The organism is Raoultella sp. T31 (assembly GCF_002806725.1).
GTDB classification, from domain to species: domain Bacteria; phylum Pseudomonadota; class Gammaproteobacteria; order Enterobacterales; family Enterobacteriaceae; genus Klebsiella; species Klebsiella electrica.
The window spans coordinates 112,778-167,885 of record NZ_PIBO01000008.1; the positions used below are offsets into that span (position 1 = coordinate 112,778).

General features: G+C 53.9%; 59 protein-coding genes, 4 tRNA genes, 7 pseudogenes and 1 CRISPR repeat array (1 of these 71 only partly in view). Of the genes and pseudogenes, 28 read left to right on the forward strand and 42 right to left on the reverse strand.

What is annotated here, in order from left to right; genetic code table 11:
• Together csy3 and cas6f are read left to right on the forward strand one after the other, a co-directional pair.
• Positions 1-960: the 3' portion of a type I-F CRISPR-associated protein Csy3 gene (csy3, locus tag CWM52_RS08195; RefSeq protein ID WP_100683641.1), read on the forward strand. The gene continues 39 nt to the left of window position 1, outside the view; 960 of the gene's 999 nt are visible here — the last part of the coding sequence; its start codon lies beyond the left edge, outside the window; it ends in the stop codon at positions 958-960.
• Between the two features lie 9 nt (positions 961-969).
• Entirely contained in the window at positions 970-1,524 is a 555-nt protein-coding gene (cas6f, locus tag CWM52_RS08200) for a type I-F CRISPR-associated endoribonuclease Cas6/Csy4 (protein WP_100683642.1), read from the forward strand.
• Between the two features lie 21 nt (positions 1,525-1,545).
• Here cas6f and CWM52_RS08205 read toward each other — a convergent pair whose 3' ends face one another.
• The 8 genes from CWM52_RS08205 to CWM52_RS08240 all read right to left on the reverse strand — a co-directional run bounded on the left by CWM52_RS08205 (position 1,546) and on the right by CWM52_RS08240 (position 5,468).
• Entirely contained in the window at positions 1,546-2,019 is a 474-nt protein-coding gene (locus tag CWM52_RS08205) for an RES family NAD+ phosphorylase (protein WP_100683643.1), read from the reverse strand.
• Positions 2,016-2,459 (reverse strand): antitoxin Xre/MbcA/ParS toxin-binding domain-containing protein, encoded by a 444-nt coding sequence (locus tag CWM52_RS08210; RefSeq protein WP_100683644.1) that lies wholly within the window; start codon positions 2,457-2,459, stop codon positions 2,016-2,018. The genes CWM52_RS08205 and CWM52_RS08210 overlap by 4 nt, the downstream gene beginning before the upstream one ends.
• Before the next feature lie 239 nt (positions 2,460-2,698).
• Positions 2,699-3,146: direct repeats of the CRISPR family, unit length 28 nt; unit sequence GTGCACTGCCGTACAGGCAGCTTAGAAA.
• A 317-nt stretch (positions 3,147-3,463) separates the two neighbouring features.
• A tRNA-Val gene (locus CWM52_RS08215) sits at positions 3,464-3,540 on the reverse strand.
• 4 nt (positions 3,541-3,544) lie between these two features.
• Positions 3,545-3,621, reverse strand: a tRNA-Val gene (locus CWM52_RS08220).
• A 4-nt stretch (positions 3,622-3,625) separates the two neighbouring features.
• Positions 3,626-3,702 (reverse strand) — tRNA-Val (locus CWM52_RS08225).
• A 4-nt stretch (positions 3,703-3,706) separates the two neighbouring features.
• A tRNA-Val gene (locus CWM52_RS08230) sits at positions 3,707-3,783 on the reverse strand.
• Positions 3,784-4,227: 444 nt separating this feature from the next.
• The gene (asr, locus tag CWM52_RS08235; RefSeq protein WP_100683645.1) at positions 4,228-4,647 is read right to left on the reverse strand and encodes an acid resistance repetitive basic protein Asr; all 420 of its coding nucleotides are present in this window, start codon (positions 4,645-4,647) and stop codon (positions 4,228-4,230) included.
• Between the two features lie 191 nt (positions 4,648-4,838).
• Entirely contained in the window at positions 4,839-5,468 is a 630-nt protein-coding gene (locus tag CWM52_RS08240; RefSeq protein ID WP_100683646.1) for an NADPH-dependent F420 reductase, read from the reverse strand.
• Between the two features lie 107 nt (positions 5,469-5,575).
• Between CWM52_RS08240 and CWM52_RS08245 the strand changes: the two genes are divergently transcribed.
• Entirely contained in the window at positions 5,576-6,469 is an 894-nt protein-coding gene (locus CWM52_RS08245; protein WP_100683647.1) for a LysR family transcriptional regulator, read from the forward strand.
• 39 nt (positions 6,470-6,508) lie between these two features.
• On the opposite strand, the gene mdtK is transcribed toward CWM52_RS08245, so the two are convergent.
• Entirely contained in the window at positions 6,509-7,882 is a 1,374-nt protein-coding gene (gene mdtK, locus CWM52_RS08250; RefSeq protein WP_100683648.1) for an MdtK family multidrug efflux MATE transporter, read from the reverse strand.
• 229 nt (positions 7,883-8,111) lie between these two features.
• On the opposite strand from mdtK, the gene CWM52_RS08255 reads away from it, so the two are divergent.
• Positions 8,112-8,747, forward strand: a complete 636-nt coding sequence (locus CWM52_RS08255) for a riboflavin synthase subunit alpha (protein ID WP_100683649.1) — start codon at positions 8,112-8,114, stop codon at positions 8,745-8,747.
• Positions 8,748-8,811: 64 nt separating this feature from the next.
• Here CWM52_RS08255 and cfa read toward each other — a convergent pair whose 3' ends face one another.
• Positions 8,812-9,960: a cyclopropane fatty acyl phospholipid synthase gene (gene cfa, locus CWM52_RS08260; RefSeq protein ID WP_100683650.1), complete on the reverse strand. Its 1,149-nt coding sequence runs from the start codon at positions 9,958-9,960 to the stop codon at positions 8,812-8,814.
• A 295-nt stretch (positions 9,961-10,255) separates the two neighbouring features.
• Complete coding sequence (gene punC / locus CWM52_RS08265; protein ID WP_100683651.1) at positions 10,256-11,440, reverse strand: purine nucleoside transporter PunC; 1,185 nt, start codon at positions 11,438-11,440, stop codon at positions 10,256-10,258.
• A 109-nt stretch (positions 11,441-11,549) separates the two neighbouring features.
• Between punC and punR the strand changes: the two genes are divergently transcribed.
• Positions 11,550-12,461 carry a DNA-binding transcriptional activator PunR gene (punR, locus tag CWM52_RS08270; protein ID WP_100683652.1) on the forward strand — a complete coding sequence of 304 codons (912 nt, stop codon included), beginning with the start codon at positions 11,550-11,552 and terminating at the stop codon, positions 12,459-12,461.
• An 18-nt stretch (positions 12,462-12,479) separates the two neighbouring features.
• Here punR and purR read toward each other — a convergent pair whose 3' ends face one another.
• Positions 12,480-13,505: an HTH-type transcriptional repressor PurR gene (gene purR, locus CWM52_RS08275; protein WP_100683653.1), complete on the reverse strand. Its 1,026-nt coding sequence runs from the start codon at positions 13,503-13,505 to the stop codon at positions 12,480-12,482.
• Positions 13,506-13,800: 295 nt separating this feature from the next.
• Here purR and CWM52_RS08280 point away from each other — a divergent pair, with 295 nt between their 5' ends.
• Together CWM52_RS08280 and CWM52_RS08285 are read left to right on the forward strand one after the other, a co-directional pair.
• Positions 13,801-13,890, forward strand: coding sequence for a YnhF family membrane protein (locus tag CWM52_RS08280; RefSeq protein WP_004862736.1), 90 nt, complete (start codon positions 13,801-13,803; stop codon positions 13,888-13,890).
• Positions 13,891-14,053: 163 nt separating this feature from the next.
• Positions 14,054-15,217, forward strand: coding sequence for an MFS transporter (locus CWM52_RS08285; protein ID WP_100683654.1), 1,164 nt, complete (start codon positions 14,054-14,056; stop codon positions 15,215-15,217).
• Between the two features lie 42 nt (positions 15,218-15,259).
• On the opposite strand, the gene sodB is transcribed toward CWM52_RS08285, so the two are convergent.
• The 4 genes and pseudogenes from sodB to CWM52_RS08310 form a co-directional block, all read right to left on the reverse strand.
• A complete protein-coding gene (gene sodB, locus CWM52_RS08290) occupies positions 15,260-15,841 on the reverse strand; it encodes a superoxide dismutase [Fe] (protein ID WP_004862730.1) in 582 nt (193 codons plus the stop codon).
• A gap of 417 nt (positions 15,842-16,258) precedes the next feature.
• Positions 16,259-17,137 carry a C40 family peptidase gene (locus CWM52_RS08300; protein WP_100683655.1) on the reverse strand — a complete coding sequence of 293 codons (879 nt, stop codon included), beginning with the start codon at positions 17,135-17,137 and terminating at the stop codon, positions 16,259-16,261.
• A 185-nt stretch (positions 17,138-17,322) separates the two neighbouring features.
• Positions 17,323-17,700 carry an excisionase gene (locus tag CWM52_RS08305; RefSeq protein ID WP_100683656.1) on the reverse strand — a complete coding sequence of 126 codons (378 nt, stop codon included), beginning with the start codon at positions 17,698-17,700 and terminating at the stop codon, positions 17,323-17,325.
• Positions 17,701-17,762: 62 nt separating this feature from the next.
• Positions 17,763-17,903: pseudogene (locus CWM52_RS08310) on the reverse strand (DUF4060 family protein); the annotation flags it as partial.
• A 206-nt stretch (positions 17,904-18,109) separates the two neighbouring features.
• On the opposite strand from CWM52_RS08310, the pseudogene CWM52_RS08315 reads away from it, so the two are divergent.
• The 7 genes and pseudogenes from CWM52_RS08315 to CWM52_RS26710 form a co-directional block, all read left to right on the forward strand.
• A pseudogene (locus CWM52_RS08315) lies at positions 18,110-18,433 on the forward strand (dATP/dGTP pyrophosphohydrolase domain-containing protein); the annotation flags it as partial.
• 633 nt (positions 18,434-19,066) lie between these two features.
• Positions 19,067-20,323 (forward strand): mechanosensitive ion channel family protein, encoded by a 1,257-nt coding sequence (locus CWM52_RS08320; RefSeq protein ID WP_100683657.1) that lies wholly within the window; start codon positions 19,067-19,069, stop codon positions 20,321-20,323.
• Between the two features lie 335 nt (positions 20,324-20,658).
• On the forward strand, positions 20,659-20,952 hold the full coding sequence (locus tag CWM52_RS26470; RefSeq protein WP_227521271.1) for a pyocin: 294 nt from the start codon (positions 20,659-20,661) through the stop codon (positions 20,950-20,952).
• 15 nt (positions 20,953-20,967) lie between these two features.
• Positions 20,968-21,258, forward strand: coding sequence for a hypothetical protein (locus CWM52_RS08330; protein WP_100683658.1), 291 nt, complete (start codon positions 20,968-20,970; stop codon positions 21,256-21,258).
• Between the two features lie 61 nt (positions 21,259-21,319).
• Positions 21,320-21,583: an immunity protein gene (locus CWM52_RS08335; protein WP_100683659.1), complete on the forward strand. Its 264-nt coding sequence runs from the start codon at positions 21,320-21,322 to the stop codon at positions 21,581-21,583.
• Positions 21,584-21,798: 215 nt separating this feature from the next.
• Positions 21,799-22,212 carry a recombination protein NinB gene (locus CWM52_RS08340; RefSeq protein ID WP_100683660.1) on the forward strand — a complete coding sequence of 138 codons (414 nt, stop codon included), beginning with the start codon at positions 21,799-21,801 and terminating at the stop codon, positions 22,210-22,212.
• Positions 22,211-22,291, forward strand: a pseudogene (locus CWM52_RS26710) (DUF1364 domain-containing protein); the annotation flags it as partial. The gene CWM52_RS08340 and the pseudogene CWM52_RS26710, both read left to right, overlap by 2 nt.
• Here the strand turns inward: CWM52_RS26710 and CWM52_RS08350 are convergent.
• Positions 22,276-22,536 (reverse strand): annotated as a pseudogene (locus CWM52_RS08350) (hypothetical protein); the annotation flags it as partial. The pseudogenes CWM52_RS26710 and CWM52_RS08350 overlap by 16 nt on opposite strands.
• Positions 22,537-22,624: 88 nt before the next feature.
• Between CWM52_RS08350 and CWM52_RS08355 the strand changes: the two are divergent.
• Positions 22,625-23,168, forward strand: a pseudogene (locus CWM52_RS08355) (recombinase family protein).
• Positions 23,169-23,554: 386 nt separating this feature from the next.
• Positions 23,555-23,902 carry a monothiol glutaredoxin 4 gene (grxD, locus tag CWM52_RS08360; protein WP_100683661.1) on the forward strand — a complete coding sequence of 116 codons (348 nt, stop codon included), beginning with the start codon at positions 23,555-23,557 and terminating at the stop codon, positions 23,900-23,902.
• A 51-nt stretch (positions 23,903-23,953) separates the two neighbouring features.
• On the opposite strand, the gene rnt is transcribed toward grxD, so the two are convergent.
• From rnt to CWM52_RS08380, 4 genes are all read right to left on the reverse strand, one after another.
• Positions 23,954-24,604, reverse strand: coding sequence for a ribonuclease T (gene rnt, locus CWM52_RS08365; protein ID WP_100683662.1), 651 nt, complete (start codon positions 24,602-24,604; stop codon positions 23,954-23,956).
• A 106-nt stretch (positions 24,605-24,710) separates the two neighbouring features.
• On the reverse strand, positions 24,711-25,118 hold the full coding sequence (gene gloA, locus CWM52_RS08370) for a lactoylglutathione lyase (RefSeq protein WP_100683663.1): 408 nt from the start codon (positions 25,116-25,118) through the stop codon (positions 24,711-24,713).
• Between the two features lie 163 nt (positions 25,119-25,281).
• Positions 25,282-26,379 carry an alkene reductase gene (locus CWM52_RS08375; protein WP_100683664.1) on the reverse strand — a complete coding sequence of 366 codons (1,098 nt, stop codon included), beginning with the start codon at positions 26,377-26,379 and terminating at the stop codon, positions 25,282-25,284.
• A 53-nt stretch (positions 26,380-26,432) separates the two neighbouring features.
• Complete coding sequence (locus CWM52_RS08380; RefSeq protein WP_100683698.1) at positions 26,433-27,032, reverse strand: TetR/AcrR family transcriptional regulator; 600 nt, start codon at positions 27,030-27,032, stop codon at positions 26,433-26,435.
• Positions 27,033-27,170: 138 nt separating this feature from the next.
• Between CWM52_RS08380 and CWM52_RS08385 the strand changes: the two genes are divergently transcribed.
• From CWM52_RS08385 to sodC, 3 genes are all read left to right on the forward strand, one after another.
• Positions 27,171-27,410 (forward strand): DUF1289 domain-containing protein, encoded by a 240-nt coding sequence (locus CWM52_RS08385; protein ID WP_032687394.1) that lies wholly within the window; start codon positions 27,171-27,173, stop codon positions 27,408-27,410.
• A 48-nt stretch (positions 27,411-27,458) separates the two neighbouring features.
• A complete protein-coding gene (locus CWM52_RS08390) occupies positions 27,459-28,355 on the forward strand; it encodes an aldo/keto reductase (protein ID WP_100683665.1) in 897 nt (298 codons plus the stop codon).
• A 71-nt stretch (positions 28,356-28,426) separates the two neighbouring features.
• Positions 28,427-28,948: a superoxide dismutase [Cu-Zn] SodC gene (gene sodC, locus CWM52_RS08395; protein ID WP_100683666.1), complete on the forward strand. Its 522-nt coding sequence runs from the start codon at positions 28,427-28,429 to the stop codon at positions 28,946-28,948.
• Here sodC and CWM52_RS08400 read toward each other — a convergent pair.
• The 3 genes from CWM52_RS08400 to CWM52_RS08410 are packed head-to-tail and all read right to left on the reverse strand — an operon-like array spanning position 28,941 to position 32,108.
• Positions 28,941-30,965 carry an FUSC family protein gene (locus tag CWM52_RS08400; RefSeq protein WP_100683667.1) on the reverse strand — a complete coding sequence of 675 codons (2,025 nt, stop codon included), beginning with the start codon at positions 30,963-30,965 and terminating at the stop codon, positions 28,941-28,943. The genes sodC and CWM52_RS08400 overlap by 8 nt on opposite strands.
• Positions 30,965-31,861 carry an HlyD family secretion protein gene (locus CWM52_RS08405; protein WP_100683668.1) on the reverse strand — a complete coding sequence of 299 codons (897 nt, stop codon included), beginning with the start codon at positions 31,859-31,861 and terminating at the stop codon, positions 30,965-30,967. The genes CWM52_RS08400 and CWM52_RS08405 overlap by 1 nt, the downstream gene beginning before the upstream one ends.
• 10 nt (positions 31,862-31,871) lie before the next feature.
• A complete protein-coding gene (locus CWM52_RS08410) occupies positions 31,872-32,108 on the reverse strand; it encodes a DUF1656 domain-containing protein (protein ID WP_004862692.1) in 237 nt (78 codons plus the stop codon).
• A 172-nt stretch (positions 32,109-32,280) separates the two neighbouring features.
• Here CWM52_RS08410 and slyA point away from each other — a divergent pair, with 172 nt between their 5' ends.
• A complete protein-coding gene (gene slyA / locus CWM52_RS08415; protein ID WP_100683669.1) occupies positions 32,281-32,721 on the forward strand; it encodes a transcriptional regulator SlyA in 441 nt (146 codons plus the stop codon).
• Positions 32,722-32,759: 38 nt separating this feature from the next.
• Here the strand turns inward: slyA and CWM52_RS27085 are convergent, their stop codons facing one another.
• From CWM52_RS27085 to slyB, 4 genes and pseudogenes are all read right to left on the reverse strand, one after another.
• Positions 32,760-33,026 (reverse strand): hypothetical protein, encoded by a 267-nt coding sequence (locus CWM52_RS27085; protein ID WP_407081504.1) that lies wholly within the window; start codon positions 33,024-33,026, stop codon positions 32,760-32,762.
• A 12-nt stretch (positions 33,027-33,038) separates the two neighbouring features.
• A pseudogene (locus tag CWM52_RS27090) lies at positions 33,039-33,098 on the reverse strand (hypothetical protein); the annotation flags it as partial.
• Positions 33,088-33,390, reverse strand: a pseudogene (locus tag CWM52_RS27095) (MASE4 domain-containing protein). The pseudogenes CWM52_RS27090 and CWM52_RS27095, both read right to left, overlap by 11 nt.
• Before the next feature lie 412 nt (positions 33,391-33,802).
• Positions 33,803-34,270 carry an outer membrane lipoprotein SlyB gene (gene slyB, locus CWM52_RS08425; RefSeq protein ID WP_100683670.1) on the reverse strand — a complete coding sequence of 156 codons (468 nt, stop codon included), beginning with the start codon at positions 34,268-34,270 and terminating at the stop codon, positions 33,803-33,805.
• 267 nt (positions 34,271-34,537) lie between these two features.
• On the opposite strand from slyB, the gene anmK reads away from it, so the two are divergent.
• The 5 genes from anmK (at position 34,538) to pdxY (ending at position 39,235) form a co-directional block, all read left to right on the forward strand.
• Entirely contained in the window at positions 34,538-35,662 is a 1,125-nt protein-coding gene (gene anmK / locus CWM52_RS08430; RefSeq protein WP_100683671.1) for an anhydro-N-acetylmuramic acid kinase, read from the forward strand.
• A 92-nt stretch (positions 35,663-35,754) separates the two neighbouring features.
• The gene (mliC, locus tag CWM52_RS08435) at positions 35,755-36,078 is read left to right on the forward strand and encodes a C-type lysozyme inhibitor (RefSeq protein WP_100683672.1); all 324 of its coding nucleotides are present in this window, start codon (positions 35,755-35,757) and stop codon (positions 36,076-36,078) included.
• A gap of 57 nt (positions 36,079-36,135) precedes the next feature.
• The gene (gene pdxH / locus CWM52_RS08440) at positions 36,136-36,792 is read left to right on the forward strand and encodes a pyridoxamine 5'-phosphate oxidase (protein ID WP_100683699.1); all 657 of its coding nucleotides are present in this window, start codon (positions 36,136-36,138) and stop codon (positions 36,790-36,792) included.
• A gap of 241 nt (positions 36,793-37,033) precedes the next feature.
• Entirely contained in the window at positions 37,034-38,308 is a 1,275-nt protein-coding gene (gene tyrS, locus CWM52_RS08445) for a tyrosine--tRNA ligase (RefSeq protein WP_100683673.1), read from the forward strand.
• 66 nt (positions 38,309-38,374) lie between these two features.
• Positions 38,375-39,235 carry a pyridoxal kinase PdxY gene (gene pdxY, locus CWM52_RS08450; protein ID WP_100683700.1) on the forward strand — a complete coding sequence of 287 codons (861 nt, stop codon included), beginning with the start codon at positions 38,375-38,377 and terminating at the stop codon, positions 39,233-39,235.
• A gap of 51 nt (positions 39,236-39,286) precedes the next feature.
• On the opposite strand, the gene gstA is transcribed toward pdxY, so the two are convergent.
• The 13 genes from gstA to blr all read right to left on the reverse strand — a co-directional run bounded on the left by gstA (position 39,287) and on the right by blr (position 51,210).
• On the reverse strand, positions 39,287-39,889 hold the full coding sequence (gstA, locus tag CWM52_RS08455; protein WP_100683674.1) for a glutathione transferase GstA: 603 nt from the start codon (positions 39,887-39,889) through the stop codon (positions 39,287-39,289).
• Positions 39,890-39,994: 105 nt separating this feature from the next.
• On the reverse strand, positions 39,995-41,500 hold the full coding sequence (gene dtpA, locus CWM52_RS08460) for a dipeptide/tripeptide permease DtpA (RefSeq protein WP_100683675.1): 1,506 nt from the start codon (positions 41,498-41,500) through the stop codon (positions 39,995-39,997).
• Between the two features lie 600 nt (positions 41,501-42,100).
• Entirely contained in the window at positions 42,101-42,736 is a 636-nt protein-coding gene (gene nth / locus CWM52_RS08470; protein WP_100683677.1) for an endonuclease III, read from the reverse strand.
• Entirely contained in the window at positions 42,733-43,437 is a 705-nt protein-coding gene (locus tag CWM52_RS08475) for an electron transport complex subunit E (protein ID WP_100683678.1), read from the reverse strand. The genes nth and CWM52_RS08475 overlap by 4 nt, the downstream gene beginning before the upstream one ends.
• Positions 43,438-43,440: 3 nt before the next feature.
• Entirely contained in the window at positions 43,441-44,061 is a 621-nt protein-coding gene (gene rsxG / locus CWM52_RS08480) for an electron transport complex subunit RsxG (protein ID WP_100683679.1), read from the reverse strand.
• A 9-nt stretch (positions 44,062-44,070) separates the two neighbouring features.
• Complete coding sequence (gene rsxD, locus CWM52_RS08485) at positions 44,071-45,123, reverse strand: electron transport complex subunit RsxD (RefSeq protein WP_100683680.1); 1,053 nt, start codon at positions 45,121-45,123, stop codon at positions 44,071-44,073.
• On the reverse strand, positions 45,124-47,388 hold the full coding sequence (rsxC, locus tag CWM52_RS08490; RefSeq protein ID WP_100683681.1) for an electron transport complex subunit RsxC: 2,265 nt from the start codon (positions 47,386-47,388) through the stop codon (positions 45,124-45,126). It lies immediately after the preceding gene.
• On the reverse strand, positions 47,381-47,959 hold the full coding sequence (gene rsxB / locus CWM52_RS08495; RefSeq protein WP_100683682.1) for an electron transport complex subunit RsxB: 579 nt from the start codon (positions 47,957-47,959) through the stop codon (positions 47,381-47,383). Before rsxB ends, rsxC begins: the two co-directional genes overlap by 8 nt.
• 1 nt (position 47,960) lies before the next feature.
• On the reverse strand, positions 47,961-48,542 hold the full coding sequence (gene rsxA, locus CWM52_RS08500; RefSeq protein ID WP_100683683.1) for an electron transport complex subunit RsxA: 582 nt from the start codon (positions 48,540-48,542) through the stop codon (positions 47,961-47,963).
• Between the two features lie 79 nt (positions 48,543-48,621).
• On the reverse strand, positions 48,622-49,062 hold the full coding sequence (locus CWM52_RS08505; RefSeq protein ID WP_100683684.1) for a DUF2569 domain-containing protein: 441 nt from the start codon (positions 49,060-49,062) through the stop codon (positions 48,622-48,624).
• 68 nt (positions 49,063-49,130) lie between these two features.
• A complete protein-coding gene (gene ydgT, locus CWM52_RS08510; protein WP_100683685.1) occupies positions 49,131-49,346 on the reverse strand; it encodes a transcription modulator YdgT in 216 nt (71 codons plus the stop codon).
• 217 nt (positions 49,347-49,563) lie between these two features.
• Complete coding sequence (locus CWM52_RS08515) at positions 49,564-50,934, reverse strand: GH1 family beta-glucosidase (protein ID WP_100683686.1); 1,371 nt, start codon at positions 50,932-50,934, stop codon at positions 49,564-49,566.
• Between the two features lie 126 nt (positions 50,935-51,060).
• Positions 51,061-51,210: a division septum protein Blr gene (gene blr, locus CWM52_RS08520; RefSeq protein WP_100683687.1), complete on the reverse strand. Its 150-nt coding sequence runs from the start codon at positions 51,208-51,210 to the stop codon at positions 51,061-51,063.
• A 188-nt stretch (positions 51,211-51,398) separates the two neighbouring features.
• Here blr and CWM52_RS08525 point away from each other — a divergent pair, with 188 nt between their 5' ends.
• The gene (locus CWM52_RS08525; protein ID WP_100683688.1) at positions 51,399-52,439 is read left to right on the forward strand and encodes an oxidoreductase; all 1,041 of its coding nucleotides are present in this window, start codon (positions 51,399-51,401) and stop codon (positions 52,437-52,439) included.
• A 36-nt stretch (positions 52,440-52,475) separates the two neighbouring features.
• Here CWM52_RS08525 and add read toward each other — a convergent pair whose 3' ends face one another.
• Complete coding sequence (add, locus tag CWM52_RS08530) at positions 52,476-53,477, reverse strand: adenosine deaminase (protein WP_100683689.1); 1,002 nt, start codon at positions 53,475-53,477, stop codon at positions 52,476-52,478.
• A gap of 350 nt (positions 53,478-53,827) precedes the next feature.
• Between add and CWM52_RS08535 the strand changes: the two genes are divergently transcribed.
• Together CWM52_RS08535 and CWM52_RS08540 are read left to right on the forward strand one after the other, a co-directional pair.
• Positions 53,828-54,250 (forward strand): Ivy family c-type lysozyme inhibitor, encoded by a 423-nt coding sequence (locus CWM52_RS08535; protein ID WP_100683690.1) that lies wholly within the window; start codon positions 53,828-53,830, stop codon positions 54,248-54,250.
• A gap of 69 nt (positions 54,251-54,319) precedes the next feature.
• On the forward strand, positions 54,320-55,009 hold the full coding sequence (locus CWM52_RS08540; protein ID WP_100683691.1) for a hypothetical protein: 690 nt from the start codon (positions 54,320-54,322) through the stop codon (positions 55,007-55,009).
• Positions 55,010-55,108: the final 99 nt, after the last annotated feature.

Consider the following 55,108-nt stretch of genomic DNA (forward strand, 5'->3'; position numbering starts at 1 on the left):
CTGGCATTTGAACGTAAACTGGCCACCTCGGATGCGGTGATGTACTCTGGGCGTTGGCAGGGAAATGAGTGGCAGCCCGTTCGTGTTCAGGAAAAAGCGGTGCGTGGCACAATCTCTAACCGCCTGAAAAATGCGCTCACCAGCGATCCGGCGAAGCTGGATGCTGAGATCCAGAAAGCGAACCTGCAGCGGGTGGATGTGGCGGCGCTCTCCGCGGAAGCAGATACCCTGCTGGTTAAGTTTTCTCTGCGCGTGCTGGGGAATTTATCCACCCCCTCTGTGTGTAACGACCGTGATTATCAGGATGCGCTTCGGCAGGTGATCGATGGTTATATCCGCGAAAATGGTTTTGCCGAACTGGCACGCCGCTATGCTACCAATCTGGCTAACGGGCGCTTTTTATGGCGTAACCGCGTAGGCGCTGAAAAAATTGTTGTTAAGGTCACTGGCAGCAAGGAATGGATGTTTGACGCGCACGAATATGGTTTGCGTGATTTTTCTGCCAGCGATAAGTCGCTCGACGAACTGGCCCGGGAAATTGAAAAAGGCCTCAGCGGAGAAGGATTTGTCCTCCTCAATGTAGAAGCACAGGTGTTCCTGGGCGCAGGGCAGGAGGTTTTCCCATCGCAGGAGCTGGTGCTGGACAGTAACAGCAGCAAAAGCCGCTTGTTATATCAGGTAGATGATATCGCGGGCATGCACTCGCAGAAGATTGGCAATGCGCTTCGCACTATCGATACCTGGCATCCTGAGGCTGACGAACTTGGCGCGATAGCCGTTGAGCCATATGGTTCTGTCACCAGTCGCGGCGTAGCCTGTCGTCAGCCGAGAGAGGAAATGGATTTTTACACTCTCCTTGATAACTGGGTCACCAAAGGGCAGACGCCGGACAAAAAGCAGCAGCACTACGTTATGGCTGTATTGATCCGCGGCGGCGTGTTCGGCGAGAAGAGCGAGTAAGGAGTTGTTATGGATCACTATCTGGAGATCCGCGTGCTACCTGACCCGGAGTTCAGCGAGGAGATGCTGATGGCGGCACTGGTTGCCAGGCTGCATCGCGCTCTGGGGCGGCGAGGAAAGGGCGATATTGGCGTGAGCTTTCCGTCACATCATATCAAGCCCGGCGCTGTCTTGCGTCTGCACGGCCAACACCGGGCCTTAAATGAACTTGAGTCAACGGGATGGCGAAAAGGGTTGAATGATTACTGCCTGTGTTCGCAGGTACAGCCCGTGCCGGAGGCGGCAAGCTGGCGCTGCGTCAGCCGCGTTCAGGTAAAAAGCAGCCCGGAGCGGCTTTTACGACGCTCGGTCAGAAAGGGGTGGTTAACCGAAGAAGAGGCGCAGAAACGCATGGCGACGGTGGAAGAAAAACGGACTGATTTGCCGTGGCTGAATTTGCGCAGCCTCTCTTCGGGCCAATCGTTCCGGCTGTTTATTCGTCATGGCGATTTACTCCCGGCACCCGTTGCGGGACTGTTTTCAACCTATGGGCTAAGCGCGACCGCCACCGTTCCCTGGTTTTGAGACACAAAACCGCATCTGCTCTCAGGATGCGGTTTTTTCTGCCAGACGGGTATCAAAAACAAAAGGGTACTGCTGAACGGAGGCGAGCGCCTGATGAAACGCAGGATGCAACGGGTTAAGAATTGCGTTGTTTTCATAAGGGATGATGCAGGAGGGCAGTACTAACGCCAGCGCGCTGGTGGCCTGTAACCAGCCAGTCCCTAAATCCATGGTGGATACCGGAGCCGGGTTTTCCTGCCAGTCTTCGGGTAACCAGTGTTGATCCAGATATTCAATCTGGTCATCTGGAATGTTGATACTGAAAAGCTGGTACTGATTAAGCACCGCGTCTTTTTTAACGTGCACCAGTATTTCGAGTGAGGCCAGCGAGATGGACGCGGACACATATACGGCAGGATGGCCCTTATGATTCCAGCGGCCGCCATACTGGTTTGCCCCGCTTCCACTCCATGCCTCGCTGGCGTACCGCCCCATCACCAGGCGATAAAAAATCATGCAAACACTCCGTGCTCCAGGCGGCCAATTAAATCGGTTACCTCAAGTGCGCCGGTCTCAGTTGCAATGAGATCGACCGGAGCAGCATTGCCCAGCCCACGTACCGGGGATTGTAGCCAGTTCCAGGCTTCATCTTTGCTGCCGAAATAATCAACGGCGGCGTCGAGCACCCGAACGAAGCGTGCTACCCGCTCACTTTCATCGGGAGTGAGGGTTCGCCCCGCACTTTTGCGACGAGCAACGTTGCGCTCATTAATGCCCGTTACGCGAAGAATGTCCGCTTTAGACATCTCGGTCCATTCATGAATATTATCGAGTACGCTGACCGGTAGCCCCTGATTGAGAGATTCGATCAGCCGCATTCCCCGATTTGCAGGCAAACCGGCATAGCGCCAGAGCGCGTTGTCAGCAGGCTTCTGCTCGGGAACCCATGTTCTCATTTTTCATCTCCTGCTTTCTGTCATTTGTCATGGTTAAGTATAGTCATTTGTCTGGTGTTTGACAGGGCGATTTTTTGACGAGTCGTACATCCCTGGCAGATTCCGGAGACCCTTTTTTAATGTTGATTTATAATTATTTGATTTTAAATATTATTTTTTTACAGGCTGAAAAAAGGGGGAGAAGCGTCATTATATGAGGTTATCTCGTGAAATCAGTAAATTATGGAGATACTATGTCAGTGCACTGCCGTACAGGCAGCTTAGAAAGTCGCGGCAGGCACGATTCTGGGCCTGACCAAGTGCACTGCCGTACAGGCAGCTTAGAAACAGGGCGGGGATCAGTGCAAGTGCTTTGGATAGTGCACTGCCGTACAGGCAGCTTAGAAAAATGGGGCCGACCTGTTCGAGGCGCTGGAAAGGTGCACTGCCGTACAGGCAGCTTAGAAAGCAGAAGCTACCGGTATCGTGCTGACCCTGTTGTGCACTGCCGTACAGGCAGCTTAGAAATTGATAATTGGCGCAGATAGAGCGTGCGTGGTGTGCACTGCCGTACAGGCAGCTTAGAAATGGTTCCCCGGCTGTTCCCGGCGTCGGCGGTTGTGCACTGCCGTACAGGCAGCTTAGAAATGCGCCATAGTTGTCGCACCGCAATACACTTCGTGCACTGCCGTACAGGCAGCTTAGAAATGACATGTCCTGAACAATTTCAAAGACCTGATGTAGGGGGCAAAAACCACGGGCGTCAAAAAAACCGGCAACCCTTATCAGGACACAATCTCACAGTTGCTTTTAAAACGTGCCAGGACTTACTGAGATAAAGTGATTTGAACAGTTCAGCATCTGAAAGAGTATCGAATAACGATTCGCTCATCGTCGATTCTGAATGAACTTAAATGCCGTGGAACAGGCTGGAATTCTATGGGGTTTACCAGAAAGAGAACGTATGAAAACTTCACACCGTTCGATAACCGACAGACTGTTGCTGATGTCTGCGGAATAAAGAATGGTGCGTCCGAGTGGACTCGAACCACCGACCCCCACCATGTCAAGGTGGTGCTCTAACCAACTGAGCTACGGACGCATTATGGTGCGTTTAATTGGACTCGAACCAACGACCCCCACCATGTCAAGGTGGTGCTCTAACCAACTGAGCTATAAACGCATTATGGTGCGTTCAATTGGACTCGAACCAACGACCCCCACCATGTCAAGGTGGTGCTCTAACCAACTGAGCTATAAACGCATTATGGTGCGTTCAATTGGACTCGAACCAACGACCCCCACCATGTCAAGGTGGTGCTCTAACCAACTGAGCTATGAACGCAATGTTGTGGTGACAACGGGGACGCATATTAGCGATCGGATGGGGTTGTGGCAAGAGGCAAACGTCACTTTTCTTTCAGATCTCACGCGATTGCGGAAGTTTTACGCATATTGCTTATATTTTACTGATGATAAAGGATATTTCTTATCCAACTGCCTTTGTCGCGCTGCGGCGTCGTTCCTGACGCAGGGCGAAGAGGGGCCTGGAGAAGCCGCCGGGAGAGAGAACAGGTGATTCGTCAGGCGGACGGCGCAAGAGGCGTCGCAGACGCTTGTGCCGCAACAGAGGGATTATTTGAAAATAAGGCGAAGGGTAAAAAGCGCGCAGAGGACTAACAGGATCAGAATAAGCTCAAAACGATAGCGCTGCAGCATAGTGGCCTCCTGAAATAAAACCGGCGCTGTAGCAGCGCCGGTTTATGATTAACCTGACTTACCGGAAATATTAAGCAGCCGGTTGTGCAGCAGGTTTAGCGGCGTGGTGTTTAGCAGCTTTGTGGTGTTTTTTCGCAGCCTGAGCTTTCTGCGCTACTGGTTTAGTTGCAGCTTTGTGGTGTTTTTTCGCAGCCTGAGCTTTCTGCGCTACTGGTTTAGTTGCAGCTTTGTGGTGTTTTTTCGCAGCCTGAGCTTTCTGCTCAGCGGCTGGTTTAGCAGCGGCTTTGTGGTGTTTTTTCGCAGCCTGAGCTTTCTGTTCAGCGGCCGGTTTAGCAGCGGCTTTGTGCTGTTTCTTATGATGCACGGTTTTGGCAGTGGTGCTGTGAGTTGCAGCAGCCGGAGCCTGAGTGGTGCTTACTGCGTCAGCAGCGAAAGCAGCAGAAGACAGACCCATAGCAGCGGCAACGACCAGAGCTAATACTTTTTTCATTCTGATATCCTCGAAATTGTTTCTTCAGTTAACCCCACTGCGGGGCTGTTGAAGTCACTATAAGTATTTCTTTCCCAGGCTTCAGTGAGTGTTTGGTATCGGCAAGTAACGGAATGTACAACGGCTGTGGCGGGCGAAAAACAGGAGGCTCCGCTGACGACGGAATACGTGTCAGCGGAGGGAAGAGACGGTTAGCGACGCGGTGTCCGGGACAACGCCGTGAGCAGCACCGGGCGGGTCATTGGTACGCAATAGGCGGGCTGGCCGCGTTCAAAACGCCATCCTTCGGACAGCGGTCCGGCATCAACGGTGTCAAAACCAAACGCCTCGTACAGCGCGGCGGCTATCGCTTTCCCTTCTTCACTATCGCCTGCCAACGGCAGCGCCCGACGATTTTCCGCGCCTGCGGGCAGTCCATCGCTTTCCAGTTGGGTCATAGGAATCGCGTTAAACGCTTTGGTGACGGTGGCGGCAGGCAGGATTTGAGCGAGTAATTCGCTGGTAGTGATTTCTCCTGACTCCAGCGCCTCAACCGGGCCGTCACGTTCGGGATAATAATTCACTGCATCAATGACATGTTTATCTTTAATTGCGGCGACCGGCAGCGAGTGGATGGCGCTGAGCGGCACGGCAATGACCACCACCTCACCAAATTCGGCAGCGTCATTTGCGCTGCCGACCTGGCTACCAATCATCGGACCCAGGCTGAACAGAGTCTGTGGTCCCCGCGAGTTACTCAACATGACATCGTGACCGGCGGCAAGCGCCAGCTTCGCCACAGACCGGCCAACGAATCCGGCACCGATAATACCAATCTTCATTTTCAACTCCTTACGAATGATCAGGGTGTGGCGATAAATTTAATTCCATCTGTACAGAAGATAAATCGTAAGATAGTGGAATGATAAACAACTCAAATGAGTGAATCATGGACCAGCTCACCAGTATCAGGGTTTTCGTAAAGGCGGCTGAGACGGGGTCGTTTGCCGCCACGGCCGCACAACTGCGGCTCTCGCCGCAGATGGTCGCCCGACACGTGGCCGCGCTTGAGGCGCATCTGGGCACTTCATTAATCGCCCGCACCACGCGCCGACAGACGCTCACCGATATCGGGCGTGGCTACTATGAACGTTGCCGCGTGGTACTGGCTGAAATAGCGGAAGCGGACGCGGTGGCGCAGGAGATGAAAGCGACCCCATCAGGCATTATCCGGGTGAATGCGCCGGTCACGTTTGGTTCGCATGCGCTCGCGGCCTTTATTACCGACTATCTTGCCCGCTACCCTGACGTCCAGGTCGAGCTGACGCTGAGCGACCGCATTGTCGACCCGATTGAAGAGGAGTTTGAGGTGATCGTGCGTATCGGCGAGCTGGCCGACAGTTCGATGGTCGCTTGGCCGCTGCTGCCATACCGGCTGATTGCCTGTGCGTCACCTGACTATATTTTGCGTCACGGCGAGCCGCAGACGCCGACCGATCTTCAACAGCATGCGTGTCTGGTCTATGGTCACTGGTCGGCAGGGAGCGCCTGCCGGTGGCAATTTGAGAAAGAGGGGACCATGTTTGAGGTTAAACCCTCCGGGCGCTTGCGAGCGAATGACTGGAAGGCGCTGATGAATGCCGCCATTGCGGGGCACGGTATTACCCTGGGGCCGGAAGAGGTGTTGAAAACCGAAGTGGCGCGGGGGAGTCTGGTGCAGGTTTTAGCCGGATACTCAGGACCAGCGCGGCCCATGCATGTTCTGGTGCCGACCGGACGGCGGCGAACGACGAAAATTAAATGTTTTGTCGACGCATTAAGAGCCGCACTGGGCCCGCGCTGAATCCGTTCGGGCACCCCGTTGGCAGGGTGCCGCTGGGCGTTAGCGCGCCGCGCGTTGCAAAATTACGCTGGACGGTTGACGCTGCAGGAAACGCATCCGCAGCATCATCATCACTGCCGCCGAGGTGAGCCCGATAATAAATCCGCACCAGAAACCCGCAGGCCCCATACGCGGAACCAGCGTATCCGTTAAGGCCAGCAGGTAGCCGCTCGGCAGCCCCAGCACCCAGTACGCGGTAAACGTGATAAAGAAGATCGACCGCGTGTCTTTATATCCGCGCAAAATCCCGCTACCAATGACCTGTACGGAGTCAGAAATCTGATAAATCGCGGCCAGCAGCATCAGCTGGGAAGCCAGCAGGACCACTTCCGGGCTGTCGTTATACAGTAGCGCAATCTGCTTACGCATCAGAATAGTGAAAATCGCCGTGATGACGGCCATGCAGACGCCAACGCCGACCCCGGTTCTGGCAGACACCTGCGCATCGAGGGTCGAACCCTGTCCAAGACGGAAGCCGACGCGGATGGTGACCGCTGCCGCCAGCGAGAGAGGTAAAACGAACATCAGCGAGCTGAAGTTCAGGGCTATCTGATGGCCCGCGACATCCACAATCCCTAACGGGGAGACCAGTAGCGCAACGACCGCAAACAGGGTGACTTCGAAAAACAGCGCCAGCGCAATCGGCAGCCCGAGCTGCGCCAGGCGTTTAAGCACGCCGAAGTCCGGGCAGCTGAAGCTTTCATCGCTACGGATATCGCGCATAGAACGGGCGCGGCGTACCCAGGAGATCATGCAAAAGAACATCACCCAGTAAACGGATGCCGTCGCCACGCCGCAGCCGATGCCGCCCAGTTCGGGCATGCCAAAGTGGCCGTAGATAAAGATATAGTTCACGGGAATATTGACCAGCAGGCCGATAAATCCTATCACCATCCCCGGTTTAGTTTTCGCAAGGCCTTCACACTGGTTACGTGCGACCTGGAAGAAGAGATAGCCGGGAGTGCCCCACAGCAGCGCGCGCAGGTAGCCCACCGCTTTTTCGGCGAGGGCCGGGTCAATATTGTGCATCGAGCTGATGATGTACCCGGCGTTCCACAGGACCACCATGACCAGCAGCGACACCAATCCCGCCAGCCAGAATCCCTGACGAACCTGGTGGGCAATGCGGTCGCGGCGACCGGAGCCGTTTAGCTGCGCGATAACCGGCGTCAGCGCCAGCAGCAGACCATGGCCAAAGAGAATGGCGGGGAGCCAGATTGAGGTGCCAATCGCGACGGCCGCCATGTCGGTGGCGCTATAGCCGCCCGCCATGACGGTATCGACAAAGCCCATGGAGGTCTGGGCGACCTGTGCGAGGATCACCGGGATAGCCAGTGCTAATAACTGACGCGCTTCAATAAAATACTTCTGCACGTGAACACCTTTATATTGTTGTTATTTTGAGACTAAAAAAGCCGCCGTAAATGGCAGCAAGAAGAAAGAGCTGAAGGGATTTCCAGTCTATTGTAGCGAGGATGCGCCATTAAGCCAGTGAAAAAATGGTAGGGCACGATGCGCGCTGGCAACCTGTTTTGCCAACTGGTATTGTTCCCGACAGGTATAACGGTAATGATACCGTCACGAAAGTCTACAGGAGTAAAGCATGTTTACTGGCATTGTGCAGGGGACCGCTAAAGTGGTGTCCATCGATGAAAAACCCAATTTTCGCACCCATGTGGTGGAGCTGCCTGAGCATATGCTCGCCGGCATCGAGACCGGGGCATCGGTGGCGCACAACGGTTGCTGCCTGACGGTCACCGAAATTGACGGTCCGCGCATCAGTTTCGACCTGATGAAAGAGACGCTGCGTATTACCAACCTCGGCGCTGTAGAGGTGGGGGACGTGGTCAACGTGGAACGAGCGGCGAAATTCAGCGATGAGATCGGCGGCCATCTGATGTCCGGTCACATTATGACCACGGCGGAAATCGTCAAGATCCTGACCTCGGAAAATAACCGCCAGATCTGGTTTAAAGTTCAGGACCCGACGCTGATGAAATATATCCTCTATAAAGGATTTATCGGCGTCGACGGGATCAGCCTGACGGTCGGTGAAGTGACGCCGACGCGTTTTTGCGTGCATTTGATCCCGGAAACCCTGCAGCGCACCACGCTTGGCGTCAAAAAACTCGGCGACCGGGTGAATATCGAGATCGACCCGCAAACCCAGGCGGTCGTCGATACCGTGGAACGCGTGCTGGCGGCGAAAGAAGCAGCCCAGCGCCTGAGCGATGAATGATCGGGCGCTGCTGCCGGATGAAGAATGAAAGAAAAGGCATCCCCCGTGTTAACGGGGGATAGTTTTAGCGGGCAACGCGAAGGCCGTTTTCAACACCGCGAGAAAAGACGACCTGCCAGAGCTGAATATCGCGTGCGCGAAATGCTCCCGCGCAGGCGTTGAGATAATAGCTAAACATCCGTTTAAAACGTTCCGAATAGTTATCGGCGATCTCGGGCCAACTGGCCAGGAAGCGCTCGTACCAGGCCATTAGCGTGGTATCGTAATCGGCACCGATATTGTGCCAGTCTTCCATCACAAAATGGGATTCGCTGGCTTGCGCGATATGACGAACCGAAGGCAGGCAACCGTTGGGGAAAATATATTTATTGATCCACGGATCGACGCTGAGGTCCGTTTTTTTGGAGCCAATGGTGTGCAGTAAGAAACGACCGTCAGGTTTCAAATTACGATCCACCACGTCAAAATAGGTGGCGTAATTTTTAGGTCCCACGTGTTCAAACATCCCGACGGAAACAATGCGATCAAAGTGGTCATGCAGGTCGCGATAGTCCTGCAGCAAAATGGTGACATCCAACCCTTCGCATCGCTGCTGGGCCATTTTTTGCTGCTCGGCGGAAATGGTCACCCCGACCACGCTGACGTGATAATTTTTGGCCATGTAGTAAGCCAGCCCACCCCAGCCGCAGCCAATATCCAGCACCCGCATCCCCGGTTCCAGCTGCAGCTTGCGGCAAATAAGATCTAATTTAGCTACCTGCGCCTCTTCCAGCGATTGCGCCTCTTTCCAGTACGCGCAGGAATATTGCATATAGGGGTCGAGCATACGGCTGAAAAGATCGTTGCCGAGGTCGTAATGTTCTTTTCCGACAATCCAGGCGCGCTTTTTACTTTGTAGATTAAACAGGCGAGCGCCCGCGACGCGTAACGTATCTTTGAGATGATGCGGGAGCTGATTTTCCAGCCCGGCGCGCAGTACTTTATGGAAGAATAGATCCAGCCGTTCGCAATCCCACCAGCCGTCCATATAACTTTCACCTAACCCCAGCGACCCTTCCTGCAAAACACGTTTAAAAAAGAGCGGATTGTTAATCTGCAGATCGCAGGGGGCGGGGCCATTGACTTCAATGCCCGCGCGACCGAGTAATTCGGTTGCAATTCGGTACCAGTCGTCGTTTGGTACGCTTACTTCTTCTATACACGATGAACTCATAGCTTCTCCATCACGCCCAAGTGATCAGAACCTTAAAACAGCGTAGACGCTTTTTTGGCTTTGTGAGAAATCTCACGGAATATCCGTGAAGCTGCTATCCGACGTAGAACAGAGGAAGGGCGAAAACCCTTGCCGAAAGGCCTTCCATGGTGAAACGGGATGCATCCTGCTCCCGTTAATCTTAAAAATTTTTTTATTTATGTGAAGCCGCACCAGTATAGGCCGCTGAGATCAGGCTTTCAATAAAAATATATTAGCAGGCTAATTACTGACCTGTAACATCACTGAAACGAATTTATGCATGCGATGACTCCGTGGTCAGGCACACGCTCTGACGCTGCATAAAATAGCCCAGCCCGGCCAGCACGATAGAAACCAGCATCACGCTGGTAGTGGTCAGCAGCGGCGTGGCAATCAGCGCCGAGACCAGCAGGCTGGTCAGGAAGCACAGGCCGAGCTGCAGCGTGTTCTGCAACGCGGCGGCACGACCTGTCGCCTGCGGGAACGGCTTCAGCGCCTGGGCGACAACTATCGGGTAAATCCCGCCATTGACAATCGCCATCACGCAGAAGGGAATCATCAGCGCAATAATTGAGGCGTCCGCAGCCAGGCCCACCATCCAGGTTGCGGCCACGCTGACGGCGAAAATCACCAGTAGCCAGGGCAGCAGCTGTTGGCCCTGCCATTTCTGCAGCGCCGCGCGGCATCCATAGCCACCGACTAAAAAAGCGATAGTCTGCGGGACATAGCTAAGACCGATAGCGGTCGGACCGTAGCCCATCTCATGGAGAATAAACGGCGACCCGGTCAACCAGGCAAAAAAACTGGCGGAGCAGGCGGCGTAAATCAGCACGTTGCCGCTGTATTCGCGTGAGCGCAGCAGCGTCATAAAGGTCAGTTTTTCGCGGGCGTCACCCTGCGGCCTGGCGACCGGCTTCAGGCGCAGGGCGGGGACCATCAGCAGCAGGGCGATGGCAAAAAGAGTGGCAAAAATGGCCTGCCATTCGAGATGGGCGAGCAGCCAGCTGCCGAGCAACGGCGCCAGAGCCGGCGATAACCCCACCAGCGGCATGATGGTGGCGAAAATACGGTTAGTGCGCTGGGCGGGATAATAGTCCGTGACCATCGCCTGCCAGGTCACCGCCGCCGCGCAGACGCCGAGAGCCTGGATAAAGCGCAGCGCCAGCATCAGGGTGGCATCGCGTACCCACAGCATTCCCAGACAGCCGATAGCGAAGATAGCCAGCCCGGTCAGCAGAATCGGTTTACGTCCGTAGCGGTCCGAGAGCGGGCCCCATAACAGCTGCCCGATGGCGAAGCCGGCGAGGAACAGACTTAGGCTGGCGCTGACCGACGCCGCAGAGGTATTGAGATCCTGCTGGATAGCCGAAAAGGCCGGCAGATACATGTCGGTGGCCAGGAAACCCAGCACGCTGAGTCCCGCCAGCCACACTAAAAATCCTTTCCCCGGTTGTTGCATAACATTCTCTTATAGATGCAGATAGGATGCCGCAGAGTGTAGGGAGTGCATTCTGGCTTGTGAAACGCTAATATTTGCTACATGCATTCAAAATTTTTGCAGGCAGAATATGTGGTCCGAATACTCACTCGAAGTTGTTGATGCTGTCGCCCGCAACGGCAGCTTCAGCGCAGCGGCGCAGGAGTTGCACCGCGTACCTTCGGCGGTCAGTTATACCGTCCGTCAGCTGGAAGAGTGGCTGGCGGTACCGCTTTTTGAACGCCGCCATCGCGATGTCGAATTGACCCCCGCCGGGCTCTGGTTTTTACAGGAGGGACGTTCTGTTATCAAAAAAATGCAGATCACTCGCCAGCAGTGCCAGCAGATAGCCAACGGCTGGCGCGGTCAGCTGTCGATAGCCGTGGATAACATCGTTAAACCGGCCCGTATGCGGCAGATGATTGTCGATTTCTATCGTCACTTTCCGGATGTCGAGCTGATTGTTTTTCAGGAGGTCTTCAACGGCGTCTGGGACGCGCTGGCCGACGGGCGCGTGGAGCTGGCTATCGGGGCCACCCGTTCGATTCCGGTGGGGGGGCGCTACGCTTTTCGCGATATGGGGATGCTGAGCTGGGATTGCGTGGTGGCGAGCCATCATCCGCTGGCGCAGATGACCGGCCCGCTCAGCGATGATGTGTTGCGCAACTGGCCGTCGCTGGTCCGGGAGGATACCTCCCGCTCGTTACCGAAACGCACGACCTGGCTACTGGATAACCAGAAAAGGGTGGTGGTGCCGGACTGGGAGTCATCGGCGACCTGCCTGTCGGCGGGATTGTGCGTTGGCATGGTGCCGAGCCATTTCGCCCGCCCCTGGATTGACCGCGGCGAATGGACCGCGCTGGCGCTGGAAAACCCGTTTCCGGATGCCGCATGCTGCCTGACATGGCAGCAGAGCGACGCCTCGCCGGCCCTCTCATGGCTGCTGGATTATCTGGGGGACAGTGAAACGTTAAACCGGGAGTGGCTGCGGGCGCCGGAGTAGCCGGCGCCGCACGGGCGATTAGCGACGGTAGTCGACGAACGGGCCGTCGACGACAGAGCGGCGCTCTACCAGTCGCGGGTGAACCTCAATCGACTGGGACTCTTCGCGCTTATTGACGATCCGATCCATTAGCATATTGAAGGCCGCTTCCCCCAGCGAGTCTTTCGGCTGATGGATGGTGGTCAGCGCCGGGCTGAAATAGCGGGCGTTACGCACGTTATCATAACCGATCAGCGAAATGTCCTGCGGCACGCGCAGACCCATCTCATCCGCAGCACAGATGGCGCCCATTGCCATGATGTCGCCGCCGCAGAAGACTGCCGTCGGGCGATGCTGCTGGCTGAGGATCTGCTGCATCGCGCGGTAGCCGGATTCAGGCTCGAAGTCGCCCTGAACAATCCAGTTTTCCGGAACGGCGATCTGCGCTTCTTCCATGGCTTTCATAAAGCCCGCCAGGCGCCCGGCTCCGGTGTTACGCTCCAGCGGACCCGGGATCACGCCGATTTCACGGTGGCCGCGTTCGATCAGGTAGCGACCAGCCATGTAACCGCCTTCGAAGGCGTTATCGATCACCGAATCAGTGAAGTCGGCTTTGGATTCACCCCAGTCCATTACCACCATCGGAATATGGCGGTACTCTTCCAGCATGCTGAGCACCGATTCCGGATATTCAGAACACATAACCAGCATGCCGTCGACGCGCTTTTGCGCCATCATCGACAGATAGGCCTGCTGTTTTTCCGGATCGTTCCACGCATTGCCGAGAATCAGGGTATAGCCTTTCTGGAAACAGCTCTTTTCTACGGCTTCAATAATCTCAGCGAAATAGGCCGCTTCGCTGCTGGTGGCCAGCAGGCCGATCGATTTGGTGTGATTAACCTTCAGGCTGCGAGCAACGGCACTTGGAGAATAGTGCAGTTCTTTGATCGCCGCCCACACGGCGTTGCGGGTCTCTTCCGCCACGAAACGGGTTTTGTTAATTACATGTGATACTGTTGTAGTGGAAACGTTTGCGCGCTTCGCTACATCTTTAATTGTTGCCATTACTTCTCACTCCAGACCTTGACCTGATCGTCTGATTATCGATACGTAAACGTTTGCCTGTACACACCCTGAAGACAATTTTCATCATTGCATCACGTCGGGAAAACGACACAGAACGACAGGAAGGGGTCAATGGCCGATACGCTTTCAAATTAGCGTGGGATTTTGTCCGATCTTGCGGCAAAGGGGAAGAGCAAAAATGTGCATCGCCCTAAAACATGGAAGATTTTTGCGCGATAGTGTGCAAAAATGAGCAAGCTCACTTTTCATGTGGGGATAACAGGGGGAAAAATTGATGGATACAGATTTAAAGTTTTCGCTGACGACAACGATTATTGTCCTGGGTCTTATCGTGGCCGCTGGCCTGACAGCGGTACTGCACTGATTTATCCGGGGGAGAGGTCTCTTTCCCCCGACATCCCGCCATTATTATCAATTTCGCAAAAATCTTTTGCCATTTCGTTTACTTTTGTTTTTTTGTGATTGATGTCATGCTTTTGACTTCTGATGAGATACCGTCGCCGATGACGGTCTGCTGGAGTCATTGCATGAAAATCAACTTCCCCTTATTAGCGCTGGCGATAGGCGCGTTTGGTATTGGCACCACGGAGTTTTCCCCGATGGGGCTGCTGCCGGTGATTGCCAAAGGCGTCGACGTGTCAATTCCGGCGGCGGGAATGCTGATCAGCGCTTATGCGATCGGCGTGATGGTCGGGGCGCCGCTGATGACTTTGCTGCTCTCTCATCGCGCGCGCAGAAATGCGCTGATTTTTCTGATGGCGATCTTCACGCTGGGTAACGTCCTCTCCTCAATGGCGCCGGATTACACCACGCTGCTGATTTCGCGCATTATCACCAGCCTTAACCACGGGGCTTTCTTCGGCCTCGGTTCGGTGGTGGCGGCGAGCGTGGTGCCCAAACACAAACAGGCCAGCGCGGTGGCGACCATGTTCATGGGGTTGACCATCGCGAATATTGGCGGCGTTCCGGCGGCGACATGGCTGGGCGAAACGATCGGCTGGCGGATGTCGTTCCTCGCGACGGCAGGTCTGGGGCTGGTGGCGATAGTTAGCCTGTGGTTTTCGTTGCCCAAAGGCAGCGCTGGCGAGCGTCCGAACGTTAAACAGGAGCTCTCCGTGTTGGTCCGTCCGCAGGTGCTCTCCGCGCTGCTGACCACCGTGCTGGGGGCCGGTGCCATGTTCACCCTCTATACCTATATTGCGCCGGTGCTGCACACCGTTACGCGCGCCTCGCCGCTGTTCGTCACCGCCATGCTGGTGTTGATTGGCGTCGGCTTTTCGCTGGGTAACTACCTGGGCGGTAAGTTCGCCGACCGCTCCGTCTCCGGGACGCTGAAGGGTTTTCTGCTGCTGCTGATGGTTATCATGCTGGCGATTCCGCTGCTGGCGCAGACGCAGCTGGGGGCCGCTATCAGTATGGTGGTCTGGGGGGCGGCGACCTTCGCCGTGGTTCCGCCGCTGCAAATGCGGGTGATGCGCGTGGCCCATGAAGCGCCGGGGCTCTCTTCGTCAGTCAATATCGGGGCGTTTAATCTCGGCAATGCGCTGGGCGCGGCAGCCGGCGGCGCGGTGATTTCCTGCGGACTGGGCTATGCTTTTGTGCCGGTGATGGGGGCGATAATTGCCGGAGTGGCGCTGCTGCTGGTGCTGTTTGGTGGGCGTTCGCAGCCGGAAGAGGCGTTGGTCGGATAGCCGATGTATTCGCAGAAGGGTTGCCCCTTCTGCGTTCGCGTTTTAGGCCGCCAGATTGGCCGCGACAAACTTCCAGTTTACCAGCGCCCAGAAGTGCGCCAGGTAGTCAGGACGGGCGTTACGGTAGTCGATGTAATAGGCATGTTCCCAGACATCCACGGTCAGCAGCGGTTTGGCATCGCCGGTCAGCGGCGTGCCAGCGTTGCTGGTGGAGACAATGCTCAGGCTGCCATCGCTGTTTTTAACCAGCCATGTCCAGCCGGCACCAAAGTTCTTCGCCGCCGCGTCGGTAAACTTCGCTTTGAACTCTGCAAAGCTGCCGAAGGATTGATTGATAGCGGCTGCCAGCTCACCTTCCGGTTCGCCGCCCGCATTCGGCGCGAGGCAGTTCCAGTAGAAAGTATGGTTCCAGACCTGGGCCGCATTGTTAAAGATGCCGCCTTCAGAAGAGCGGACGATCGCTTCTAAAGATTGACCTTCAAACGCGGTGCCTTTGATCAGGTTGTTGAGGTTGGTGACATAGGCCTGGTGATGTTTACCGTAGTGGTATTCCAGGGTTTCTGCGGAAATGTGCGGCGCCAGGGCGTCTTTTGCATACGGTAATGCAGGTAATTCAAACGACATTGTTACTCTCCTTATAACTTCTTGTTTTTTAGCTCACATTCAAAGGATGTTTCACCATCCAGAACAGCATGTACTGTCCCTCGCCGCGGCGAGTGCGACAGGTTTTTATTGTGATCAGAATGCTAACACTTGCAGAAGGGAGTTAAAAGCCTTGCAATGATAAAGGGTATATTTAACAACCGCAGCCGGTTAAGCCTTAGCCGGACGGCAGGAGATCCCCTTGCCGCAGAGCCGGTTGAATGCCGTTGCTGCTAAAAGATACAGTGATGACTGAAAAATCCATTTTGCAGAGATCTGTGGTGTCTAACTCGCTACGAGCGGCCTTCGGCCTCGGATCATGGCGGCATGTCCTGGCATGAGATGAGCCTGGCGTTATAGCGAGAACAGTTGACCTGCCGCAGGCGCGGCAGGTGAGGTTCAGCGAATGGTTTTGGGGGTCATTACGCGGCGCGCGCCGACATAGTGGCGAATCCAGTAATCCTCGCTTAATGAGGTTATCTGGATATCGCGGCCGGTACGCGGCGACTGAATAAACTTGCCGTTGCCGACGTAAACGCCGACGTGATCGGCAGTGCCGCGCCCACGGGTGCGGAAGAAGACCAGATCGCCGCTTTGCAACTCGCCGCGGTCGACCGGACGGGCATCGCGCAGGTGATACATCTCATTGGCGGTGCGCGGAATGCGGATTTTTACCAGATCCTTATAGGCGTAGTACACCAGCCCACTGCAGTCGAAACCGGTACGCGGCGAGGTTCCGCCCCAGCGATACGGTTTGCCAATCTGGTCCATTAACTTCGACATGGCGGTGGTTTGCGCTTTCTGTACGCGGACTTTATGTGCATCCGCCAGCGTCAGCGGTGGTTCTTCCGCGACTGTTTTACAGCGTTTTTTGTAGCCTTTACGCACGACGCATTTGCTCTGCACGCTGGCCATAACCGGAGCCGGCTCGGCACCAGGCGCGATCGATTTGGCACACTGTTTTTTATACCCTTTACGCAAGACGCATTTTTTCGTGCCGACGGCGTGACGGTTCAGCGCTGTCTGGCTGGATTCTATCGTGCGGGTAGGGTGTCTGGTGCGGGTGGCCGTTGAGGCTTTCTTGCTGGAGGTTTTGGTTGTGGACTTTGTTTTCTGACTGGTGGCTTTTTTCTTGCGTTCTGTTGTGCCTTTCGCCGCATGCGCTTTTGGCTTAGCGGAGGTGTGCGTATGCCCTGAAGCATGCGCCAGTGGTGTAAATGAGATAGATGTAAACAGTAATGCACAGAGCGAAATCGCGATTTTGTTTAGCCGCGCCACTGAGCAATCCCCTGATTAATGACAGATATGTACCCATACCTGACGGTGAATGACAAATCCCAACGATTCTAAAGCATAAAAACCCGAAAAGTTAATACTCTTTTGTATCTAAAGTGTATATGAAAATTTCCGTTTTTAATCAATGCATTATAATGGTCAATTCAAAATCATTCAAAACAAATTCATTACCCGACCTCGATCCTGTTCCACTCCCGACCCCTGTCATCACGATATTTTGCCGTCATGATACCAGACTTATGCCCTAGTAAATGCTGCGCAAAACTGTCTCCAGCTTGTTTTCCGTACAACCTTGCCGACAGGCTACGCAACTCATGAAAGCCTGGTGGTTCACCAGAGAAATTCCCACCAACTATTCTCCGTAACAAGCCGCCGGTTGGTTTTGATGGCTCAACCTTAATAGCCGTTTCCTGAAATAAATATTCCACACCGTCTTTCTTCGGCGCAGGATAAATCTTGCTTTCTCTCACCCATCGACGAACAGTTTCAAGGCTGCGTGGCCGTGGCTGCCTGGCGTTCCATTCTTTTAAGGTAATAAGGGCCATGTTCACCTCATTACCGGCCTGTAATGTAAATCAGGCCGGCTTAATAAATTGATAATTCGATATCAGGAAACCTGACCGGGTAAAGGGCGGAGCCACCGGGCGCAGTTCATGGCCGTGGCTACGTAGCTGCATTTCCGGTTTACGACTTCGACAGTGATTTTTGAACCCTGAACGACGACTGTATAAATCCGTTTCGTCTTCTGCCATCTTCATGCAAATGCAGAGAGTTAGCAGAAGATCGGAATACTCATCAGTTGCTGCGCGCAAGGCCGTAATGGACAGCGAGCCGGTTTATCAGTGTCAGTTCTATCACACCGATGCATCGGGTGAGCTCGAATTTCATTGGGAGGATGTGAACCAGGATTTTTACGAGCAATGGGATTCGAAGCGTCGCGGCGACCGCAGAATGCTCTATCGCAACACGCAGCCAGCGCCGGAACGTGAGCAGGTGCGCCGTGAGCATTCCGAGTGGTCACAGGTAACCTTCGGGAATGTAGGACCTGTTGGCCCACTGAAGCATCTCTCGAAAGAGGCTTTAGAAGCGGCAGCCGAACCCGGCGACCTAAGCGAGCGGGCCGACATGCAGTTTCTGCTGTGGAATGCTCAGCACCGTGCCGGTATCACTGACGAGCAGATTACCAGGGCGATGATCGAAAAACTGGTGGTGAACAAACAGCGCGAATGGCCGGAGCCGAAAAATGGGGAGCCGCGGTTGCATATCAGAGATAAGCCTGACGTTAGATGAAGAGAAATACTTAAACTTACTTCAAGCGTGATAGTCCGGCCAATAAACGCCGATTAATACTGCTATAGCAGACATTATCAACAAACAGGATATCAGTAGCCTTGACTTAACTGATGGGTCTTTGTCCCCTCTTCGGTAATGTCTTATAAGTAGCAATGCAAACGACAAACTAATGGCTGAATGAGTATAGGCTAATTTCTCGGGTAAAAGCATGAAAATTTCCTTCCTTTGAATCCTATGACTTAGTCTTCAAATAGTTTAGAACATTTATGCGTCTGAGTTCTATACTGAATGTAATGAGGGAAGTGATGTTCAATCAAGCCTTTGTAGTGGATTTTGAGGATTTCAAGGGAGGGGCGTGCATGCGCATTTGGAAGTTTGGGAAGGGAGTAAAAACATTATCTGACGTAAAGTTTAGTTTGGCACTTTTGATTTGTAAACCATCAGCGATGGCATAAGAGTGTTAATCCCATTCAGTTTACAAGTGTTTTATTTTCTTCAGAACTAGATCGTGGACTTGCATGACTTGATTATGCCATGATAAGAAATAGTTAGAAGGTTATTTCAACTTATTATAGGTTGTAACTTATACAGTTTAGCATGTGAAGTAGGTGGTGAATGATGGCGTATTTGGATTATTTTTTGAATTTTATTAAGAGCAACCCAGCATTGGCCATAGGTTTTAACATTGTGCTTCTGATTGTGTCTGGATTTTTTGCGCATATTATGTGCAAGTTCCTGTTAATTAAAGTTGTCAGGAAAGTGTTTTTTTCCAGTCATAAACAAGATGTTCCTCTTGAAAAAGATCGACGTATTGCTGAAAAGTTATCCAACTTCGTTCCTGTTATTATTGTATATTATGTTCTACAATTCATGCCAAATATGCCAGCGTCATTGGTCACTGGCATAAATACAGTATGCGGAATCTTATTTTTCGTTTTTATGTCTGTCTTTTTTAATGAAATGCTAGATATCGTTAATGGTTCTTATTTAAGAAAAACAAAACGTAAAAATCATTCGATAAAAGGTTATATACAAATAGGTAAGATTTTAGTTCATATCATTGCGGCAATAATGATACTTGCCGTTATGTCAAACAAATCGCCTGCAATTATTATCTCGAGTCTGGGTGCTGTTGCTGCTGTGCTAATGCTAGTATTTCAGCATACGCTGCTTTCGCTTGTAGCCAACGTCCAGTTGTCATCAAATGACGTACTTCAACTCGGTGATTGGATTGAAATGCCAGATAAGAATTTGAGCGGGGAGGTTACCGATATTGCGTTACACACAATTACTATACGCAATTGGGATAATACGATTTCACGTATACCTACGAAAAATTTCTTAACAGAAACATATACTAACTGGCAGGCTATGTTTTCTTCTGGTGCTCGAAGGATAATGCGTAGTACTACAATAGATCAGCACTCGGTTACTTTTTTAACTCAGGAAATACTTGCACCAATACTTGCGATACGAGGTGTGAGTGAATCTCTCTCTAAGTTAATCGATGGGCGTGATGCAATGGGGATTGCGGACAGTTGGTTTATAGATAATGGACTGACAAATCTAACGTTATTTCGCCATTACATGATGGCCTATTTGGCTGAACGATCTGATATTATCAAGGATATGTATGTTGTAGTGAGAACATTAAAACCTTCAGCCTCGGGGATTCCACTGGAAATTTATTGCTTTACCACTTCAACACTGTGGGTGGATTACGAGAATACTCAATCAGAAATTTTTGAGTACATCACGGCTATTGTTGAAAAGTTCCATCTTCGTATATATCAGTATCCGGCAGGACATGATTTTTGGCATTCATCACCCGAAAATTGTATTCGTAAAAGCGAACATTTTAATGTTGATAGTTAGTTTTGACAAAGAGCTACACATTGATTTTTAAACTGCATGTAAATTCTCGGTAGTTGATTAAGATGGGTTACAGCCGGATCATCCGATCCGCGCTACATCGAAATGGCCAGGCAGAACGCCAAAAAATAACCTTTTCTCGTTTTGCAATTACTGGCATTCGGCTGCGACAGGAACCGGTGTGGGGCCGGTGTATGTGATGCTAAACAGTTCTTATTGTCCGACTAACGCTAAGGGTAAATATAGCGGACGTGACTATAATACTGACAAAACTGGTGGCCCAGATCTAAAATCTGGACTGGAAAGATGCTAAGATTGACGGTGTGGGTTTGGATGAGGTGAAATCACATGCTGGTCGGTTTGGTGAATCACCAGAAAATAAAGTCATGATCGAACGTCTGGAAAAAATTCTGAAGGGTGAGTTACAGGCCACTGATACAGACAAGTGTTTTTATACTCATGAAGCCAGGGAACTAGAACATTATCGAAATCTTGGGGTTAAAGACGGTGAAGTTCCAGGAAATGACGCTGAAGTATGGAATAATATTCATACGGCAACGTTACAGGATTGTAAGTTTCCTTCTGATGAGAATCTATTATATACGCCAGATGTGCTTAATTCACAGAAATAAAAATTGAGGTGTGAAGTGATTGATTATAATTTGATGGTTAAAAATGAGTCAATGAAGGACATTATTTTATTTTTAGTTTCTCTCGAAAGTAACGGTATAGCATATCCGTCTATAGATAGGTTTTTTGGCAGGCATAAAGCTGCTGAAAAATACGAATCATATAACATAAAGTTAATTGAAGAGACAAAAAAACTTGAGGGTAGTGGCCTGATTTTTTCTTCCAAAACCTACGGATCTGGATATAAAAAAGGCCCTAACTGGGAAGAGCCTAAATTCGTGGCTGAGAAAAAATACGGTATTGAATAGACTTAGCACATGGCTACCTTACTTTTAATTTCGAGTGGGGAAGTGCAGATGAGGGAAAGTAATGCTAGATCTTGAAAGTATTTATAAAAATGAAAGTGTGGAAGATGTTCTTCTGCATTTCGCTCTACGAACACCATATCCGAGCATAGACAGGATGTACGTGAATTACAAATTTGAAGTCATTGAGCATGGCGAATTACTGCGAACTCATCAACGATTATTTGACGAAGGAAAATTAAAAAAAACAGGCAGGCCACTTCCAGAAAAAGGCCCTAACTGGAAAGAACCGAAATTCGTAACTGAGAAAAAATACGGTATTGAATAGACTTAACTCATTATAACTACAAGAATTTATGCTGGTTTTTTGCAATTGATTTCCCATAATCATGTCGTCGGAGCCTGAACAACTCCGGTGACTTCTGCGCTTTGAGGGGGACTCAAAGTGAAAATGACAATCAGGATACCTTTCAACCAGTTACAGATGCAGAAATACATCTGCGTTTTATTACATTCAGTGCTTTACCTCTTTGGAGGTGAAGCGTGAAATTCTGCCTCATCAACGACAAAGTTAAGCGTAACGTCGTCAACTTCATCCAGTCTCTACCTGTCGATCACCGATCGCCACTGATTATCGAGGCGCGCGAAGAAAGCCGCACCGATAAGCAGAATCGCCTCATGTGGCCACTTTTGAAAGACCTGAGCGATCAGGTTATCTGGTACGGCGAAAAACTGGAGCCAGTGGAGTGGAAAGACCTCATCACCGTACTGGTAAGCCAGATGCAAAATCCGGAGTGCGAGCAGAAATACGCCCGGGGTATCAACTGCGGCCGCGTCTACTTCGTCGTTCGTTCCTCTCAATTCAGCAAGCGCTACATGGTCGAGGTTATCGAAGCGATCTACTGGTTCGGCACCGGGCACAATGTGAAGTTCAGCGAAAAGCCCAGTAGTCGATGACGAACTGCGCCTGATGCATGCAGAAGGTGTGCTCAGAACACTGGCCATATGGAAAAAAGAAGGACGGGTAAAAGCATGAGCATGAACAGGGATATTCGTGATATCCGCCTGGGCAGCAGCCAGCGTCATATACTGACGACTCAGGGGGATCAGGTTCTGCCTGAGCTCATCAATTTTCGCCATGATCTGGCGCCAGGGATCCAGCGGTTGACCTGCACGATCGGGAACAATGGCAGCGGGCCCGTTGGCCAACTCATCCAGACGTTTGGCGTTATCGAGCAGCACAGCAGGCGACGTGCTCCCCAGTGACGGATTAAAGGCCATGTTTTGCTCCAAAAAAGCATTTGCCTAAACGAGGGTTTGTGCGAAATGTCGGAGATTTTTACAATCAGCAATTTCAAGGAGTTATAAAGTGCTGATTGGCTATGCTCGGGTGTCCACCGGGGATCAAAACCTCGATTTACAGAAAAACTCGCTGATCCGCGCAGAATGTGAACAGATATTCGAAGACACAGCGACGGGAAGAATGCCCGCCGTCCGGGATTAAAGCGTGCACTGCGGCGACTCCGCCCGGGTGATGTGCTGGTGGTCTGGAAACTGATCGGCTGGGGCGTAGCGTGCGCGACCTGATCACATTGGTATCGGAACTGCAACAGCGTGGGGTGAATTTCCGAAGCCTGACCGACTCGATAGACACATCAACGGCAGCCGGGCGCTTCTTCTTCCACGTTATGAGCGCGTTGGCGGAGATGGAGCGCGAACTGATTGTAGAGCGGACTCGTGCAGGGCTGGCGGCGAGAGCGCAGGGGCGCACAGGTGGGCGCCGGCGGGTAATGACTCCTGATGTTGTGGATCGCTGCCGTAGGATGATGGAGAACGGAGCTACCCGGCAGCAGGTTGCAGATGTGATCGGGGTCGGAGTGAAGACGATTTACAAATATTTCCCTGCGGGATAAGGATGCCTATAAACAGGTCAAAAAGACATCTTAAGTGATTGATAAATAGTGAATAGATGGATTTCCCCCTATAACTCCAGACTCATCGACTCTCTTATTTAGGCCTGCCAGCGTCGCAGATATTCCCGCGGCGAACGGTAGCCTAACGCACTGTGCGGATGTCATTCTCCCGACTAGTCATTAATTTAAGGTGGGTCGAAGTGTCTGGTGATCTATGGGGCCAGTCTAAGAGATACCGCTTTTACACGGGCAAAGTGATATTTTTAAGGCAACTTCTGGGCACAGAAGATAAAATATAATGAGTGAAAAAAATGTTATTATCCGTCCTGCGTTCAGGACGCTACAATGACAAATTACTGCCGTATAGAAGTTAAGGAAGCATGACAATGAGCACGACTGTAGAAAAAATCCAACGTCAAATCGCTGAAAACCCGATCCTGCTGTACATGAAAGGGTCTCCGAAACTGCCAAGCTGCGGTTTTTCCGCTCAGGCTGTACAGGCGCTGTCTGCATGCGGCGAGCGTTTTGCCTACGTTGACATCCTGCAGAACCCGGATATCCGCGCGGAACTGCCGAAATATGCGAACTGGCCGACCTTCCCGCAGCTGTGGGTTGATGGCGAGCTGGTTGGCGGTTGCGACATCGTGATTGAAATGTATCAGCGCGGCGAGCTGCAGCAGCTGATCAAAGAAACGGCGGCAAAGTACAAGGCCGACGAACCGAAAGCTGAATAAGCCTGCTGCCAGTAAAAAAGCGACTTCCTGTGAAGTCGCTTTTTTTGTCTCTTATTCTTCTTGTCCGGCAAGCGGTAATGGCCAGCCGCCAAGACGTTTCCAGCGGTTGACGATTTCGCAAAACAGCTGTGCCGTCTGCTCGGTATCGTACAACGCAGAGTGCGCCTTGGCACCATCAAACGCCATCCCGGCGGCCAGGCAGGCTTTGGACAGCACCGTCTGACCGAGCGCCAGTCCGCTCAGCGCCGCGGTATCAAACGTCACGAACGGGTGAAACGGATTACGTTTCAGTCCGGCGCGTTCGGCGGCGGCCATCGTAAAGGTGAGATCGAACGTCGCGTTGTGGGCCACCATGATGGCACGATTACAATCGTGGTCCTTAATTCCCTTGCGGACCATTTTAAAAATGGCGTGCAGGGCGTCGTATTCGCTCACCGCGCCGCGCTCAGGGTCATGCGGATTGATGCCGTTAAAGGCCAACGCTTCAGGCTGCAGATTGGCGCCTTCGAAAGGTTCAACATGAAAATGCAACGTCTCGTCCGGCATCAACCAGCCTTGCTCATCCATTTTCAACGTAATGGCGGCTATCTCAAGCAGGGCATCGGTTTTAGCATTAAACCCGGCGGTTTCTACATCAATCACCACGGGGTAGAAACCACGAAAACGGTCGCACAGACCATTAAGTTGAACGTTCTCGGACATCAGATTCTCTTAACTGGAAAAAAGTAGCGCGCATTATGGCAAATTTTGCCGTGCCTTGCAGCAGGAAGGGGAAAAACAGCGGGCACCGATAAGCGCCCGAAGCAGGTTAGTTGCCAAGACCTTTGCCAGCGTCTTTCTCTTCAATCAGTTCGATTTTGTAGCCGTCCGGATCTTCAACGAAAGCGATAACCGTGGTACCGCCTTTCACCGGGCCCGCTTCGCGGGTGACGTTGCCGCCGTTCTGGCGAATACGTTCGCAGGCTTCGGCGGCGTTATCCACGCTCAGCGCGATATGACCGTAAGCGCTGCCGAGGTCGTATTGGTCAACGCCCCAGTTATAGGTCAGCTCGATAACCGCCGTCTCGCTTTCCTCGCCGTAGCCCACGAAGGCCAGCGAGTATTTGTACTCGGGGTTTTCGCTGGTACGCAGCAGCTTCATGCCCAGCACGTTGGTGTAAAACTCAATAGAACGTTGCAGGTCGCCAACGCGCAGCATGGTGTGAAGTAAGCGCATAGTTTTTATACTCCTTGTTTACAGCCCCTTAGCAGAGACCGTATGTGCAATTGTCAGAATAGCGTAACAAAACGGACAAGGCGTTTCATACCCCTGAGCACTATATCGTAAAAAGGCCGCCATTTCAGGCGGCCCTTACGCGGCTCTTTCTTATCCGGCGGGATTACAACGTCGGGTAATCGGTATAGCCTTCCGCACCGCCGCCGTAAAAACTTTCAGGGCGCTGCGGGTTCAGCGCGGCTTTATGCTGCAGACGTGCGACCAGATCGGGGTTGGCGATATAGTCACGACCAAAGGCCACCGCATCGATTAAGCCTTTGCCGATCAGCTCGTTGGCTTTTTCTACCGTGTAGGCGCCGGCGCCGATAATCGTGCCCGGGAAGCGATCTCGCACTTTCTGACGGAACGCGTCGCTGTACGGCTGGCCGCCGGCCCAGTCCGGCTCGGACATGTGCAGATAGGCAATGCCGCGTTTGGCGAGTTCTTCAATCAGATACAGCGCATCGGCTTCTTCGTTCGGGCCATTATCGACATTCTGGAAACTACCGATTGGCGAGACGCGAATCCCGATACGGTCAGCGCTCCACTCTTTGCTGACGGCATCCACCACTTCCAGTACCAGACGCGCGCGGTTTTCAACGCTGCCGCCGTAGCGATCGCTACGCTGGTTAGAAGAAGGGGACAGGAACTGATGCAGCAGGTAGCCGTGCGCAGAGTGCAGCTCCACAAGATCAAAGCCGGCATCGCGGGCATTGCCTACCGCCTGGCGGAAATCATCGACGATCCCCGGAATTTCATCGAGCTCCAGCGCGCGTGGCATCGAGGTGTCGGCGCGCATAGCGTGACCATGCTCATCGCGCAGGGAGGTGCGGGTGCCCGCACTGATAGCAGAAGGCGCGACCGGCGCTTCGCCGCCGGGCTGCAGAGAGTTGTGGGAAATACGACCGGTATGCCACAGCTGCACGGCGATACGGCCATGTTCAGCGTGAACGCCGGCGGTGATTTTCTGCCATGCCGCGATCTGTTCCGGGCTGTGCAGACCTGGGGCGCCGGCATAGCCTTTTGCCTGGGCTGAAATCTGCGTGGCTTCGGAGATGATCAGTCCGGAGCTGGCACGTTGACGATAGTACTCTGCCATTAACGGCGTCGGGATATCGCCGGGTTCAATACTGCGCAGGCGCGTCAGCGGAGCCATGAATACGCGGTTAGGTACGGTTATCGCACCGACTTTCAGTGGGGAAAACAGTTTTGATTCGGACATAATGACTCCTGAGTAGACCGGTCGTCTCGTAATTCGTTAAATAAAAACGCCTGTTAAACGCCAGGCGCTGCAATAATCTGTCTGACATGGGCAAGGGCGCTTTCCAGCGGCATTGCGCTGCGGGTAATCTTGGCCTGCAGATTGGCTCCCAGCCACAGGGAGTAAAGCACCTGGGAGAGGGTAAAGGCATCGCCATTAAATGTCAGGCAGCCTTCCCGGCGGCCCTTTTCCAGCGCTTCGCCCAGCAAAGTAATAATCTGGCTGGCGCCTTTGTTCATCTCTTCGCGCATGGATTCAGACAAATCGCACACTTCAGCGGAGAGCTTCACCGTCAGGCAACCGCTGATTACGCCCTGCTGGCAAAACTGCGTCAGGGTATGCTGGTAGTAAGCCAGCAGGCGGTCGCGATAATTCCCTTCGCCGTGAGCAAAATGGTCAACCAGACGGCGCATATAGCCAGCATAGTGATATTCAAGCAGCGCGACGCCGTAAGCTTCTTTAGAGCGAAAATAGTGGTAGAAAGAACCTTTCGGCACTTCCGCTATTTTCAGCAGCTCGCTCAGGCCCATTCCGGTAAAACCGCGGTGCATGCACAGCTGTTCACCGGTTGCCAGAATATGTTCGCGGGTATCGTATTCGCTATGTTTGTTCATGCGCTCACTGTAATAGACCGATTGGTCTAATGCAAGCACAAAAAATGTCGCCTGCGGCAGGGGACTGAATAACAAAAGTTGCCAGATGGCGTTGAAACGTCTTCAATAAAAGACACAGAGAAGTCGCGGAGGCGTGGAGTGGCAGAGCAGCTGGAGTTTTTCCCGGTACAGAGTCCGTGCCGGGGAATTTGTCAGTCAGATGAACGTGGGTTTTGTCGCGGTTGCTTTCGTAGCCGTGAAGAGCGTTTTCACTGGCAAACAATGAGCGATGCTCAGAAGCAGGATGTGCTGCGCCTGTGCCGTCAGCGTTTGTTGCGCAAATTACGCGCGAATAAGCCGCAGGCCGAGGAAGAACCACAGCAGCCTTCACTGTTTTAATGGCAAAATTGCGTATACTCAACACACTTTTTTGTTGAGGACGTTGTTATGGTTCAGCGTATTGCTATGGCTCCACAGGGGCCGGAATTTTCGCGTTTTGTAATGGGTTACTGGCGTTTGATGGACTGGAATATGTCCGTGAACGAGCGGGTCAGTTTTATTGAGCAGCACCTGGATCTGGGGGTGACTACCGTCGATCACGCGGATATTTACGGCAATTATCAGTGCGAAGCGGCCTTTGGCGAAGCGCTGAAGCAGGCCCCGCATCTGCGTAGCCGCATGGAAATCGTCAGCAAATGTGGCATTGCCACTAAAGCCCGCGCCGAAAACACCATCGGCCACTATATCACCGATCGCGATCATATCGTCTTAAGCGCCGAGCAGTCCTTGCGCAATCTGGCGACCGACCATCTGGATTTGCTGCTGATCCACCGCCCGGATCCGTTAATGGATGCGGATGAGGTGGCGGAAGCTTTCCTCGTCCTGCATCACAGCGGTAAAGTTCGCCACTTTGGCGTCTCCAACTTTACGCCGGCGCAGTTTACGCTGCTGCAATCGCGCCTGCCGTTTACGCTGGCCACCAACCAGGTTGAAATCTCTCCGGTACACCAGCCGCTGCTGCTGGATGGCACCCTGGATCAGCTCCAGCAGTTGCGTATCCGGCCGATGGCCTGGTCCTGCCTCGGCGGCGGGCGTTTGTTCAATGATGAAAGCTTCCAGCCGCTGCGCGATGAGCTGGCGCAGGTGGCTCAGGAGCTGAATGCCGAGAGCATTGAGCAGGTGGTTTATGCGTGGATCCTGCGTCTGCCGTCACAGCCGTTGCCAATCATCGGTTCCGGTAAAATCGAGCGCGTGCGTTCTGCCGTAGTAGCCGAAAAGCTGAATATGTCCCGTCAGCAGTGGTTCCGCATCCGCAAAGCCGCGCTGGGTTACGACGTACCATAATCCTCCCACCGCCTCCACAATGGTCGTCTCTGGTTTACCCTTATCAGGGACAGAGCCATTCTGGAGGTGTTATGCAACGATGTATCCTTGCAATACTGACTTTAGCGATCTCAGCGGGCGCGCAGGCGGCCAGCGAAAACGTGGATCTCAATCTGGTTACCAGCCAAAGCGTGGGCCAGACCATTGGCAGCGTTAAAATCAGCGAGACCGCAAAGGAGCTGGAATTTACCCCTGATTTCAAAGCGCTACCGCCGGGTCAACATGGTTTTCACATTCATGCTAACGGTAGCTGCCAACCGGCGATAAAAGACGGTAAGGCCGTCGCCGCCGGTGCCGCCGGCGGACATTACGACCCGCAGCAGACCGGGAAACATGAGGGGCCTGAGGGGCGCGGGCATCTGGGCGACCTGCCGGTACTGGTCGTCAACAGCGACGGGAAAGCCACCCAGCCGGTGGTGGCGCCGCGGCTTAAAACGCTGGCTGAGGTGCGGGGAAAAGCCCTGATGGTCCATGTCGGTGGAGACAATATGTCCGACAGTCCGCAGCCCCTCGGCGGAGGCGGCGAACGTTTTGCCTGCGGGGTGATTAAGTAGTTCTTTCGGTTATCGTCCCGATCGCAGGTGCCTGCTCAAGCTGGGACAAGGCGCAATACAGCCGCCAGATCACGGCAGCCAGCTCTTTTGCCGCCGGCTGGTGGTGATGGTTCAGGGTGTCGCAAATTCGCTGTAGCTCCTGCAATGTTGCGGCCAGCGGACGTTGCTGGACGCCGCGTTCGCTCATGACATCCCGAAGCAGGCTGATGCATAAATCCCGGACCTGCGAGAGCGGGTCAGAACGGGCTTCCCACTCGCGAAGCTGCCAGACCACATGCGAACAGTTAAGCAGCACCACGCCCCAGCGCAGCAGCCAGCGGCGCGCCAGGGCATCCTGGCTGTTGCTTAACTGACTGATGTGATGGTAAACCAGCGATTCGAACTCGTGTTCGCTATGCTGCGGACGGCGGCTCAGCTGATCGACAAAGTGACGGCGTAACGATTTTATGTGGCGGCGGCTCTTGCGCGCATCGGAGCCGGGGCTGATCACCGCAAAAGCAAGCCAGGCAAAGCCGACGCCGATGATTTTTCCCAGATTATCGTTGAGAAAAGAGGCAAAGTCGTACACCGGCGGGTTGGTTACCGAAATAAACGACCCCATGAAGACAATCAATTGTCCCCACAGACCCGCCAGCTTTGGCATTTGCAGCTTGAGCAGTTGCATGGTGGTCAGTAGCGGGAAAAGGAACAGCAGGAACTGCCACAGGTCGGTTATCTGCACCATCAGGCCGAATTTCACCCCGAAGCTGAATATCGACAGCAATATCAGCGTCCGCATCAGCAGGCTCAGTGATTTGAACGGCGAGGGTGAGACCGAATAAAGTACGCAGCAAATTGCCGCCAGGGTGAGGGCGGCGGCGCAGGACTGCCATTGGGTGCTGATACCCCATGCCCCCACCGCCACCAGCGCGCAGAAGGTTCTGATACCGTTCCATAACGCTTCGGCCTGATCGGTATAACGAGCTAATGCCGGGGCGGAAGGAACATTAAATTCGGCGATTGCCGAGGCGTTCTCCACGCGGCGGAGCCAGCGACTGCTGTCCAGATACAGGCGGCAAAAGTAGCGCAGGCGCTTCCAGAAAGCGAGATGCCGATAGTCGGCATCGGCGGGAGGCGCCAGCGGGGCGATTATCCGGGCGACAGCGTAAAAATCGGCCCGGGGGTTGGCCAGCGCGATAAGCAGCGTTTCCAGGACTGCGCGGGTCTGTGCCGGCGCGGCTGGCCAGTTAAGCAACATCCGGCGCAGGCTGGAGATTACGCTGGTCAGCCGCAGCTGCCGGTGGAGTAAATAGTTCAGCAGCGGATTCTGACGACGAAAACGGTAATGACTCCAGAAGGCCTGAATACGCAGCAGGTTCATGGTCAGGATTTGCCCGATCACGCTTTCGTGGGCGGTGCGAATGGCATCGCTGGTTTCCGGTACCCACAGCAGACTGGCGTGCTCAAGCAGGCGAGCATGCATATTTTTCAATGCCGTCAGCAGCGTGGCGCCATCCGACGTACTGGGCATGATCATCATCATCAGCCCGCCGCACAGGATACCGACGATAACCTCGCAAACCCGCGATTGGGCGATAGTCCATAGCTCATTGGCGTCGGTAACGTTGATAACCGGAAAGGCGATAATGGCGCAGGTATAGCCGGCGAGCTGGAAGGCGTAGGCCACGTTGTTGGTATACATTGCGCAGGCCCAGGTGCAGAGCGCAATCCATGCCGAAATGCTGAATAAAAACAGCCAGGGATCGTTTAGCGTATGCCCGGCGAGCAGGAGCGCGGCGCAGGCGCCGAGCAGGCTTCCGGCGATGCGCCCGAAGCTCTTACTGATAACGCCGCCTACCGTCGGGAAACTGACGACGGCGGCAGAGGTCATCGCCCAGTAGGGCTCATCAAGATCCAGCCAGTAGGCAATACTCAGCGCGAGACACATCGCAATACCGTTACGCAGGGCATAGCGCCACTGCGCACGGCTGGCTTTAATCCAGGGAAGCGCCTGCCACGACGGGACCAGCCGTTTCATCAGGGGGCGCCAATCGAGACGGTGCAGGTGGTCCCGGAAACCAGGGTTATATCCGCAGGTAAGTCGTTTAACGCGATGCGCACCGGTACACGCTGGGCCAGACGCACCCACGGGATATTCGGCTTGATATTCGCGACCAGGCTGTTACCGCTTTCAATACTCTGGTCGACGATCGCGCGGCCGATACTGGATACGTGACCCTGTAACGTTTGTTTGCTGCTGTATAACACTATCTGCGCAGGATCGCCGGCGCGAATATGCCGCAGCTTAGTTTCTTCAAAATAACCAATGACATAAAATGAATTGCTATCGACAAGGGCGAAAACCGGATGGCCCGCGGAAGCGTAGTCGCCCACACGGGTCGTTAAGTTTGTCACCCAGCCGTCTACCGGCGATTTCACTGCCGTCTGGTCAAGCTGCCATTGCGCGTGTTCGAGACTGGCCTGCGCCACGCCGACCACCGCTTTGGCGGCCGCAAGAGTGGTGGTGGCGCTATTCAGTGCGGTATCCACGCTTTCCAGATCTTCGGCGGAGATGGCCTCTGGCGAAAGATGACGACGACGACGGGCGTCACTGGCCGCTTTTGTTTGCTCCGCTTGCGCTTTGGCCATTTCTGCTTTCGCTTTCGCCAGCTGCGCTTCGGCGTTGAGAGCGGCAATCCGATAGGGAGTGTCATCAATCCTGAACAGCACGTCGCCTGCTTTGACCAGCTGGTTATCGCGAACGTTTAGCTGGAGGATGCTGCCTGAGACCTGCGGCGTAATGCTGACTTGCTCGGCGCGTACTTTGCCATCCCGGGTCCAGGGGGATTGCGTGTAATAGTTCCAGACCAGCCAGGCGGCAATAATCGCAAGTGCGGCGACCAATAACGTCGAGAGATATTTAAGTTTTTTCATGTCGTGAACATTACCAGGCAGTCAGTAAAACCAGAGCCAGACACACGGAGAGTGCAAACAGGGACAGATCCATCAGCAAGGGATGCCAGATATCGCCGGCATACATCCAGTCGCGCAGCTGACGATGAATAACCAGCCAGATAAAAAATCCCAGCAGCACGGCTTTAAACAGGGGAGGAAAGTAAATTGATGCACCGAATACCAGATCCTGGAGCGCCAGTCCGGAAGTGTTAAGACTCAGTTTCACAAGCAAAAATCCTTTGCCATTGCAGGGAGAATGTTCATAGCATGCTACTATTACACATTGTAAATCATGGTGTTGAATTTGGTGTATCAGGTAATTCATTTGTTTTGATTATTCAAATGCTGCACACTATTGTAAAATCAGTATAATAACTTAGCAAGCTAATTATAAGGAGATGAAATTGGAATCGCCACTTGGTTCTGATCTGGCACGTTTAGTGCGCGTCTGGCGCGCGCTGATCGACCATCGCCTGAAACCTCTGGAGTTAACGCAGACGCATTGGGTCACGCTGCATAATATTCATCAGCTGCCTCCTGAGCAGTCGCAGATTCAACTGGCGAAAGCTATTGGTATCGAGCAACCCTCACTGGTGCGGACGCTGGATCAGCTGGAAGAGAAAGGCCTCATTTCTCGCCAGACTTGTGCAAACGACCGGCGCGCGAAACGAATCAGGTTAACGGAAAAAGCGGAGCCGCTGATCAACGAAATGGAAGAGGTGATCGGCAAGACGCGAGATGAAATTCTGTCTGGCGTATCGGCAGAAGAAGTCGCAACGCTGCTCAGTTTAGTGCGTAAACTGGAACAAAATATCCTCGATCTTCAGGAAAAAGATTAATTTATTCAGGGCCCTGAGTATTCAAGGCCCTTTTTTATTTACTCGTGCCAGATAACCACCCGATTACGCCCGCCTTTTTTGGCCTCATACATTGCCGCATCCGCTCGCCTTACGCACTCGACGATCGCCGACAGGGGCCGGGAAACCGAGGTTTTCTCGAGTTGGGCGGCGAGCGTGTCATAAAAGTAGCTGCGGTTGTATAGCCGGGTCAGCGGGTCACGGATCGAATTTTGGGAAGAGTTCAGGTATTTGTTTTTGGATTCCCGATACAGACTGAATACATCGCACAATAAAATGAAAAACATAAACAACGTGCTAATGACTTCAAAAAAACGTGCATGATACCAGGCGTACTCGGTGTCGTTTTCAGATAACAATAAAAAAGCCAGCGTAAAAATATACGTAGCACAAAAAAATCACCGTGCGGGTGAGTTTTGGACTATGGCGAAAGTAATATAAAATAATCGCCGCGTTAAACAGCATCATCATATTACGGAAGCTGTAAAAAATCAGCGCAGCGTTAGCGTTAGCAAACAGATTCGAATCACACAGGAACCACTCGGGATAGCAGCTCAACGTTCCGAACATCAGCTATGATGAACCGGCGAACGCACTGGCAATCGGAATCAGATACAGACGCTTTCTATTGCACCAGGACTTCATCATCATGAAACTGGAAACCGTAATGTGCAGAATTAATAAAAAATAGTCATCGCGGGTAAAAGAAAGGGATTAAGCGTAGGGATACGACTAATTAATGATGAGGAGGACATGTATATTACGCCAATAGCAATAATACAAATGACGGAGTACACAAAAACCCGCTTTGCTAAGCGGCTGCGGTTAACAGTCATCAGTTTCATCCTTGTAAAGACTTTATATAAAGCGGTTCTGTCCGACGTAAGGTCATTCATAAAATAACACAATAACGCGGATGCTAAATATTGCGCAAACGCAAGAGAGAACCAGAAGGGGGATGGATGCGACCGTGCGGTTTTTTAGCGAGTATCCGCCAACGTCTTCATATCAAGCCATTGGTAGAAGAGTACGGCCCGGGAAGGCCGTACTGATAAGAAAAAGCTTAACGCGGGGAGACGGTAACCTGACTGCCGCTGCCGGCAATCGCCACGCGCTGGCCGACAGAGAACGGGGTGTTACCCTGTTTCTGCACCACCATGATGGTATTGCCGTCGTCTTTACGGATTTCCAGCTCAACGCCCTGAGTTTTGTTCATCGCACCCTGTACGCCCTGGCCAGCGACGCCGCCGGCGACTGCGCCTGCTGCGGTTGCCAGAGAACGGCCAGTACCGCCGCCGATGGTGTTACCGAGGAAACCGCCGAGCACCGCACCACCGATAGCACCGATAGCATTGCTGTCATCACCGCTCTGGATCTGAACGGCACGGGTATGAACAATGGTCCCGTAGGTGACGCTTTGCACCTGTTTGGCTTCCGATGCGGAGTAAACGTCTCCGGAGAGGCCGCTGCTGCTCACGCAACCTGCAAGCGATAAACCAATCATCGAGACAGCCAAAACACGTAAAATCATTTATGAATCTCCTTCACCGAATAGTGTTCTGTTGAACGTCCATGCGTTCAATTATATGGCATTTCATCGTCGGCTGGCAGACCTCCGGCATGGACTATACAAAAAATAATAATCCGCACCTCTTCAACTTAACATAAACATACGTTCTTTGCGTCATGCGCAATCTTTCGCGCTTTAATGTTAATAAACGTTAGTGCAACGTAGCATTGCGCTCTTCTTTATGATGGAGTGTGAGGCATACGAAAGTCATGGAATGAAGGAAGGCGTATGAAATCAGGTCACTTTATCGGCGTAATGTCCGGAACCAGCCTTGATGGTATTGATGTGGTTCTGGCGGCAATCAACGAAAGCGTAGTGGCGCAGCAGGCCAGTCTGTCGTACCCCATTCCGGTGGCAATAAAAGAGGATATTCTGGCTATCTGCCAGGGACAAACGCTGACGTTATCCCGGCTCGGTCAACTGGATACGCGTCTCGGGCGCTTATTTGCCGATGCCGTACTGGCTCTTATGCGTCAGGAAAATGTGCAGCCGGCGGACATTGTCGCCATCGGTTGTCATGGACAAACGGTATGGCACGAACCGACTGGCGACGCGCCGAATACGCTGCAAATCGGTGATAACAACCAGATAGCCGCCCATACCGGCGTGACGGTGGTGGGCGATTTTCGGCGTCGTGATATGGCGCTTGGCGGTCAGGGAGCGCCGCTGGTGCCCGCTTTCCACCAGGCGCTGTTGGCACATCCCGTCGAACGGCGAATGGTGCTTAATATCGGTGGGATTGCCAACCTGTCGCTATTGGCGCCGGGCGTGCCGGTCCGCGGCTATGACACCGGACCTGGCAATATGCTGATGGATGCGTGGATCTGGCGCCAGTGTGGAAAACCCTACGATAAAGACGCGCAGTGGGCCAGCGAGGGCAAGGTGCTGCTGCCGTTGTTACAAAACATGCTCAGCGACCCGTGGTTTGCGCTACCGGCGCCGAAAAGTACCGGACGCGAATATTTCAACTACGGCTGGCTGGAGCGCCATCTGGCCCGCTTCCCTGGGCTGCGGGCGCAGGATGTGCAGGCGACTCTGGCTGAGCTGACGGCGGTGACCATCGCGGAGCAGGTGCTGCTGAGCGGCGGCTGCGAACGCCTGCTGGTGTGCGGCGGCGGGGCGCGTAATCCGCTGCTGATGGCGCGGCTGGCGGCGCTGTTGCCGGGAACGGAGGTTTCCACGACCGATGCGGCGGGAATCAGCGGCGATGATATGGAAGCGCTGGCGTTCGCCTGGCTGGCGTGGCGAACGATGTCCGGGCTTCCCGGCAATCTCCCCTCGGTCACCGGCGCGTCTGAGGCCACCGTGCTGGGGGCTATTTTCCCCGCAAACCGACCGCAGAATCAGAGTTAACTGAAACACCTGTTTTTTATTAGCCGGTAAACTGGATCAAGTAAACGGGGGGCAATTTGCCCTCCTGGACCGGGAAAGTCGAAGGCAAACGAATGAAAAAAATCCTTATCGCTGTAGTACCCTTTATGCTCGCAGGCTGTAGCTACTATAACCAGTTTGTGGAGCGGATGCAGACGGATACCCTGGAGTATCAGTGCGATCAGAAACCGCTGACCGTGCACATCAACAATAGCCGTCAGATGGCCAGTTTTATCTATGACAACCAGCAGCTGAATCTGGCGCAGGGGCTTTCGGCATCAGGTGCGCGCTATACCGACGGCGTCTATGTCTTCTGGTCGAAAGGCGACAGCGCCACCGTTTACAAGCGCGATCGCGTTGTGCTGGAAAACTGTCGGCTGCAGACGGCCAAACGTTGAGATTTCTGCCCCGGGGGCGCACAATGACGCCACCCGTTGACTATGTTCTCAATTGCCATGTCTGATAACGACGAATTGCAGCAAATCGCGCATCTGCGCCGAGAGTATACCCGTGGCGGCCTGCGCCGCCGCGACCTTCCCGCTGAACCGCTGACTTTGTTTGAGCGTTGGCTCAGACAAGCCTGCGACGCCCGGCTGGCTGACCCGACGGCAATGGTCGTCGCCACGGTTGATGAAAACGGTCAACCTTACCAGCGAATTGTCCTGCTCAAGCACTATGACCAAAAAGGGCTGGTGTTTTACACCAACCTCGGGAGTCGTAAAGCCCACCAGATCGAAAACAATCCTCGCGTGAGCCTGCTTTTCCCGTGGCACATGCTGGAGCGCCAGGTGATGGTCACTGGCAAGGCGGAGCGCCTGTCAACGCTGGAAGTGGTGAAGTATTTCCACAGTCGTCCGCGCGACAGCCAGATTGGCGCCTGGGTCTCGCAACAGTCAACCCGCATCTCAGCCCGCGGCATCCTGGAAAGTAAGTTCCTGGAGCTGAAACAGAAATTCCAGCAAGGCGAAGTGCCGCTGCCGAGCTTTTGGGGCGGATTCCGCGTCAGTATTGAGCAGATGGAATTCTGGCAGGGCGGTGAACACCGTCTGCACGATCGTTTTTTATACCAGCGCGACGATAGCGCGTGGAAAATCGATCGTCTGGCCCCGTAATCCCTGAAATTTGTTGTGTTAAGCGCTGGTACTGGATGGGCTGGCGCTTTATTCTATAGGCTTCATTTTTCAAGCTGCGTCTGTGTTGGCTGTGCTGGCTTATTCCGGTCGTTGACTGGTATGAGTCTCCGTACTGCCTGCCCTGAAGCAACTTAAATGATTTTGCATAGATGTTTTTTTTCGCGTCTGGCGAAAAGTCGTGTACCGGCAAAGGTGCAGTCGTTTATACATGGAGAATTTGATGGCAAGCAGTAACTTGATTAAACAATTGCAAGAGCGGGGGCTGGTAGCCCAGGTGACGGACGAGGAAGCGTTAGCAGAGCGACTGGCGCAAGGCCCGATCGCGCTCTATTGCGGCTTCGATCCAACCGCTGACAGCTTGCATTTGGGGCATCTTGTTCCATTGTTATGCCTGAAACGCTTTCAGCAGGCAGGCCATAAGCCTGTGGCGCTGGTGGGGGGAGCGACCGGTCTGATTGGTGACCCGAGCTTTAAAGCCGCCGAGCGTAAACTGAACACCGAAGATACCGTGCAGGAGTGGGTAGATAAAATTCGCAAGCAGGTCGCGCCGTTCCTCGACTTTGATTGCGGTGACAACTCAGCCATTGCCGCGAATAACTACGACTGGTTTGGCGGCATGAACGTGCTGACTTTCCTGCGTGATATCGGCAAGCACTTCTCCGTAAACCAGATGATCAACAAAGAAGCGGTTAAGCAGCGTCTGAACCGCGACGATCAGGGCATCTCGTTTACCGAGTTCTCTTATAACCTGTTGCAGGGTTACGACTTCGCGTGTCTGAACAAACTGCATGGCGTGGCGCTGCAGATTGGCGGTTCCGATCAGTGGGGCAACATCACCTCCGGCATCGACCTGACCCGTCGTCTGCACCAGAACCAGGTGTTTGGTCTGACCGTTCCGCTGATCACCAAAGCCGATGGCACCAAGTTCGGTAAAACCGAAGGCGGCGCGGTATGGCTGGATCCGAAGAAAACCAGTCCGTACAAATTCTACCAGTTCTGGATTAACACCGCGGATGCTGACGTTTATCGCTTCCTGAAGTTCTTCACCTTCATGGACATTGCCGAGATCAATGCGCTGGAAGAAGAAGATAAAAACAGCGGTAAGGCTCCGCGTGCGCAGTACGTGCTGGCCGAACAGGTGACGCGTCTGGTTCACGGTGAAGAAGGTCTGGTAGCCGCAAAACGCATCACCGAGAGCCTGTTCAGCGGGACGCTGAGTGCGCTGAGCGAAGCCGATTTCGAACAGCTGGCGCAGGATGGCGTGCCGATGGTCGAAATGGAAAAGGGTGCCGATCTGATGCAGGCGCTGGTGGATTCGGAACTGCAGCCGTCTCGCGGTCAGGCACGTAAAACCATCGCTTCCAATGCGGTAACGATCAACGGTGAAAAACAGTCCGATCCGGAATATTTCTTCCAGGACAGTGACATTTTGTTCGGCCGTTACACGCTGTTACGTCGCGGTAAAAAGAACTACTGTCTGATTTGCTGGAAATAATAAAAAATCAGCAGGGGCATGGGAAACCATGCCCCTTTCTTTTTTCAGGGTTATGGTAAGCAAAAAATGAAGAACATCCTCGCTATTCAGTCCCACGTTGTTTTTGGACATGCGGGCAATAGTGCTGCGGAATTTCCGATGCGTCGCCTTGGCGCGAATGTCTGGCCCCTTAATACCGTTCAGTTCTCCAACCATACGCAGTACGGGAAATGGACCGGTTGCGTGATGCCGCCTGCGCATCTGACCGAAATCGTTCAGGGGATTGCCGAGATTAATCAGCTTCAGCGTTGCGATGCGGTACTGAGCGGCTATCTGGGCTCCGCCGAACAGGGTGAGCATATCCTCGGTATCGTGCGTCAGGTCAAAGCGGCTAATCCGGCGGCGAAATATTTCTGCGATCCGGTGATGGGACACCCTGAGAAGGGCTGCATCGTCGCGCCTGGAGTGGCGGAGTTTCACGTTCGCCATGCGCTGCCGGCGAGCGATATTATTGCCCCCAACCTGATTGAGCTGGAAATCCTCTGTGGTCATCCGGTGGCTACGGTTGCGCAAGCCGTCTTAGCCGCGCGTGAGCTGATTGCCCAGGGCCCGCAGGTTGTACTGGTTAAGCATCTTGCCCGCGCCGGATTGAGTATGGAGCGGTTCGAAATGCTGCTGGTGACGGCTGATGAAGCCTGGCATATCAGCCGCCCGCTGGTCGATTTTGGCCTCCGTCAGCCGGTCGGCGTCGGCGATGTGACCAGCGGATTACTGCTGGTTAAACTGTTGCAGGACGCTTTACTTCGCGATGCGCTGGAACATGTGACCGCTGCGGTGTATGAAATTATGCTGGCCACGAAAAACAGACAGGAGTATGAGCTGCAGGTTGTTGCCGCTCAGGACCGAATTGCGCAGCCGGAGCACTACTTTAGCGCCACTCAGCTTTAACTGTCGCACTGCTGCCCGGCCTCGCAGCCGGGCACAGATGACGCCGCGCGATTAGAACCCTTCCGCCGCCAGCGCCGCGGCCACCGATGGACGAGCGGTCACGTGTTTCATCCAGGCTTCGATATGGCTGTAACCGGTCATATCCAGCTTCACGGCCCAGGCCCAGCGCAGTACGGTAAACAGGTAGCCATCCGCGATGGTGAAACGATGCCCGTTCAGCCACTGCTTCTCCTTCAGCGATTCATCAATATAATGCAGCTTCTTCTCCAGCTGCGCGCGCACGACAGCCTTGTAATCTTCCGGGGTATCCGGGCGGAAAAGCGGCGTAAAGCCCTTATGCAGCTCTGTCGCGACGTAGTTCAGCCACTCGAGAGTCTGGTAGCGCGCAATGGTGCCCACCGGCGCCAGCAGCTGGCGATCCGGCACCCGATCGGCAATATATTGCATAATGGCGACGCCTTCCGTGAGCAGGATTTCGTCGTCAAGTAGCAGCGCCGGAACCTGTCCCTTCGGGTTGATTTGCAGATAATCCTCACCGTTTTCCAGGCGCTTCTTCTGCAGATCGACGCCCTGTAAGGTGAAGTCCAGTCCGCTTTCGCGTAGGGCGATATGTGATGCAAGGGAACAGGCGCCGGGTTTGTAGAACAGTTTCATCAGTAACTCCTCGTGGCTGCAGTTTTCTGTATGTTAGCCCAGGGGTAAAAAAAAAGCCGCTAACAAAGCGTTAGCGGCCTAAATTTATTCGTTTTCCCGAAGCGCTTAAGCGGTTGCCGTATCGCGAGCTTTGCTCACCGCCTCGTCATCCTGGGTCATGCGGTTCAGTTTCGGCGCGATAGCGAACATCAGCACGGCGATAACTGCAGTAGCAATACCAATCTGCAGGAAGACATGGCCATAGACGGCAAGAGACTGCAACGGGTCGGTAACGTCCTCCGGTACCGCCATCAGGTTGGCGACTTTACCGGCGATGATTGCGGCGCCTGCGGTGGTCAGGAACCAACTGCCCATGATAAAGCCCATCAGGCGCTGCGGGACCAGCTGTGCCACCATCGCCAGACCCAGACCGGAAATCATCAGCTCACCGATACTCTGCAGCGCGTAGCTCAGAATCAGCCAGTTAACGGAGACGATACCGGCGTCGGTTGCAAATTTGGCGCCCAGCGGCAGGACGAGGAACGCCAGCGAGCAGAGCACCATGCCGATTGCGAACTTGTGCGGCATCGGCAGACGGTCGCCCATCTTGTTATAGATAGCGGCCAGAATCGGGCTGCCGACCATAATCCAGAACGGGTTCAGCGCCTGGAACTGCTCAGGCTGGAAGCTGATGCCCAGAATAGCGTGCTCAACGTTGCGGATAGCAAAGAAGTTCAGTGAAGTCGGCATCTGGCTGTAGAGGACGAAGAAGACGATCGCCTGAACCATCAGAATGAAGGCGACGATCATCTTACGACGCGCCGCACCTTTCATCACAATCGCTTCTTTGGCAAAAATAATCACGATTCCCAGGGCCACTAAGCCCAGCACCATACGGGCAATCCCCTGGTTGTGCAGCAGCCAGGTCGCAATCACCACCAGGACGATGACGCCGACGATGGTCGCCAGCAGTTTGCCGAAATGCACCGGGGCAAAGTCAGGCTTCGAACCGTAGTTTTTCACCCATTTTTTGCAGAACATGAAGTTCACCAGGGTAATCAGCATCCCGATGAAGCTCAGAGAGAAGGCGATGCTCCAGCCAAATTTCGCTGCCAGCCACGGGGTGGCCAGCATCGAGAAGAAGGAACCGATGTTGATGGACATGTAGTACATCGTAAATGCGCCATCAAGACGCGGGTCATCTTTCTCATAGCAGGTCGAGAGCAGGGAGGACGGGTTAGCCTTAAACAGGCCGTTACCGACGGCGATGGTCGCCATACCCATATAAACGATAGCCGCGTCATGTCCGGAATAAGCCACCAGGGCGTAGCCGATAGCGAGGACGATAGTCCCCAGCATAATCACGCGTTTCGTTCCGAGCACTTTATCGCCCAGCCAGCCGCCGATAGCCACGAGGCCATAAACCAGCGCGCTGAAGGAGGAGAAGAGAGTAATAGAATCCGCTTCTGACATACCCAGCTGTTTTACCAGGTAAACGGCCATGATCCCTTGCAGGCCGTAATAACCAAAACGCTCCCATAACTCGATCGAGAAGATCAGATAGAACGATTTCGGTTGTTTGAAAGCGTTCAGACTCACGCTTTCTGCTGGTTTATTGTTTGCAGTTGACACATATACCTCTTTTTTTACATCCCATATTAACGGGGGGTGTTCGGGGCGCAATCTGATAAGACCGCCGCCTTTATAGTTATTCTGGAGGGAAAACGGCAAGTAATGTTCACTATCCTGGTCATTGAGGCAAGCTCTTTGCAATACTCTGTTACATTTATCTTTGGCGTTATAATCCGCCAGTCATTCAAATGTTATGCAGAGTTAAATTTCAGCTTTTACACGTTGATGGTATTTTTATCTTTCAGGGAAAAGAAATGATTGGTTAATGGCGATATATTCTACTAATTTGCCGTTAATGTAGTGATATGGCCTGTAATCATAAAATATGATGGTTTATTGTCCTGGGTGGCGGGGCTCTGATATTGCAAATACTGACTTTTCGTATCATTGCGACAACATGGATTTAACATTAAGTTGCGTGGATGATCTGGATCACAAATATATAGAAATTTTTTCGCCACAAAAAATGATTTACCTGGGTGAGCGTTATATAGATGGTTAATTGTCCTGTGAAGTGTGGAAATAGTGGCGTTAAAGACAGGAGGCAGGCGGAAGGAGCAGAACCATTACCACAAGAAGGGTAATGATTTTAGCGAAGGGTTATTCGTCGACTTTCTCTTTAAACTCGCACAGATCTTCAATCAGGCACGAACCGCAGCGAGGTTTGCGCGCAATACAGGTATAGCGGCCGTGGAGAATAAGCCAGTGGTGACAGTCGACTTTAAATTCGGCGGGAACCACCTTTAGCAGTTTTTCCTCCACCTGTTCAACGTTCTTCCCGGGAGCAAATTGTGTCCGATTGCAAACGCGGAAAATATGCGTATCCACGGCAATCGTCGGCCAGCCGAAAGCGGTGTTCAGTACCACGTTGGCGGTCTTACGTCCCACGCCGGGAAGCGCTTCCAGCGCCGCTCTGTCCTCCGGAACCTCGCCATTGTGCTGCTCAAGCAGGATCCGGCAGGTTTTGATCACATTTTCAGCTTTGCTGTTAAACAAGCCGATGGTCTTGATATACGTTTTGACGCCATCAACACCCAGCGCCAGCAGGGCTGCTGGCGTATTCGCCACGGGATACAGCTTTGCCGTGGCTTTATTCACGCTGACGTCCGTCGCCTGCGCCGAGAGTAATACGGCTATCAGTAATTCGAACGGTGAGCTGAAATTCAGTTCCGTTGTCGGGTGTGGGTCGTTATCCCGCAGGCGGGTCAGGATCTCCAGACGTTTGCTCTTATTCATCCCAGACTTTCCCTGTGAGCATCAGCCGGCGCCGCTTGACTCGCGGCAACTGCTTTTGCTTTACGCTGTTTGGTTCGTTCATCAATCAGATATTTCACCGCCAGCATCATCCCTAAACCGATAAAGGCGCCCGGCGGCAGCATCGCCAGCAGGAACGGCGTATCGGTATGGAACACTTCGATCCGCAGTACTTTCGCCCAGTTGCCCAGCAGGCTATCGGCACCATCAAACAGCGTCCCGTTACCGAGGATTTCTCGCAGCGAACCGAGCACAAACATCGCGCAGGTCGCCCCCATGCCAATGGAGAAACCGTCCAGCGCCGACAGCGCTGGCCCCTTTTTGGCGGCGAAGGCTTCGGCTCGACCGACCACGATGCAGTTGGTCACAATCAGCGGAATAAAAATCCCCAGAGACTGATACAGACCAAATGCGTAGGCGTTAATCAGCATCTGCACGATACTGACAACCGATGCGATGATCATGACATAAATCGGGATACGAATTTCAGCCGGTGTCCAGCGGCGCAGGCTGGAGATGGTCAGGTTGGTCAGCGTCAGCACCAGGGTCGTCGCCAGTCCAAGCCCTAACGCATTGGTAGCGGTAGAGGTCACGGCGAGCAGGGGGCACATACCCAACAGTTGCACCAGTGCGGAGTTGTTTTTCCACAACCCCTGAACAATAACGTCTTTGACTTCGCTCATGGCTTACTCTCCGCAGGAGGTGAGTTCAGGAATCTGTGCCGGCAGCGTTTGCGCATACAGACCGGCACGCTTAACGGCGTTGACCACCGCGCGTGGGGTAATCGTGGCGCCGGTGAACTGATCGAAATCACCGCCGTCTTTCTTCACGGCAAAATGGCTGTCGCCGGGACCATGAATGATTTTACCCGCAAAGTAGGTTATCCAGTCCGACAGACGGAGTTCAATTTTGTCGCCAAGGCCGGGCGTCTCATGATGCTCCGTCACGCGGGTGCCAAGTACGGTGCCTTTAAAGTCGGCGGCGACCAGCAGTTGAATCGCGCCGGAGTAACCATCGGGCGCCGTCGCTTCCATCACCACCCCGACCGGAGCGTCGTTATTTTTGGCAATCCAGATCTTATGCTGCCCTTTACCGAGCGGCGGCGCCGCGACCAGATAGCAGCTTTGCAGCAGATCGTTATTATAACGGTCCGCAGGCATAACCTGATTGAACAGCGCTGTTTGCTGCGTCGCCGCCTGTTCAGCAATCGTCGATTTCGTCAGCTCATTAATGGCCGCAGTTAACCCGGTAGAGCCGGCGGCAAAGAGCGCCAGCGTGGTGCCGTGTTTGCGCATGCTTTTTAACATCATTGGTCCTCAGCGGTGGCCATAGACGCGTGGGCGCGTGTAGTAATCGATCAACGGAACGGTAATGTTCGCCAGCAGCACGGCAAAAGCCACACCGTCAGGATAGCCGCCGAAGCTGCGGATGAGCCACACCAGCAGACCGGCGAGGGCGCCGAATATCAGGCGGCCGCGGTTGGTGGTGGAGGCGGTAACCGGGTCCGTTAAAATAAAGAATGCGCCGAGCATGGTCGCGCCGGAAAGCAGATGAATCTGCGGGGCGGCGAAGCTCTGCGGGGAAAACAGCCAGCCCAGGGTGGCGCAGAGAGTCAGGCTAAGCAGGAAGCTCAGTGGAATATGCCAGCGAATAGTCTTCTGCCAGAGTAAAAACAGACCGCCGACCAGATAGGCGATGTTGACCCACTGCCAGCCAAGGCCGGCCAGCGTGCCGCCGTAGATCGGGTATTGCAGAATTTCCTTCACCCCATGACCGGCATGCAGCGACGTTTTAAACGTATCCAGCGGCGTGGCCTGGCTGATGCCGTCGATCCCCAGACGCAGGGCGTTCATATCGTTACCGCTGGCGGTGCGGCCGCTAAAAATCACCTGCAGAGCGTCGGTGAAGCCCGGAACGCTGGCCGCAATCTCATGCGGCGGCAGCCAGGAGGTCATTTGCACCGGGAATGAGATAAGCAGCACGACATAGCCAATCATCGCCGGGTTAAACGGGTTGTGGCCCAGTCCCCCGTACAGCTGCTTGGCAATAATAACGGCAAAGGCGGTACCGGCAACGACCATCCACCAGGGGGCCAGCGGCGGAATACTGATCGCCAGCAGCAGACCGGTTAGCAGCGCGGAGTTATCGGCAAGCGTGGCGGCAATGTTTTGCTTGCGCAGCCTGAGGATAGCGGCTTCCGTCGCCCAGGCCGTGAGGGCGGCGAGGACGAGCTGCACCACGGTTCCCCAGCCGAAGAACCAGGTCTGAACCGCGATGCCGGGTACGGCCGCGAGCAGAACCAGCAGCATAATCCGTGAGGTCTGACGCTGGTTGTGGGTATAAGGAGAGCTTGCGATTCTGAAAACCATTTATTCCTCGTTAACTGCCTGCCGGGATGCTTTCCTGGCCTGAACGCGGGCGATTGCTTCGGCGACTGCGGCTTTGCGCGGGTCGTCGTTGGTGGCTGACGGGGTCATCTCTTGCTGCTGTTCGGCCTTACGGGCCCTGGCGCGGGCGATAGCCGCTTCAACCGCCGCTTTACGCGGGTCGACGGCTTCGGCTGCGGGCTGAACGTCGGCCGGCACGGCAGCCTGCTGTTCGGCTTTACGGGCTTTCGCGCGGGCGATAGCCGCTTCAACTGCCGCTTTACGCGGGTCGACGGCTTCGGCTGCGGGCTGAACGTCGGCCGGCACGGCAGCCTGCTGTTCGGCTTTACGGGCTTTCGCGCGGGCGATAGCCGCTTCAACTGCCGCTTTACGCGGGTCGACGGCTTCGGCTGCGGGCTGAACGTCGGCCGGCACGGCAGCCTGCTGTTCGGCTTTACGGGCCTTCGCGCGGGCGATAGCCGCTTCAACTGCCGCTTTACGCGGGTCGATGGCTTCGGCTACGGGCTGAACGTCGGCCTGCTGTTCGGTTTTACGGGCTTTCGCACGGGCGATAGCCGCCTCAACCGCCGCTTTACGCGGGTCGGCAGCCTCGGTGGCGGGCTGTTCCGTTTGCTGATCCTGCTGCGCCAGCTTGCGGGCGCGGGCCTCGGCTTTACGGGCTTCGCGCGCGGCGATGGCTTCACTGTTATCCGGCTTCGTTCCGGCCTGGACAACGATCGGCTGGGCGGCATCGTGTTGTTTTTCGCGAACCCGGGCCAGCGCGGCGTTAATCGCGGCGTGATCTGTTGCGCCAGGTTGAACCGCGGACTGTTTGTGGCGTTCCAGACGCGCGGCTTTGTCCCGCTCCAGGCGAGCCTGGCGGGCCTCAAAGCGGGCTTTGGCCTCCGCCGCGCGCTTTTCTTCCTGACGAAGAGCCGTAATCTCAGCCTTTTCCTGACGGAAATATTGTACCAGCGGAATATTACTCGGGCAGACCCAGGCGCAGGCGCCACACTCGATGCAGTCGGCCAGGTTATGGGCGGTGGCTTTATCGTGCTGCTGACCTTTGCTGAACCAGTACAGCTGCTGCGGCAGCAGATCGGCCGGACAAGCGTCCGCACAGGCACTACAGCGAATACAGCCTTTTTCTTCCTCGGCTTCGCCCATTTCGCTTACCGACGGCGCCAGCAGGCAGTTGGTGATTTTAACCACCGGCACGTCAAGCCACGGCAGGGTGAATCCCATCAGCGGGCCGCCCATAATGACCATCTGTTCGGCGCTCGGGCAGAAGCCGGCATCTTCCAGCAGATGGCGAACCGGTGTTCCCAGCCGCGCCCACACGTTGCCCGGACGAGTCACCGCTTCCCCCGTGAGCGTCACCACCCGCTCGGTCAGCGGCTCACCGTCGATTATCGCGCGTTTAACCGCATAGGCGGTCCCGACGTTTTGCATCAGGACGCCAATGTCCGACGAGCGTCCGCCGTGGGGGACCTGCTTGCCGGTGAGGATCTGCGTCAGCTGCTTCGCGCCGCCGGACGGGTATTTGGTGGGAATCACCCGCAGTTCGATACCGTGCGCATCGGCAAGGACCGCCCGCATCATCGAGATAGCCTGCGGTTTATTATCCTCAATACCGATCAGCACCTGACGCGGCTGTAAAATGTGGGCAAGGATGCGGATGCCGGCGATAATTTGCGCGGCGCAATCCTGCATCAGGCGATCGTCGGCGGTAATATAGGGTTCGCATTCAGCGGCGTTAATAATCAGGGTTTCAATTTTGTCGCCGCCGCCGCGCAATTTGCTGCCGGTCGGGAATCCCGCGCCGCCCAGTCCGGCCACGCCGAACTGATGAATACGCTCGATGAGCGCTTCGCGGGATTGGTTTGCATAATCACTCCAGCCGTCGCGCTCAATCCACCGGTCTTCGCCGTCGGCATCGATAATGACGCTCATCTCGGCGAGGGCGGAGGGGTGCGCGGTAGAGTGCGGTGCGATAGCGCTGACGGTACCGGAGGTCGGGGCATGAACCGGTAACATTCGTCCCCAGCCGCGGGTCAGCGGTTGACCGCGCAGTACGCGATCGCCTGGCTGGACGCAGAGCTCACCCTCAGCGCCGATATGCTGTTTTAACGGGATAGCAAACTGCTGCGGCAGGGAAACCTGGCGCAGCGGCGTACCGTTAGACTGGTTTTTCATTTCCGGCGGGTGAATACCGCCGTTGAAGTCCCAGACTTTATCTTTTCTGAAAGCGGAAAATAGCTTAAACATGTTGTTCCACAGGAATATTGCGTACCGGAATCGTGTGAAGGTCCCACTTCCAGTTTTCAGTGGTCGTCGCGACAGGAACCATTTCTATACATTGCGTCGGGCAGGGGGCGACGCAAAGATTACAGCCGGTACACAGGTCGCTCATCACGGTGTGCATGGCGCGAGTTGCACCGACAATCGCATCGACCGGGCAGGCCTGGATACACTTCGTGCACCCGATACAGTTATTTTCGTCAATCACCGCAAGCATGCGCGCAGGCTCGAGTTGTTGTTCATCGCCATCGATAGGCTGCGGGTCAACGTTCAGCAGGGCGGCAATTTTTAGCATCACCGCTTCGCCGCCAGGGGCGCAGCGGTTGATTTTCTCACCCTGAGAGCCGACGGCCTCGGCGTAAGGACGACAGCCGGGGTAGCCGCACTGTCCACACTGACTCTGCGGAAGAAGCTCATCGACTTTTTCAACGACGGGATCATCTTCCACTTCAAACCGACGGGAGGCGTATCCCAGAATCACGCCAAAAATGAGCCCCAGCAGGCTAATGGCGATCACGGCTATCCAGACTGCACTCATATTACAACTTCACCAAACCACTAAAGCCCATAAATGCCAGAGACATTAAACCCGCAGTCACCAGGGCGATGGCATTACCGCGAAACGGCGCAGGCACATCTGCGACCACCAGACGTTCGCGAATAGAGGCGAACAGAACCATCACCAGCGAGAAACCGACCGCAGCGGCAAAGCCGTAGAGCGCGGACTGTAAGAAGTTATGCCCGAGGTTTATATTCAACAACGCGACGCCGAGCACGGCACAGTTGGTGGTGATCAGCGGTAAGAAAATACCCAGCAGTCGATACAGGGCGGGGCTGGTTTTACGCACCACCATCTCGGTAAACTGTACCACCACCGCGATAACCAGAATAAAAGCCAGCGTACGCAGATAGATAAGGTTCAGCGGGATAAGAATCCAGGTATCAATCAGCCAGGCGCAAATCGAGGCCAGGGTCATCACAAACGTGGTGGCCAGCCCCATCCCCATTGCGGTTTCCAGTTTTTTGGAAACCCCCATAAACGGGCACAGTCCAAGAAACTTCACCAGCACGAAGTTGTTCACAAGGACAGTACCAATAAAGAGCAGTAAATAATCAGCCATCAACTCGACCTGAAAACAGAAAAAGCCGCCTATTATCGAATAAATCGATACCGGCGACAACAGGTTAACTGTGGGGTTATTACGAATTCACGAAGGTTCGCTTAACCCGTGCGGAACGTTTGAAATAGGGAACGAACAGCGCCGCGGCGAGCAGCGGAAACAGCAGTTGACGCAGGGCCATCGCGTCTGAAATCGGTGAAAAAGCAAAGGCCTTTATCGCCAGCAGCAGAGAGATGAGCAGCCAGATAATATAGTGCTTCGCTACGATGCTCCGCCGTTTGAAAAAAGCAATGGTCAGCCACAGGGTGTAGTACCACATGGCGAGGGCAAACAGCAACGACCCCACCCAAAGCAGGAGGTGCCCTGTGCTCATCTCCGCCAGCAGGGCGTAGGTCCGGGAGGCCATCAGCGCATTAGCGAATATCAACAGCGACAACGACGTGCTCAGTAGTGCAACCAGTAGCCATGCCAGCGGTGCCAGCAGCCACCCGCCGATACGTTCTGCAGAGTGAGAAGACATGATTTCTCCCGGATTCAATCAAGATGAAGAGCGGGAGTATAAGCAACTGGCATGGTTGAGAACAGTGTTTATTGCACGTAACGCCAGACGGACTTCGGCACCTGGCCGATATCGAACAATTTGCCGCCGGAAACCAGTTCTGCCCGCCGGTGGTCGGCGGCTCGATACATGTTGACGATTTCTGCTGTGTCGGTCAGAGAATAGTTAAGATGGTCAAAAAGTTTTTCAAGACTTTCAAGCGAACTGATTTTACGAAATTTTAATAAGTAGTCCTGGACGGTCATTTGCGTTTCCATTTTATAATCGGAATAAACAAGTCGAATATTACCAACTGTTAGTAAACCAGCTTTCAACAAACAGTGCCTTCTTAACGGGCCTGATGAAATTATTTAGGTTGTAAATACTAAAGACAAGAACTGATTTCGTTCCTGGGGTAGTCAAAAGATATTTAGGAATATTCTATCGCTAAGTCAGGCGCCGGGCGGCGCCTGGGAGAGAAGATTAACGCTGTTTGCCTCGGCTGGCAATAACGTTTTGATACCAAAAAAAACTCTTTTTACGTTTACGGGCGAGCCCTTGCTGATGATCGACATACACAAAACCATATTGTTTTTGGTAGCCGTTCAGCCAGCTCAGGAGGTCAATAAAGGACCAGGGATAATAACCGCGGACATCGGCGCCAGCCTCGATGGCTTTTTCCACGGCATTAATATGGCTGCTAAGATAGTCGATGCGCGGATCGTCGACGATTTCGCCATCAATAATCGGATCTTTGGCGCCCAGACCATTTTCGGTGATGTAAACAGGAATATCGCCGTAGCGTTCTTTGATCATCATTATGCCGTCGGTTAACCCCTGCGGCCAAATCTCCCAGCCCCATTCGGTATAGGTGCTCTGCGGGTTACGCACGAAATAAAACAGACCTTTGACGCCCGGTTCGCCGGCGCTGAGTCCCTCCTGAGGGCGGGCGGAGACGGTTTCGCGGCGATAATAGTTAAGGCCAATAAAATCGCAGCGGTTGTCACGCAGCAGCGCGTCATCACCGCGCGCAAACTGCGGGACACCCCACAGCGCCTGGGCCTGCTGCAACAGCGACTGCGGATAATGGCCTTTTAACACCGGATCGTACAGCCAGTGCGTGTGAATGGCGTCCGCCATGTCGGTGGCCGCTCGATCTTCGGGGCTGTCGGTGAGCGGTGTATGCGGCTGCAATACGTTGACGAAACCAATCTCGCCATGAATACCACTTTCACGAAACTGTTTAACCGCCATCGCGTGAGCAATAAAGACGTGGTGGCAGGCCTGGATGGCGCGCGCCGGATCGCGCACCGCCGGCGGATGGCAGCCATTAATATAACCGTGTCCGATAAACACGATGGTTTCATTGAAGGTTGCCCACCGCTTCACCCGGGAACCGTAGCGCTCGTAACACAGGCGGGCATAGTCGGCGAACGCCTCGGCGGTGCTTCGCGCTTCCCAGCCCCCTTCATCCTGTAACGCCTGCGGCAGATCCCAGTGATAGAGCGTAATCATCGGCTCGATATTGTGGGCCAGCAGCGCGTCGATCAAATCGCTATAAAACTGAATGCCTGCTTCGTTAATGTCGCCACGCCCCTGGGGCAACAGCCGGGGCCAGGAGATAGAGAAGCGGTAGCTTTGCAGGCCCATTTCGGCCATCAGGGCAACATCTTCGCGAAAACGATGATAGTGATCGACGGCGACGTCACCATGGGTGTTTTCGAATGTTGCACCGGGCTGGTGGGCGTAAATATCCCAGATTGACGGGCCTTTGCCGTCGGCATCGTGACCGCCTTCAACCTGATAGGCTGCGGTGGCGGCGCCCCAAAGAAAATGTTGCGGAAATGCGGCCATGAAAAACTCCTTATCGAATGATAAAGAGAGTGTAGTGAATGCGTTCGCAAGTGTGCAACCGGTTTCTGAAACCGGTTGCACACTTGCGAAGTGGGTCACTGTTTAGCGTCAGCAGAGGCTGGCGGGTTAATGGGGCAGGCTGGTCGTTTGTACAACATTCGCTGAAGGCGGAGACTGGTAGTTATCAATGTGATGAGCGATAACCAAAAGCAGGGCTGAAACGCCGAATACTACCCAGCCGATAAGTTCTACAATTCTGTTAAAAACGTTTGCCATAATCCTGAAATTGAAAGTTAAAACAGAGGTAAATGTTACTAAATGGTGAGAGTAAAGCAAGGGATAGCAGAATGGTATTGTAACGATTGTCGTCAAGATGACCGCTGAGAAGCATTAGAAAAGCTAATAAATTAATTGAGGTTTATAGTTAGCAAAGGGCAGAGATTGTTCAATGAGAGGGTTGCAAGATGAGTGACACTATCCGGGTAGGAATGATTGGCTACGGGTATGCGAGTAAAACGTTCCATGCGCCGTTAATCAGCGGTACACCGGGAATGACGCTGGTCGCGGTGTCCAGTAGCGATGAAAGAAAAGTGCAGGCCGACTGGCCCATGGTGAGCGTGGTCGCCGATCCCACGGGCTTACTGAGCAACCCTGATATTGATTTGATCGTCATTGCGACGCCAAATGATAGCCATTTCCCGCTGGCGAAAGCGGCGCTGGAAGCGGGCAAACATGTTGTGGTGGATAAACCTTTTACCGTGACACTGTCACAGGCCCGAGGGCTGGAGGCCACTGCCCGGCGCTGCGGCAGACTGCTTTCCGTATTTCATAACCGCCGCTGGGATAGCGACTTTCTGACGCTTAAATCGCTGATTAACGAAGGGCTGCTGGGCGAGGTGTGCTACTTTGAATCGCACTTCGATCGCTATCGTCCGGAGGTTCGTCACCGCTGGCGCGAACAGGGCGGTCCGGGAAGCGGAATCTGGTACGATCTGGGGCCGCATCTTCTTGATCAGGCCGTCAATTTGTTTGGCCTGCCGGTCAGTATTACCGTTGATCTGGCGCAGTTGCGTCCTGGCGCGCAGGCTACCGACTATTTTCATGCCGTGCTGACTTACCCCCTGCGCCGGGTGGTGTTACACGGTACGTTGCTGGCGGCGGCAGAAACCGCGCGATATATCGTCCATGGTTCCCGGGCAAGCTATGTCAAATATGGACTGGATCCGCAGGAGGAGCGGCTGAAGAATGGCGAGCGCTTGCCGCAGGAAGACTGGGGATACGATATGCGTGACGGAGTGCTGACGCGGGTTGAAGGGGACGCGCGCGCGACGGAAAACTGGCTGACTGTACCGGGTAACTACCCGGCTTACTATGCCGCCATTCGCGACACCCTGAACGGCAGCGGCGAAAATCCAGTGCCTGCCAGCCAGGCGATTCAGATTATGGAGTTGATTGAACTCGGTCTGGAGTCGGCGAAACATCGCGCGACCTTGAGTCTTATCTAAAGCCTCAGCCCGGCAGCGAGGCCGCCGGGCTGAGGGTCAGGCCTGCTGAACGCGCTGAATCAGCGCCGCTTTTTCCTGATTGCTGAGAAACGCGAGTTCGAGGCCATTGATTTGCGCCTGGCGGATCTGTTCGCGACTCAGGCCGGCTGCCGGTGCGGCAACGGTATATTCGTGAATGATGTCGATACCTTGTACCGCCGGGTCGTCAGTATTAATGGATGCCAGAACACCGTGTTCAAGGAACGTTTTGAGCGGATGTTCAGCCAGCGATGCTACGGTGCTGGTCTGGATATTGGAGGTCAGGCAGGACTCAATGCCGATCCGCTGCTGCGCAAGGTAATCCATCAGTGCCGGATCCTGGACCGCTTTTACGCCATGGCCGATACGCTCAGCTCCCAGCTCCCGGATAGCCTGCCAGATGCTTTGTGCACCGGCTGCTTCGCCAGCGTGCACGGTAATACGCCAGCCGGCATCGCGCGCGCGCGTAAAGTGTTGCATAAACAGATTGCCCGGGAAGCCGAGCTCATCGCCCGCCAGATCCAGCGCGGTAATCCCGTCGCGGTGGGCAAGCAGCGCGTCCAGTTCCTGCTGGCAGGCCGCTTCGCCAAATGTGCGGCTCAAAATGCCGATCAGGCGCGTTTCGACGTTAAAGTCGCGGCTGCCTTCACGCACCCCGGTAATCACCGCCTCAACCACGCCGTCGACCGGTAGCTGGTGGGTCATTGCCATATAACGCGGCGAAAAACGCAGCTCAACGTAATGCAGACCATTGCGCGCCGCATCCTCGACATTTTCATAAGCCACGCGGCGACAGGCTTCCAGTGAGGCGAGAACTTTTACCCCCCAGTCCAGTTTAGCGAGGAAGCTGACCAGATCGGGTTCATTACTGGTGACCTGTACATGCGGGATCAGCGCGTCGAGCGAAGTGGCAGGAAGGGGGATATTGAACTGGCGGCCAAGATCGAGAATGGTTTGGGCACGGATATTGCCGTCAAGGTGGCGGTGAATGTCGGTTAATGGCAAAGTTAAATCAATCATGGTCGCACTCATTTTTTAGTTAAAGTGCACGTCATTATACAACATGCCTGTAACTATTTGAAGGTATTGAAAAATCCAGTCAATACAAATGTCTGGCAGCATTCGCGTCATTTTTTATACCGCAGAGTGAGCGCCTTCCGGTCTTTTTCACTATCCATTTAGAATAAACGCATAGACTATTTTCGCGTTTTCATCCCCTTTTGCGAGATGATGAAGGACGGGGTAGCCCCGGCTGACAAGGCCTGCATGCATAAGTCTGGCGGGACTGGCAGGGCATCTCTCCAGAGCCTGACAAAGCAGCAAGAAAAAGATAAAATTTCTCTGCTCTTTAATGGAATGAGGGAAACGACATGAAAAAGAAACTAATGATTGCTGCTTTGTCCCTGTTATCTTTTACGGTCAGCGCGGAAGGCAATCCTTACCTTTTTGATTTTGTACAAGGCAAGGAAACAGGACGGGCCTATAAGAGCCTTATTGCTAAACACAACCTTCCATCCTGGGTTAAAGAGGGGGGAACGAGCACCCCGGCAAATGAAATAACCATCGCCGGGCGCAAATACCTTGCCTTATCCGGCTGTAAACCGCACAACTGCCCGGCGCAATCAATAGCCGTCCTTTATTCTTTGGATAAAGGTGATATTCACGGCGTTTTTTCTGAATATGATCTTGCATCTGAGCAACAAAAACTCACCTGGTTGAACCTTGACCCGACAGGTTCTGATGTGATGCGAAATATTTTATTCGCGCGGTTGCATGGTGATGTCTCAAACTGAGCACGGCACATCATTTAAGCCGTCTCCGGACGGCTTTTGTTGCCATCCCTTGCCTGACGACAATTTAAGATGAAAGTGATTCACCTAGACTGTGTGTATCAATCAACGAACGACAAGACTCTGGCGGCCTGGCGAGAAAACAAAGGGATCGATAGCATTCGCGATACGCCGGACTATGACCCAACAAAACTGGCGCTTGCGACGGGCATACAGCCTACGATGCCGTCGCAAATCCAACAACTTTTCCGTGAACTCCGCGAGTTGGTGCGCGATGACGCGCTGGCGGACAGGCTGCCTGAGGCATGTTTTCACTTTACCTTTTTGCCGTTGACGCTGCCGCTGTACGCCGAAAACGAGCCCCTTCCTGAAAAGATTGCCCGGCTACATACCCTGTGGGCGAACTATCAGGGCCAGCGTATTACCGTCAGAGATTTGCGTTTAGTTGCTCTTCCCGGCCAGCTATTGCTTGCCGGGATCCCCAACGAGGAGGCCGTGGCGATGCGCCACGCTTTTTGCCAGAACGTTCTGTTATCGCCCTGGAAAGACGAACTGCTTTCCAGGCACGCCAGCACACCGCTTCCGGCACCTTTCTGGCACTGTACGCTACTGCGCTACAGGGCCCGTTTTCTGCCTGAATCGTTGCGGCGCTACTTTCAGCAGAATCAGGCGCTTCGCTTTGGTGCGGTTTGCGGAGAACTCAAACTGGCCAGGGTGAACTATAACTGGGCCCGCTGTGACGCTGTTAACCTCCAGAGGTAGGCGCCATCCCGGCACGCAGATCGCCATGTTGAACATATAGTCGCCGATCGGATTTTTGGTCGCACTGCCGGGAGAATCACCTGGCGCTAATTGATCGCC

Coding starts and splice junctions, on each gene's coding strand:
- cas6f (WP_100683642.1), top strand. CDS start 970: ATGGATCACTATCTGGAGATCCGCGTGCTACCTGACCCGGAGTTCAGC.
- CWM52_RS08205 (WP_100683643.1), bottom strand. CDS start 2,019: ATGATTTTTTATCGCCTGGTGATGGGGCGGTACGCCAGCGAGGCATGG.
- CWM52_RS08210 (WP_100683644.1), bottom strand. CDS start 2,459: ATGAGAACATGGGTTCCCGAGCAGAAGCCTGCTGACAACGCGCTCTGG.
- asr (WP_100683645.1), bottom strand. CDS start 4,647: ATGAAAAAAGTATTAGCTCTGGTCGTTGCCGCTGCTATGGGTCTGTCT.
- CWM52_RS08240 (WP_100683646.1), bottom strand. CDS start 5,468: ATGAAGATTGGTATTATCGGTGCCGGATTCGTTGGCCGGTCTGTGGCG.
- CWM52_RS08245 (WP_100683647.1), top strand. CDS start 5,576: ATGGACCAGCTCACCAGTATCAGGGTTTTCGTAAAGGCGGCTGAGACG.
- CWM52_RS08255 (WP_100683649.1), top strand. CDS start 8,112: ATGTTTACTGGCATTGTGCAGGGGACCGCTAAAGTGGTGTCCATCGAT.
- cfa (WP_100683650.1), bottom strand. CDS start 9,960: ATGAGTTCATCGTGTATAGAAGAAGTAAGCGTACCAAACGACGACTGG.
- punC (WP_100683651.1), bottom strand. CDS start 11,440: ATGCAACAACCGGGGAAAGGATTTTTAGTGTGGCTGGCGGGACTCAGC.
- punR (WP_100683652.1), top strand. CDS start 11,550: ATGTGGTCCGAATACTCACTCGAAGTTGTTGATGCTGTCGCCCGCAAC.
- purR (WP_100683653.1), bottom strand. CDS start 13,505: ATGGCAACAATTAAAGATGTAGCGAAGCGCGCAAACGTTTCCACTACA.
- CWM52_RS08280 (WP_004862736.1), top strand. CDS start 13,801: ATGGATACAGATTTAAAGTTTTCGCTGACGACAACGATTATTGTCCTG.
- CWM52_RS08285 (WP_100683654.1), top strand. CDS start 14,054: ATGAAAATCAACTTCCCCTTATTAGCGCTGGCGATAGGCGCGTTTGGT.
- sodB (WP_004862730.1), bottom strand. CDS start 15,841: ATGTCGTTTGAATTACCTGCATTACCGTATGCAAAAGACGCCCTGGCG.
- CWM52_RS08305 (WP_100683656.1), bottom strand. CDS start 17,700: ATGGCCCTTATTACCTTAAAAGAATGGAACGCCAGGCAGCCACGGCCA.
- CWM52_RS08320 (WP_100683657.1), top strand. CDS start 19,067: ATGGCGTATTTGGATTATTTTTTGAATTTTATTAAGAGCAACCCAGCA.
- CWM52_RS08335 (WP_100683659.1), top strand. CDS start 21,320: ATGCTAGATCTTGAAAGTATTTATAAAAATGAAAGTGTGGAAGATGTT.
- grxD (WP_100683661.1), top strand. CDS start 23,555: ATGAGCACGACTGTAGAAAAAATCCAACGTCAAATCGCTGAAAACCCG.
- rnt (WP_100683662.1), bottom strand. CDS start 24,604: ATGTCCGAGAACGTTCAACTTAATGGTCTGTGCGACCGTTTTCGTGGT.
- gloA (WP_100683663.1), bottom strand. CDS start 25,118: ATGCGCTTACTTCACACCATGCTGCGCGTTGGCGACCTGCAACGTTCT.
- CWM52_RS08375 (WP_100683664.1), bottom strand. CDS start 26,379: ATGTCCGAATCAAAACTGTTTTCCCCACTGAAAGTCGGTGCGATAACC.
- CWM52_RS08380 (WP_100683698.1), bottom strand. CDS start 27,032: ATGAACAAACATAGCGAATACGATACCCGCGAACATATTCTGGCAACC.
- CWM52_RS08390 (WP_100683665.1), top strand. CDS start 27,459: ATGGTTCAGCGTATTGCTATGGCTCCACAGGGGCCGGAATTTTCGCGT.
- sodC (WP_100683666.1), top strand. CDS start 28,427: ATGCAACGATGTATCCTTGCAATACTGACTTTAGCGATCTCAGCGGGC.
- CWM52_RS08400 (WP_100683667.1), bottom strand. CDS start 30,965: ATGAAACGGCTGGTCCCGTCGTGGCAGGCGCTTCCCTGGATTAAAGCC.
- CWM52_RS08405 (WP_100683668.1), bottom strand. CDS start 31,861: ATGAAAAAACTTAAATATCTCTCGACGTTATTGGTCGCCGCACTTGCG.
- slyA (WP_100683669.1), top strand. CDS start 32,281: ATGAAATTGGAATCGCCACTTGGTTCTGATCTGGCACGTTTAGTGCGC.
- CWM52_RS27085 (WP_407081504.1), bottom strand. CDS start 33,026: ATGTTTTTCATTTTATTGTGCGATGTATTCAGTCTGTATCGGGAATCC.
- slyB (WP_100683670.1), bottom strand. CDS start 34,270: ATGATTTTACGTGTTTTGGCTGTCTCGATGATTGGTTTATCGCTTGCA.
- anmK (WP_100683671.1), top strand. CDS start 34,538: ATGAAATCAGGTCACTTTATCGGCGTAATGTCCGGAACCAGCCTTGAT.
- mliC (WP_100683672.1), top strand. CDS start 35,755: ATGAAAAAAATCCTTATCGCTGTAGTACCCTTTATGCTCGCAGGCTGT.
- pdxH (WP_100683699.1), top strand. CDS start 36,136: ATGTCTGATAACGACGAATTGCAGCAAATCGCGCATCTGCGCCGAGAG.
- tyrS (WP_100683673.1), top strand. CDS start 37,034: ATGGCAAGCAGTAACTTGATTAAACAATTGCAAGAGCGGGGGCTGGTA.
- pdxY (WP_100683700.1), top strand. CDS start 38,375: ATGAAGAACATCCTCGCTATTCAGTCCCACGTTGTTTTTGGACATGCG.
- gstA (WP_100683674.1), bottom strand. CDS start 39,889: ATGAAACTGTTCTACAAACCCGGCGCCTGTTCCCTTGCATCACATATC.
- nth (WP_100683677.1), bottom strand. CDS start 42,736: ATGAATAAGAGCAAACGTCTGGAGATCCTGACCCGCCTGCGGGATAAC.
- CWM52_RS08475 (WP_100683678.1), bottom strand. CDS start 43,437: ATGAGCGAAGTCAAAGACGTTATTGTTCAGGGGTTGTGGAAAAACAAC.
- rsxG (WP_100683679.1), bottom strand. CDS start 44,061: ATGTTAAAAAGCATGCGCAAACACGGCACCACGCTGGCGCTCTTTGCC.
- rsxD (WP_100683680.1), bottom strand. CDS start 45,123: ATGGTTTTCAGAATCGCAAGCTCTCCTTATACCCACAACCAGCGTCAG.
- rsxC (WP_100683681.1), bottom strand. CDS start 47,388: ATGTTTAAGCTATTTTCCGCTTTCAGAAAAGATAAAGTCTGGGACTTC.
- rsxB (WP_100683682.1), bottom strand. CDS start 47,959: ATGAGTGCAGTCTGGATAGCCGTGATCGCCATTAGCCTGCTGGGGCTC.
- rsxA (WP_100683683.1), bottom strand. CDS start 48,542: ATGGCTGATTATTTACTGCTCTTTATTGGTACTGTCCTTGTGAACAAC.
- CWM52_RS08505 (WP_100683684.1), bottom strand. CDS start 49,062: ATGTCTTCTCACTCTGCAGAACGTATCGGCGGGTGGCTGCTGGCACCG.
- ydgT (WP_100683685.1), bottom strand. CDS start 49,346: ATGACCGTCCAGGACTACTTATTAAAATTTCGTAAAATCAGTTCGCTT.
- CWM52_RS08515 (WP_100683686.1), bottom strand. CDS start 50,934: ATGGCCGCATTTCCGCAACATTTTCTTTGGGGCGCCGCCACCGCAGCC.
- blr (WP_100683687.1), bottom strand. CDS start 51,210: ATGGCAAACGTTTTTAACAGAATTGTAGAACTTATCGGCTGGGTAGTA.
- CWM52_RS08525 (WP_100683688.1), top strand. CDS start 51,399: ATGAGTGACACTATCCGGGTAGGAATGATTGGCTACGGGTATGCGAGT.
- add (WP_100683689.1), bottom strand. CDS start 53,477: ATGATTGATTTAACTTTGCCATTAACCGACATTCACCGCCACCTTGAC.
- CWM52_RS08535 (WP_100683690.1), top strand. CDS start 53,828: ATGAAAAAGAAACTAATGATTGCTGCTTTGTCCCTGTTATCTTTTACG.
- CWM52_RS08540 (WP_100683691.1), top strand. CDS start 54,320: ATGAAAGTGATTCACCTAGACTGTGTGTATCAATCAACGAACGACAAG.